The following is a 57360-nucleotide window of genomic DNA, read 5'->3' as shown; positions in this document are numbered from 1 at the left end:
ATCCTTGGCGTGTCGGTAAGCCAGATCTCCCTTATCATCAATACCATTTTCGCCTCATTCCTCGTGTCGGGCTCGGTGTCGTGGATGTATTATGCCGACCGCCTGATGGAGTTTCCCTCCGGCGTGCTGGGCGTGGCGCTCGGCACTATCCTGCTGCCATCGCTGTCAAAAAGCTTCGCCAGCGGTAACCATGACGAGTATTGCCGGCTGATGGACTGGGGACTGCGTCTCTGTTTTCTGCTGGCGCTGCCGAGCGCGGTGGCGCTGGGGATCCTCGCCAAACCGCTAACCGTGGCTCTGTTCCAGTACGGCAAATTCAGCGCCTTTGACGCGGCGATGACCCAGCGCGCGCTGGTGGCTTATTCCGTAGGGCTGATGGGCCTTATCGTGGTGAAAGTGCTGGCGCCGGGCTTCTATTCCCGTCAGGACATCAAGACCCCGGTCAAGATTGCTATTATCACCCTGATTATGACCCAGGTAATGAACCTGGCGTTTATCGGCCCGCTGAAGCATGCGGGTCTGTCGCTGTCCATCGGCCTGGCGGCCTGCCTGAACGCCGCGCTGCTCTACTGGCAACTGCGTAAACAGAAAATTTTCACCCCGCAGCCGGGCTGGTTGGCCTTCCTGCTGCGTCTGATTATTGCAGTGCTGGTTATGGCCGCGGCGCTGCTGGGCGTCATGCATCTCATGCCTGAGTGGTCGCTGGGGACGATGCCGTTCCGTCTGATGCGTTTGCTGGCGGTGGTTATCGCCGGGGTGGTAGCCTATTTCGCCACGCTGCTGGTGCTGGGCTTCCGCGTGAAAGAGTTTGTCCGTCGCACGGCGTAAGCGGTTGTGTGGGTAGAAAAACCCCGCTTCGCCGCAGGCGAAGCGGGGTTTTTTTATGATGCGCTGCGTTCGGCAGCGAGGATGCGGGCATTCTCCAGCAGGCGGATCGCCAGGGCTAGCGCGCCAGTGATCACTGCCAGCGTGACCACTCCGTTCCAGCCGGCCAGCACGTACAGCTTACTGCCCAGCACCGACCCCAGCGACATCCCGATAAACACCACGGTGAACAGCAGGGCGTTGAGGCGGCCGCGGGCCTGTGGCTCAAGGCCATATACCAGGTTCTGATGCGCCACCAGGCTTGACTGCAGGCCAAGGTCAAAGCCAATCGCCGACAGGGCAATCAGCGCCAACTGAGCGTGCACTGGCAGCAGCGGCAGCATAAACATCAGGGCAAAGGAGAGGGTGACCAGCGCCGCACCCATCTGTGTCACCTTACCGGCGCCAAATTTATCGGCCAGACCGCCGGCAAGCGGCGCGGCCAGCGCCCCGGCGGCCCCGGCGATACCGAAACCGCCCGCTACTGCGCTGCCCATGTGATAGTGTTCGGAGAGCATCACCGCAAGCGTCGACCAGAAGGCGCTAAAGGCGATGGAGAGCGCGCCCTGAGCTAGCGCGGCGCGGCGTAATGCCGGGTAACGCTGCCACAGATGCGCCATCGAGGCCATCAGCTGCGGATAGCTCAGCGTCGAGTGCACAGCGAAGCGCGGCAGGACGCGCCACATTACCAGGCCAATCAGCGCGACGCTGACCGCCGCCGCCTGATACATCACCCGCCAGCCGAATACGGCGCCCACCACGCCGCTGACCGTCCGGGAGAGCAGGATCCCCAGCAGCAGCCCGGTCATCACCGTGCCCACCATTTTTCCCTGCTTGCCCGCCGGGGCGAGGATCGCCGCCGCCGGGACGATATCCTGCGCCATGGTCGCCGCCATACCGATCAGCAGACTGACCACCAGCAGTGAGCTGAGCTGGCCGGTGAGGCTGCACAGGAGCAGCAGGAGCGCCAGCAGCGCGCTTTTCACCAGGATCAGCCGGCGGCGATCGTGGCGGTCGCCGAGCGGGAGCAGGAACAGAATGCCGAGCGCATAACCCGCCTGCGTCAGGGTAGGGACCAGACCCATACCTTCTACAGTCAGGTAGAGATTGGTGCCCATCAACGGCAGCAGCGGCTGCGCGTAGTAAATAGAGGCGACGCTAAAGCCGGCGCCGAGTGCGAGAATGAAGATAATCCAGCCTGCGTCGCGGGTGGAAAGGGAAGTCGGTGTCATGTTCAATGCCTCATAGATGCGATGGGGCTATTTTTCCCTGAACGCGGCTGGCGCGGTAGCCGGGCTGGTGGTAAAACGGTTATACGTAGCACGTATAGGCAAAAGGAAAATGAAAAGACAAGAGCGTATAGACCGCATTGAGCTGATGCGCACCTATATCCGCATCGTAGAGGCCGGATCGCTCTCCGCCGCCGCAGGGCAGATGGACACTACCCAGGCGACCGTCAGCCGCCGCCTGCAGTCCCTTGAAGGGCTGCTGGGGGTTAAGCTGATCCTGCGCACCACCCATGCGATGAAGCTCACTGACGATGGCGAACGCTGTTATCGTCACGCCCGTCAGGTGGTGGACGCCTGGCTGGCGCTGGAGGATGACCTGCGTATTGCCGACGATCGGCCGGTGGGCGTTCTGCGAGTGCGGGCGCCCCACGCGTTTGGCCAGCAGCAACTGCTGGCGCCGCTGGTAGCATTTCTACAGCGCCATCCGCAGCTGTCGGTGGAGTGGATGCTAAACGATAATACCGTCGACTTCCTCAGCGATAATATCGACTGCGCTATTCGCGTGGGGGCGGAGGTGGATCCAGCAACGGTATCCGTACTGCTGGCGGAAGTGCCGCGCTGCGTAGTGGCTTCTCCTGAGCTGCTGGCGAAGTATCCGCCGTTAACCTCGCTGGAGGCGTTATCGGGCCTGCCATGGATCGCCATTAATACCTTTTATCAGCATGAGGTACGGCTCAGGCATCAGGCAAGCGGGCAGATTGTCTCTACAGCGATTACTCCCTGTCTGAGCACTGACAGTCTTTACGTCGCGCGCAACACCGCGCTGGCGGGGCTGGGGGTGGCGATGGTGTCCAGCTGGACGGTCGTGGAGGATATTGCCGCCGGACGGCTGATTGAGCTGTTCCCGCAGTGGCGACCCGCCTCGCTGCCGGTTCATCTGGTTTATCCCTGGGCGCGCTATTACCCGACACGCCTGCGTAAGTTCCTCGACCTGATGCGGGAGATCATGCCGGATCTCGCCGGGATGCAGCGTCCGCAAAGCGCATAAAAAAACCGGCCAAAGGCCGGTTTTTTTATTAAGCACGCTTACTCGACGGGCTGTGGGCGAGTCGGTTCAGCGGTGGCTTTATGGGTCGCGCTATGACCACCGGCGGCGCCTTTACCTTCAAAGGCGAACGGCGGGCGCACCCAGGTGCTATGACGCGGTGCTTCCGGGACATAGTCCGGAGCTGGCGCACGGGTCATTGGCGCGGTGGCATGGCGATGACCCGCCACTACGACCGGCTTGCTCACCGGGGGCTCGGCTTTGACCGGTTCGGCAGGGGCCGCTTCGGTCACTGGCGCTTGCTCCACGGTTTCTGCGACCGGGGCGATAGTTTCCACTGGCGCTGCAACGACAGGCGTCGTTTCCACCGCTTCAGGTTCTACCACCACCGGCTCGGCGTCGAGCGTCACTGGCGCGATAGCCTGAGGCGCTTCGACAGCCGGTGCTTCGGTGACCGGCTCCTGAGGCGCTGGCTCGACGGCTGCTGGCGCGACAACTTCCGCAGCATCAACGACCAGCGGCTCGGCGGCCGCTACCGGCTCGACGACTACCGGCTCAGCGGTTACTGGTTCCATGGTAGCCGGCTCGACGGTGACCGGCGCAGCGGTAACGGTTTCAACGACGGCGACCGGGGCCGCTACGGCCTCGACAGTTTTCGCGACGCTGGCGTCCTGAACCTGAACCTCTTCCGGCTGCTGATCCTGCGGACGAACCACCGGGTAGCGGATCCAGACTTTACCGGAAGCCATCTCCGGCGATGCGCAGGCTACGGTCAGCGGCATAGGCGACTGGGTCGGATAGCGTTCGTCACGATAGCGACGACGACGCTGACCGCTGACGCGCAGGTGACGCGGGGAGCGACGTGAGCGACGCGGCATACCGTTCGCTTCACGGGATTCGCCATTTTCGTCCTGGTCCGCCACGCTCTCCACCCCTGCCGGCAGCTCGGCTTTCACCGGCTCGCTGTGCGGAGCGATAACTTCAGCCACTACGGCTTCTGGCACGATCTCGGCAACTGGCTCGACGACAGCGGACTCAACGCGCACTTTCTGTGCCAGCTGGCGCGGTTTACGACGCGGCAGAGTTTGTACACGCTCTTCCTGCTCCGTCTCCTGCACAACCGGCTCTTCGCGAGTCTGCGCTTTGGCTTCCTGCTGCGCCTGACGTTTGTCGTCACTGCGGCGGCGGGTGCGTTCGCGGCGCGGCTGCTGCTCGTCACGGGATTTCGCTTTCTCCGCGTCGTCGCCTGAGGTTTGGCGAACATCACGGGCTTCCACGTTCTGCGACGGCTTCTCGCGACGGTTGCGACGGTTCTCTTCACGCGATTCGCGCGGTTCACGGCCCTCGGCATTGTCCGCACGGGTGTCGCGATTGTCACGGTTATCGCGGTTGTCACGATTGTCGCGGTTATCACGGCGGTCGTTGCGGTCGCGGCGGTTGTTGGCGCGCGGTTTACGACGCTCCTGCTGACGCTCCGGTTTTTCTTCCGCTTTCTTCTCGACCTGAACTTCAGCCGGTTTGGCCTCTTCGGCGCCAGAGAAGATATTCTTCAGCGCGCTGAAGAAGCGTGAGAGCAGGCCAGGCTGCGCCGGTGCGGCGGCCGCGACCGGTGCCGCTGCGGCGACAGGCGCGGCGGCAGGCTCTTCGAGCATCGGGGCTGGCGGCGCATCTGGCATGACAAAAGCGGCCAGGGCCGGCTGTTCCGGACGTTTCCGCTCCGCCGGCTCATCGTCGCCTGGCAGCGCCATTTCTTCTTCATGCAGCTTCGGCAGCAGATAGCTCAGCGTTGAGGTTTCTTCACCTTTGCGCACGCGCAGGACGGAGTAGTGCGGCGTTTGCATTTCGTCGTTTGGCACGATAATAACGCGCACATCGCCCTGACGGGATTCGATAGCGCTCACTGCGGCACGTTTTTCGTTCAGCAGATAGGAGGCGATCGGTACCGGAACAATGGCGTGGACTTCTTTGGTATTCTCTTTCAGCGCTTCTTCTTCGATCAGACGCAGAATAGAGAGCGACAGCGATTCGTTATCACGCACGGTGCCGGTGCCGGAGCAGCGCGGGCAGACGTGGTGGCTGGACTCGCCCAGCGACGGGCTCAGGCGCTGACGGGACATCTCCAGCAGGCCGAAGCGCGAAATATGGCTGATCTGAATGCGCGCACGGTCCTGACGGACGGCTTCGCGCAGACGATTCTCCACGGCGCGCTGGTGGCGAACCGGGGTCATATCGATGAAGTCGATAACGATCAGGCCGCCGAGGTCGCGCAGACGCAGCTGGCGGGCAATTTCGTCAGCCGCTTCGAGGTTGGTATTGAAGGCTGTCTCTTCGATATCGCCGCCGCGGGTGGCGCGGGCGGAGTTGATATCGATCGCGGTCAGCGCTTCGGTGCTATCGATAACGATAGACCCGCCGGAAGGCAGGCGCACTTCGCGCTGGAAGGCGGACTCAATTTGCGATTCGATCTGATAATGGCTGAACAGCGGGATTTCACCGGTGTACAGTTTTATTTTGCTGCTGAAATCCGGACGACCCAGCGCGGCGATATGCTGGCGCGCCAGCTCAAGCACTTTCGGGTTATCGATCAGGATTTCGCCGATGTCCTGGCGCAGGTAGTCACGGAAGGCGCGGACAATGACGTTGCTTTCCTGGTGGATCAGGAACGGCGCCGGACGGCTTTCCGCGGCTTTCTGAATCGCTTCCCAGTGCTTCAGGCGGAAGCTCAGGTCCCACTGCAGGGCTTCGGCGGATTTGCCGACGCCAGCGGTGCGAACGATCAGGCCCATGCCGTCCGGAAGCTCCAGGCTCGCCAGCGCTTCTTTCAGTTCGGTACGGTCGTCGCCCTCGATACGGCGGGAAATTCCCCCGGCGCGCGGGTTGTTCGGCATCAGTACCAGATAGCTGCCCGCGAGGCTGATAAAGGTGGTGAGCGCAGCGCCTTTGTTGCCGCGTTCTTCTTTATCAATCTGCACGATAACTTCCTGACCTTCCCGCAGTACGTCTTTGATATTAGGACGACCATGCGCATTGTAGTTGGCGGGGAAGTATTCGCGGGCGATTTCTTTGAGGGGGAGGAAACCATGACGCTCGGCGCCGTAATCAACAAACGCGGCTTCAAGGCTGGGTTCAATGCGGGTGATTTTGCCTTTGTAGATGTTCGCTTTTTTCTGTTCGTGCCCGGGGCTTTCGATATCCAGGTCGTACAGGCGCTGCCCATCAACAAGGGCGACGCGCAACTCTTCCTGCTGAGTTGCGTTGATTAACATTCTTTTCATCGTAACTTACTCATTATTCTTACATTGACGACTAAGCTGCGGGCAGAGTAATGCCTTTCCGGGGGAAAACCGATGGCCTCGTGTCTGGTTCACGTCGCCAACCTCACGGTTGTCGCGCGCTTAAGAGGCGCAGAGTGTCGGTCGCCTGTGTTTCAAACGGAAACACAGCGCAATTATTCAGGGGAACAGCCTGGGATGTATCACCAGAGAATATTCCATTTATACTCGTCGTCTTTCGCGTTGCAGGCATGGTGGCTTAACCTGCTCACCTCGATCTGGCGATCCAGATGAGCTCCCGGGAGTCCCGGAGTTGACGCCTTCCTGCGACTTGAAATCCATAGAGCCTGTACCGGTAAGGACTGCAACCCGCAGCCCGCTAACTGTCTGAAAGATCACAACGTCTTACGCCATTGCTGCGTGGGCGATCGGTCAGACAAAATTGGTCATTCCGCTAATGTCTTGTTCTAACAAGATGCAATACGGAAAACGGTCTCATTATTCCATTGCTAACCTTGTTATAGCAAGTTGACTTTCACCTTTTATCACCCGGTTACTCACAGTTTTATCACCTGCCCATACAGATTGTTCTAATAACAAACAAAATGGCGGTCAGGTAAACCGTGAAAACAGGATAATGATAAATATAAGCATATAAAAATGAGTGGCGCTAATGCGTCCGGCTATTTAGAATCGCGCACCATGAAAACTGAGACCCCAACCGTAAAAATGGTTGCCATTGCTGCTGATGAAGCGGGGCAACGTATCGACAACTTTTTGCGTACGCAATTGAAAGGCGTACCGAAGAGCATGATTTATCGCATCCTGCGTAAAGGCGAGGTGCGGGTAAACAAAAAGCGCGTGAAGCCGGAGTATAAGCTGGAAGCGGGCGATGAAGTCCGTATCCCGCCGGTACGCGTGGCGGAGCGTGAAGAAGAGGCGGTATCGCCGCACCTGCAGAAAGTGGCCGCGCTCTCTGAGGTGATCCTCTATGAAGACGATCATATTCTGGTGCTCAATAAGCCTTCTGGTACTGCGGTACACGGCGGCAGCGGCCTGAGCTTCGGCGTGATTGAAGGGCTGCGCGCCCTGCGCCCGGAGGCGCGCTTCCTTGAGCTGGTGCATCGTCTCGACCGGGATACCTCCGGCGTGCTGCTGGTGGCGAAAAAGCGCTCAGCGCTGCGTTCGCTGCACGAGCAACTGCGCGATAAAGGCATGCAGAAAGATTATCTGGCGCTGGTGCGCGGCCAGTGGCAGTCGCATACCAAAGTGGTCCAGGCCCCGCTGTTGAAGAATATTCTGCAGAGCGGGGAGCGCATCGTTCGCGTGAGTCAGGAAGGCAAGCCGTCGGAGACGCGCTTTAAAGTGGAAGAGCGTTACGAATTCGCCACGCTGGTGCGCTGCAGCCCGGTCACCGGCCGCACGCATCAGATCCGCGTTCATACGCAGTATGCCGGCCATCCTATCGCATTTGACGACCGCTATGGCGACCGCGAGTTCGACAAGCAGCTGTCCGCTACCGGCTTAAACCGCCTGTTCCTGCACGCGGCGGCGCTGAAGTTTACCCACCCGGGGAGCGGGGAGGTGATGCGCGTTGAGGCGCCGCTGGACAACCAGCTGAAGCACTGTTTACAGGTGCTACGGAAGAGCAAATAAGCGCAACGGCGGAATCAGTTCCGCCGTTTTTTTTGCCTCAGCCTAACAGCGGGTTGTAGTTTTCACGGCGCAACATCTGACTGAGCGCGATTAAGGGTAAACCGACCAGGGTGTTCGGGTCGCGGCCTTCCAGCCGTTCGAACAGCGTAATGCCCAATCCTTCGCTCTTGAAACTCCCGGCGCACTGCAGCGGGTTCTCTTTGCGCACATAGCCTTCTATCTCTTTATCACTGAGATGGCGAAAGTGAACGTCAAAGGGTTCGCATTCGGTTTGCAGATGGCCGCTGGCAGAGTTGTACAGCGCCAGTCCGGTATAAAAGGTAATGATTGACCCGCTGGCCTTTCTTAACTGCCTGCGGGCATTTTCCTCGGTGTGCGGTTTGCCGGTGATTTCACCGTCCAGCACGCAAACCTGATCGGAGCCTATAATAAGGTGATTAGGGAAGCGCGTGGCCAGACTTTGCGCTTTGGCCTGCGCCAGCCGGGTGACAAGCTGACGTGCGGATTCATCAGGCCGGGGCGTTTCGTCGACGTCAGGCGCGGCACATTCAAACGGTAAACCCAGTTTTTCCAGCAGCATGCGCCGCCAGGGAGAGGTTGACGCGAGGATAAGATCAGACATATTTTTTCATCCACATATAGCGCTTCGCAGAGCATCATCTTAAACTATGCGCCGCAATGTGTGCGAATAAATGGCAAAAGGCAACCTGAGGCTGCCTTTTTCTTTGACTCTATGACATTACAAAGTTAATATGCGCGCCCTATGCAAAAGGTAAAATTACCCCTGACTCTTGATCCGGTACGCACGGCTCAAAAACGCCTTGATTACGAAGGCATCTATGCCCGCGATCAGGTTGAACGTGTAACCGATTCTGTAGTCAGCGTGGACAGCGATGTGGAATGCAGCATGTCGTTCGCTATCGATAACCAGCGTCTCGCCGTTATTACTGGCGATGCAAAGGTAACGGTAACTCTCGAATGCCAGCGTTGCGGGAAACCGTTCTCCCATCACGTCCACACCACGTATTGTTTTAGCCCCGTCAGAAATGACGAACAGGCCGAAGCACTACCGGAAGCGTATGAGCCGATTGAGGTTAACGAATTCGGTGAAATCGACCTGCAGGCAATGGTCGAGGATGAAATTATCCTCTCCCTGCCCGTAGTTCCGGTGCATGATTCTGAACACTGTGAAGTGTCCGACGCGGACATGGTCTTTGGCGAACTGCCTGAAGAGGCACAAAAACCAAACCCATTTGCCGTATTAGCCAGCTTAAAGCGTAAGTAATTGAGGAGTAAGGTCCATGGCCGTACAACAGAATAAACCAACCCGTTCCAAACGTGGCATGCGTCGTTCCCATGACGCGCTGACCGCAGTCACCAGCCTGTCTGTAGACAAAACTTCTGGTGAGAAACACCTGCGTCACCACATCACTGCCGACGGTTTCTACCGCGGTCGCAAGGTTATCGCTAAGTAATCACGCGATACTCGCAGGATTTCCCGTTGCAGGCCATGGCGGGCGTGTGCGTCCCTGGAAACTCGGTTAACCCGGTCGCTGGGGGCATTTATGCCCGGATTGTTGCGTCTGCAGCGTGAATATTCGCGGGTGCCAGCGTGATGAAGCTTAGTGAGGACTCCCCGGGCAACTGGGGAATCACCGAACCGGGCAGCGACGATACCTTGACACGTCTAACCCTGGCGTTAGATGTCATGGGGGGCGATTTCGGCCCATCCGTGACGGTGCCTGCAGCACTGCAGGCACTGAACTCTAATTCGCAACTCACACTTCTTTTAGTCGGCGATCCCGACGCCATCACGCCATTACTCGCCAAAGCTGACTTCGAACAACGTTCGCGTCTGCAGATTATTCCTGCGCAGTCAGTTATTGCCAGTGATGCGCGACCCGCGCAGGCTATCCGCAGCAGTCGCGGAAGCTCAATGCGCGTGGCGCTGGAGCTTGTGAAAGAAGGGCGGGCGCAAGCCTGCGTCAGCGCTGGCAACACCGGCGCGCTGATGGGGCTGGCGAAACTGCTGCTCAAACCGATCGAAGGTATTGAGCGGCCGGCGCTGGTGACGGTTTTACCGCACCAGCAGAAGGGCAAAACCGTGGTGCTGGATCTCGGCGCCAACGTCGATTGCGACAGCACGATGCTGGTGCAGTTCGCGGTAATGGGCGCGGTGCTGGCGGAAGAAGTGGTCGGCATTGCCAACCCCCGCGTCGCTTTGTTGAATATCGGCGAAGAAGAGATGAAAGGCCTCGGCAGCATCCGCGATGCTGCCGCAGTGCTCAAAACGCTGCCTTCCCTCAACTACATCGGCTATCTTGAAGCCAATGAACTGTTGACCGGAAAAACCGATGTGCTGGTTTGTGATGGATTCACGGGCAACGTCACATTAAAAACCATGGAAGGTGTTGTCAGAATGTTCCTTTCACTGCTGAAATCTCAGGGAGAGGGCAAAAAACGGTCGTGGTGGCTGCTGTTACTAAAACGTTGGTTACAAAAAAGCCTGGCGAGGCGATTCAGTCACCTCAACCCCGACCAGTATAATGGCGCCTGTCTGTTAGGATTGCGCGGTTCCGTGATCAAGAGTCATGGTGCTGCCAATCAACGCGCCTTTAGCGTCGCGATAGAGCAGGCAGTGCAGGCGGTGCAGCGGCAGATCCCTCAGCGGATCGCCGCGCGCCTGGAATCTTTATACCCAGCTGGTTTCGAGCTGCCGGAAAGCGACAGTGACGTGAACGCCCGACAGCAAAGCGGGACGAATGGCCACGATTGACGCCGCGGCGGTTGAACGAGGCGGGTATATCACCCAAGAGTGACTGAGCGTACATGTATACGAAGATTATTGGTACCGGCAGCTATCTGCCCGAGCAAGTGCGTACAAACGCCGACCTGGAAAAAATGGTAGAAACCTCTGACGAGTGGATTGTCACCCGCACAGGTATCCGTGAGCGTCGTATTGCCGCAGCGCATGAAACAGTTGCTACGATGGGCTTTGAAGCCGCAAAGCAGGCGCTGGCGATGGCGGGCGTGTCCGCGGAGCAAATTGGTCTGATTATCGTTGCGACCACCTCCGGCACGCACGCGTTTCCGAGTTCTGCATGCCAGATCCAGTCAATGCTGGGCGTTAAGGGTTGCCCGGCGTTTGATGTCGCCGCCGCCTGCGCCGGTTTCACCTATGCGCTAAGCGTCGCCGATCAGTATGTGAAGAACGGCGCGGTAGATTATGCGCTGGTTGTTGGCGCCGATGTGCTGGCGCGCACCTGCGATCCGGCGGATCGCGGAACGATTATTATTTTCGGCGACGGCGCCGGCGCGGTTGTGCTGGGCGCCTCCGAAGAGCCGGGCATTATCTCGACGCATCTGCATGCCGACGGCAGCTATGGCGAACTGCTGACCCTGCCGAACGCCGATCGCGTCGATCCGGAAAACCCGATCTATCTGACGATGGCCGGCAACGAAGTCTTCAAAGTGGCGGTCACCGAGCTGGCGCACATCGTTGATGAGACGCTGGCAGCGAATAATCTTGAACGTTCAGCGCTGGACTGGCTGGTGCCGCATCAGGCTAACCTGCGTATTATCAGCGCGACGGCGAAGAAACTGGGTATGTCGATGGATAACGTCGTTGTGACCCTCGACCGCCATGGCAACACCTCCGCGGCGTCAGTCCCTTGCGCGCTGGATGAGGCCGTCCGCGATGGCCGTATTCAGCGCGGTCAGCTGATTTTGCTGGAAGCCTTTGGTGGCGGTTTCACCTGGGGTTCCGCGCTGGTTCGTTTTTAGTATAAGGATTTAAACATGACGCAATTCGCATTTGTGTTCCCGGGGCAGGGCTCTCAGGCCGTAGGCATGCTGGCCGAAATGGCTGCCGCCTGGCCGGTCATTGAAGAGACCTTCGGTGAAGCTTCCGCAGCGTTGGGTTACGATCTGTGGGCGCTGACGCAACAGGGCCCGGCAGAAGAACTGAATAAGACCTGGCAGACTCAACCGGCGCTGCTCGCCGCCTCCGTGGCGCTGTACCGCGTCTGGCAACAGCAGGGCGGCAAAGCGCCAGCGCTGCTGGCGGGTCACAGCCTCGGCGAATACTCCGCGCTGGTATGCGCGGGCGTTATCGGTTTCGCTGATGCCGTTCGCCTGGTTGAGCTGCGTGGTAAATTCATGCAGGAAGCCGTACCGGAAGGTACCGGCGCCATGTCCGCTATTATCGGTCTGGACGACGCCGCTATCGCCAAAGCCTGTGAAGAGTCTGCCGAAGGGCAGGTGGTCTCTCCGGTGAACTACAATTCTCCGGGCCAGGTGGTTATCGCCGGGCACAAAGAGGCCGTTGAACGCGCTGGCGCCGCCTGTAAAGCCGCCGGCGCCAAACGCGCGCTGCCGCTGCCGGTGAGCGTGCCGTCCCACTGCGCGCTGATGAAGCCAGCCGCAGAAAAACTGGCGGTAGAGCTGCAGAAGATCACCTTCAACGCGCCGACGATTCCGGTGGTGAATAACGTCGACGTGAAGTGCGAAACCGCGCCGGACGCCATTCGCGACGCGCTGGTGCGCCAGCTGTACAGCCCGGTGCAGTGGACCAAAACCGTTGAGTTTATGGCTGCCGAGGGCGTATCGCATCTGTATGAGGTTGGCCCGGGTAAAGTCCTCACCGGCCTGACCAAACGTATTGTTGACACCCTGACCGCTTCCGCGCTTAACGAGCCGGCGGCGATGTCTGCGGCGCTTGAGCAATAAAAGAGGAAAACCATGAGTTTTGAAGGAAAAATCGCGCTGGTTACCGGTGCAAGCCGCGGTATTGGCCGTGCTATCGCTGAAACGCTCGTCGCCCGTGGCGCGAAAGTTATCGGTACTGCGACCAGCGAAAGCGGCGCGCAGGCGATCAGCGACTATTTAGGCGCCAATGGTAAAGGTCTGATGTTGAATGTGACCGACCCGGCATCTATTGAATCTGTTCTGGAAAATGTGCGCGCAGAGTTTGGCGAAGTGGATATCCTGGTGAATAATGCCGGGATCACTCGCGACAATCTGTTAATGCGCATGAAAGATGACGAGTGGAACGATATTATCGAAACCAACCTGTCATCGGTTTTCCGTCTGTCAAAAGCGGTAATGCGCGCTATGATGAAAAAGCGTCATGGACGTATTATCACTATCGGTTCTGTGGTTGGTACCATGGGAAATGCGGGTCAGGCCAACTACGCCGCGGCGAAAGCGGGTCTGATCGGCTTCAGTAAATCACTGGCGCGTGAAGTTGCGTCCCGCGGTATTACTGTAAACGTTGTTGCTCCGGGCTTTATTGAAACGGACATGACGCGTGCGCTGACCGATGAGCAGCGTGCGGGTACGCTGGCGGCAGTTCCTGCGGGGCGCCTTGGCACCCCAAATGAAATCGCCAGCGCGGTTGCATTTTTAGCCTCTGACGAAGCAAGTTACATCACTGGTGAAACGCTGCACGTCAACGGCGGAATGTACATGGTCTGACCGAGATTTGTGCAAAACGTTCAGGAACCGCGCACTTCGCACGGTTCTCTGTGCGGTTTTGTGCGAAAAGATTTGCGTTCTTAGGGCAAACGGCCTCAAAATAGCGCAAAATCGTGGTAAGACCTGCCGGGATTTAGTTGCAAATTTTTCAACATTTTATACACTACGAAAACCATCGCGAAAGCGAGTTTTGATAGGAAATTTAAGAGTATGAGCACTATCGAAGAACGCGTTAAGAAAATTATCGGCGAGCAGCTGGGCGTTAAGCAGGAAGAAGTTACCAACAATGCTTCCTTCGTTGAAGACCTGGGCGCTGATTCTCTTGACACCGTTGAGCTGGTAATGGCTCTGGAAGAAGAGTTTGATACTGAGATTCCGGACGAAGAAGCTGAGAAAATCACCACCGTTCAGGCTGCCATTGATTACATCAACGGCCACCAGGCGTAAGTGAACATCTCCAGGCGGTCATTCGACCGCCTGAGTTTTATCTTTTTATTGTCCCACAAGAATCTATTTTCCCTCCCTGGAGGACAAACGTGTCTAAGCGTCGTGTAGTTGTGACCGGACTGGGCATGTTGTCTCCTGTCGGCAATACCGTAGAGTCTACCTGGAAAGCTCTCCTTGCCGGTCAGAGTGGCATCAGCCTGATCGACCATTTCGATACTAGCGCCTATGCAACGAAATTTGCTGGCTTAGTAAAGGATTTTAACTGTGATGACATTATCTCGCGCAAAGAACAGCGCAAGATGGATGCCTTCATTCAATATGGAATTGTCGCTGGCGTTCAGGCCATGCAGGATTCTGGCCTTGAAGTGACGGAAGAGAATGCAACCCGTATTGGCGCCGCTATCGGCTCCGGTATCGGCGGTCTCGGCTTGATCGAAGAAAACCACAGTTCGCTGGTTAACGGCGGACCGCGCAAGATCAGCCCATTCTTCGTTCCTTCCACAATTGTTAACATGGTGGCCGGCCATCTGACCATCATGTTTGGTCTGCGTGGGCCAAGTATCTCTATCGCGACCGCGTGTACTTCAGGCGTGCACAACATCGGCCAGGCCGCGCGCATCATCGCCTATGGCGATGCCGATGCGATGGTGGCAGGCGGCGCGGAAAAAGCCAGCACCCCGCTTGGCGTGGGCGGCTTCGGCGCGGCGCGTGCGCTCTCCACGCGCAATGACAACCCGCAGGCGGCGAGCCGTCCGTGGGATAAAGATCGTGACGGCTTCGTGCTGGGCGACGGCGCGGGTATGGTGGTGCTGGAAGAGTACGAGCATGCCAAAAAACGCGGCGCCAAAATCTACGCCGAGATCGTTGGCTTCGGCATGAGCAGCGATGCTTACCACATGACGTCACCGCCGGAAGATGGCGCGGGCGCCGCGCTGGCAATGGTGAATGCTATTCGCGATGCGGGCATCGAACCAGGCCAGATCGGCTACGTCAACGCCCACGGCACCTCGACGCCGGCCGGCGATAAAGCGGAAGCGCAGGCGGTTAAGTCTGTCTTCGGTGATGCGGCGAGCCGCGTACTGGTGAGCTCTACCAAATCCATGACCGGCCATCTGCTGGGTGCGGCAGGGGCGGTAGAGTCGATTTACTCTATCCTGGCGTTGCGCGATCAGGCGGTTCCGCCGACGATCAACCTCGACAACCCGGATGAAGGCTGCGACCTCGACTTCGTTCCACACGAAGCGCGTCAGGTTTCCGGTATGGAGTACACCCTGTGCAACTCCTTCGGCTTTGGCGGCACTAACGGTTCGCTGATCTTCAAAAAAGTGTGACAGGGCTTGCCCCGGCACTGCTTTAACAAAAGGCCCGTTCGTCGGGCCTTTTTTATTCAGCTTTCTCCCCTTGTTCTCTGCTCTGGGTCCTGACACACTGACCGACCAGTGAAAAGGAGTCCTTTATGTTCTTGATAAACGGCGTTGTACAGGACACGTTGGCAGCGAACGATCGCGCCATCCAGTTTGGCGACGGCTGTTTTACCACCGCCCGCATCCAGCAAGGGCAGGTTGCGCTACTGGACGCCCATCTGCAGCGTTTACAGACAACCTGTGAAAAATTACATATCCCATTTAACGACTGGCTGACGCTGAGCGAAGAGATGCAGCGTCTGGCTCGGCCGCACGCGCAGGGCGTGCTCAAGGTGACTCTCACCCGCGGCGTTGGGGGAAGGGGATACAGTACGGCAGGCTGCGTGTCGCCCACTCGCATTCTCAGCTTCTCTCCATACCCGGCGCATTATGCGCGCTGGCGGGAGGAGGGCATTACTCTGACCCAGAGTCCGGTGCCCCTGGGGCGCAACTCCTGGCTTGCCGGCCTGAAGCACCTTAATCGCCTTGAGCAGGTACTGATCCGCTCTCATCTTGAGCAGACGGACGCCGATGAGGCGCTGGTCCTTGACAGTGACGGGTGGCTTACGGAATGCTGTGCCGCGAATTTATTCTGGCGTCAGGGACGTGATGTATTTACTCCGGGACTCGATTATGCCGGGGTCAACGGCATTATGCGGCAGCGCTGTATCGCGCAGCTGGCACCATCGACGTTTCGCGTTGTCGAAGTGACAGCGCGTCCCGAGACATTGCGGGAGGCCGATGAAGTGCTGATCTGCAATGCGCTGATGCCGCTGGTGCCGGTTCGCCGCTGGGAGGAGACCACCTGGTCCTCGCGTGAGCTTTACCATTTTTTAGCCCCTTTGTGTGAGCTGTCTGGTTAGTATGAAGAAAATGTTACGTTTTATCCTGTTGCTGGTCGTGCTGTTGGGCATCGCCGCGGCGGCAGGCATGTGGAAGGTACGCCAGCTGGCGGACAGCAAGCTGCTGATTAAGGAAGAGACCATCTTTACCCTCGAAGCCGGCACCGGCCGGCTGGCGCTGGGCCAGGATCTCTATCGCGAGAAGGTGATCAATCGCCCGCGCGTTTTCCAGTGGCTGCTGCGGGTGGAACCTGAGCTGTCTCACTTCAAGGCCGGGACCTATCGCTTCACGCCGCAAATGACGGTGCGCGAGATGTTGCAGCTGCTGGCCAGCGGCAAAGAGGCGCAGTTTCCGCTGCGCTTTGTCGAAGGCATGCGCGTCAGCGACTACCTGCGCCAGCTGCGCGATGCCCCGTACGTGAAGCACACGCTTGAAGACGATAGCTACGCGACGGTGGCTAAGGCATTAGGTCTTGAGCATGCCGACTGGGTAGAGGGCTGGTTCTGGCCGGATACCTGGATGTACACCGCCAACACCAGCGATATCGCCATCCTCAAGCGCGCGCATCAGAAAATGGTCGCCGAAGTGGCGAAGGTCTGGGAAGGACGGATGGAGAATCTGCCCTATGCCGATCAGAACCAGCTGTTGACCATGGCCTCGATTATTGAAAAAGAGACCGCGGTAGCGGAAGAGCGCGACCGCGTCGCGTCGGTATTTATCAACCGCCTGCGCATCGGTATGCGCTTGCAGACCGATCCGACCGTAATCTACGGGATGGGCGCAGGATATACTGGTAAGTTAACGCGTAAGGATCTCGAGACGCCGACCGCATACAATACTTATACCATCAGCGGTTTGCCGCCAGGCCCTATCGCGGTGCCGGGCGAGGCCTCGCTGAAGGCAGCCGCCCATCCGGCGAAAACGCCATATCTTTATTTCGTCGCCGACGGGAAAGGGGGCCATACGTTTACCACAAACCTGGTCAGTCATAACCGTGCGGTGCAGGATTATCTGAAAGTACTTAAGGAAAAAAATGCGCAGTAACTATATCGTCATCGAGGGGCTGGAGGGCGCCGGGAAGACCACCGCACGTCAACTGGTGGTGGAGACGCTGCAGTCGGCGGGTATTCACGATATGGTGTTTACCCGCGAGCCGGGGGGCACAATCCTTGCCGAAAAACTGCGTAGCCTGGTGCTGGATATCCAGTCCACGGGCGATGAAGTGATTAACGATAAAGCGGAAGTGCTGATGTTTTACGCGGCGCGCGTCCAGTTGGTGGAGACCGTGATTAAGCCCGCGCTGGCCCGCGGCCAGTGGGTGATCGGCGATCGTCACGATCTGTCGACGCAGGCCTATCAGGGCGGCGGCCGGGGAATTGACCGCACGATGCTGGCGACGCTGCGCGATGCGGTACTCGGTGATTTTCGCCCCAATCTGACGCTGTATCTCGACGTCACGCCGGAAGTGGGGCTGCAGCGCGCCCGGGCCCGCGGCGAGCTGGATCGCATTGAGCAGGAGTCCATGAACTTTTTCAACCGTACCCGCGCGCGCTATCTTGAGCTGGCCGCCGCCGATCCTTCTATCCGCACGGTTGACGCAACTCAGCCGCTGGATGCCGTGGCGCGCGACATTCGCGCCACGATCGCCCAGTGGATGGCGGAGCAAGCGGCATGAAATGGTATCCGTGGCTGCGCCCCTCGTTCGAGCAACTGGTCGGTAGCTATCAGGCCGGACGAGGCCACCACGCCTTACTGTTACAGTCCCTGAACGGGATGGGCGGTGAGGCGTTGATTTACGCGCTGTGCCGCTTCCTGATGTGCCGCCAGCCCGAAGGACATAAAAGCTGCGGCCACTGCCATAGCTGTCAGCTGATGCAGGCCGGCACGCACCCCGATTACTATGCGCTCAGCCCCGAGAAGGGCAAGAGCGCGCTGGGTATTGACGCGGTGCGCGATGTCAATGAAAAGCTCTATGAACATGCGCGCCTTGGTGGGGCAAAAGTGGTCTGGATTAGCGATGCTGCCTTGCTGACCGATGCCGCCGCCAACGCGTTGCTGAAAACGCTGGAGGAGCCCCCGGAGAATACCTGGTTCTTCCTCGCCTGCGAGGAGCCGGCGCGTCTGCTGACCACTCTGCGCAGCCGCTGTCGCCTGCATCATCTGGCGCCGCCGTCTGAGCCTTATGCTCTGGCCTGGCTGGAGCGTGAGGTGAGCCTGCCGCAGGAGTCATTGTTGACCGCGTTACGCCTGTGCGCCAGCGCGCCGGCTGCGGCGCTCGAACTGTTACAGGAACCGCTGTGGACGGCGCGGCAGCAGTTGTGTCAGGCGCTGGCGGCTACCCTGGCGAGCGGTGACTGGCTGGCGCTGCTGCCGATACTCAATCATGAACAGGCGGCGGTTCGCCTGCACTGGCTGGCGTCGCTGCTGGTCGATGCGCAAAAACGACAGCAGGGGATTACCCTGGTGAGTAACCCTGACGTCTGGCCGCTGCTGGAGCAGCTGGCGCACAGCCTGCCCGCCGCCCGGCTGCAGGCGATTGCCCATGACGTCTGTACCTGCCGCGAGCAATTGCTCAACGTTATCGGTGTCAACCGCGAACTGCTGCTTACCGAGCGCCTGCTGCGCTGGGAACATTACCTGCAACCCGGGACGGGTTTACCCGTCTCCCACCTCTGAGTGAGACATTATGTTTTTAGTCGACTCCCACTGCCATCTTGATGGTCTGGATTATCAAACTCTACACAAAAACGTCGACGACGTGCTGGCAAAAGCGGCCGCACGCGATGTGAAATATTGCCTCGCCGTCGCCACGACGCTGCCTGGCTACCGCAGTATGCGCGAACTGGTGGGGACGCGTGACAACGTCGTCTTCTCCTGTGGCGTACACCCATTAAACCAGGACGAGCCCTGGGAGGTAGAGACCCTGCGCGCGCTGGCAGCGGAAGAGGGCGTCGTGGCGATGGGGGAGACCGGTCTGGATTATTTTTATACCCCGGAAACTAAAGCCCAACAGCAAAGCTCGTTCCGCGACCACATTCGTATCGGCCGTGAGCTCAATAAGCCGGTGATCGTCCATACCCGTGACGCGCGTGCCGATACTCTGGCTATTTTGCGCGAAGAAAAGGTGACGGATTGCGGTGGCGTACTACACTGTTTCACTGAGGACAGGGAGACAGCGGGCAAGCTGCTCGATATGGGGTTCTATATCTCGTTTTCCGGTATCGTCACTTTTCGTAACGCCGAGCAGCTGCGTGATGCGGCGCGCTACGTGCCGCTGGATCGCCTGCTGGTTGAAACCGATTCGCCGTACCTGGCGCCGGTCCCCCACCGCGGCAAAGAGAACCAGCCGGCGCTGGTCCGTGACGTTGCCGAGTATATGGCGGTACTGAAGGGGGTGTCGCTTGAGCAGCTGGCTCAGCAGACCACCGACAATTTTGCCACCCTGTTCCACATCGACCCCGCCCGTTTGCAACCTGCTTGATCTGCTTATTATTTTAAGGCTCGTAATTAATAGCCAAAGCGAGTAAAGTTCACCGCCACAAAAGTGGCGGTGAAGGTTTTTTAGCAACATCTGGATACAATTTATGTAAGTTGATGTAAATTTTTACCGGAAGGCTGATTGAAACGTGATAGCCGTCAAACAATCATCCCGTTAATTATTTTACTCTGTGTAATAAATAAAGGGCGCTTAGATGTCCTGTCCACGGCACGGTTCTCCCCCCGGGCCAATGCGTGAAAGCGTAAAAAAGTACCAAATACTCAGGAGCACTCTCAATTATGTTTAAGAATGCATTTGCTAACCTGCAGAAGGTCGGTAAATCGCTGATGCTGCCGGTATCCGTACTGCCTATCGCAGGTATCCTGCTGGGCGTCGGTTCCGCTAACTTCAGCTGGCTGCCAGCCGTGGTCTCCCACGTTATGGCAGAAGCAGGCGGTTCAGTTTTCGCCAATATGCCGCTGATCTTCGCTATCGGTGTGGCCCTAGGCTTCACCAATAACGACGGTGTATCCGCACTGGCTGCAGTCGTGGCTTACGGCATCATGGTGAAAACCATGGCGGTTGTTGCGCCGCTGGTGCTGCATTTACCTGCTGACGAGATTGCGGCAAAACACCTTGCTGATACCGGCGTGCTTGGCGGTATTATCTCCGGTGCTATCGCCGCCTACATGTTCAACCGCTTCTATCGCATCAAGCTGCCAGAATATCTCGGCTTCTTTGCGGGCAAGCGTTTTGTGCCGATTATCTCTGGTCTGGCCGCTATCTTCACCGGCGTGATCCTCTCCTTCATTTGGCCGCCGATCGGCTCCGCGATCCAAACCTTCTCCCAGTGGGCTGCTTATCAGAACCCAGTGGTGGCGTTTGGTATCTACGGTTTCATCGAACGTTGCCTGGTGCCGTTTGGTCTGCATCACATCTGGAACGTTCCTTTCCAGATGCAGATCGGCGAATACACCAACGCGGCTGGTCAGGTGTTCCACGGCGATATCCCGCGCTACATGGCAGGCGACCCGACGGCGGGCAAACTGTCTGGCGGCTTCCTGTTCAAAATGTATGGTCTGCCGGCAGCGGCTATCGCTATTTGGCACTCTGCTAAACCGGAAAACCGCGCCAAAGTGGGCGGCATCATGATCTCCGCCGCGCTGACCTCGTTCCTGACCGGTATCACCGAGCCGATCGAGTTCTCGTTCATGTTCGTGGCGCCGATCCTGTACGTTATCCATGCCATTCTGGCGGGCCTGGCGTTCCCGATCTGTATCCTGCTGGGTATGCGTGACGGTACCTCGTTCTCTCACGGCCTGATCGACTTTATCGTGCTGTCCGGTAACAGCAGCAAACTGTGGCTGTTCCCGATTGTTGGTATCTGCTATGCGATCGTGTACTACGTCATTTTCCGTGTGCTGATTAAAGCCCTGGATCTGAAAACACCGGGTCGTGAAGACACCACCGAAGAGAGCAAAGCTGGCGCCACCAGCGAGATGGCTCCGGCTCTGGTCGCCGCTTTCGGCGGTAAAGAGAACATCACCAACCTCGACGCATGTATTACTCGTCTGCGTGTTAGCGTGGCGGATGTAGCGAAAGTTGACCAGGCTGGCCTGAAAAAACTGGGCGCCGCTGGCGTGGTAGTGGCAGGTTCTGGCGTACAGGCCATCTTCGGTACCAAGTCCGATAACCTGAAAACTGAAATGGATGAGTACATCCGTAACAGTTAAGACGTAGTATCGGGGAGACTAAGGCAGCCAACTGGCTGCCTTTTTTATGCGCTAAAGTCGGTGCCCCACAAGCGATAACCCTGAAAACAGTCCGCCATATGCTTATTCCCTCAGCAGCTAAGTCTATAGTTGAATAAGAAAAAGAGCTTTCAGGTTGAAAGAGAGGGAGAATGTCGCTCATACTCTTAGCGGAACCTGTGCGTCCGCGTTTATCTGCAGAAGCAGGCCAGCGCACGGGATAAAACTTATAAGGAATCAGTCATGGCAGAAGAAACGATTTTCAGCAAAATCATTCGCCGGGAGATCCCGTCGGATATTGTCTATCAGGATGAGCTTGTGACCGCTTTTCGCGACATCTCCCCGCAGGCGCCCACCCATATTCTGATTGTCCCGAATGTTCTGATTCCTACCGTAAATGACGTCACCGCTGAACATGAGCTGGCGCTGGGCCGGATGATGACCGTCGCGGCGAAGATCGCCCGCGATGAAGGTCTTGCCGACGATGGCTATCGGTTGATCGTCAACTGCAACCGCCACGGCGGCCAGGAAGTGTACCATATCCATATGCATCTGCTGGGCGGTCGTCCGCTTGGCCCGATGCTGGCGCACAAAGGCTAACGTCATGCTCAGGACCCTTTTGGGCGCGTGTCTGGCGGCGGGGCTACTCGCCGGGTGTAGTTCACACCCGGAGATCCCGGTTTCTGACCAGCAGGCGCTGGTGATGGAGTCGAGCGTGCTGGCGGCGGGGATCAGCGCCAGCGAGCCTGCCGTCGTGGCGACAGAGATTCAGGCTACCGCCTCCTCAACGCTATATAACGAGCGCCAGCAGCCGGTTACCGTGCACTATCGTTTTTTCTGGTATGACGCCCGAGGGCTGGAGATGCATCCGCTGGACGCGCCGCGCACCATCGTGGTACCGGCCCGCTCCTCGGTCACGTTATATGGCAGCGCCAATATCCTGGGGGCGCATAAGGCCCGCCTTTATCTTTATCTGTAAGGGGTAATTATAATGATGAAAATGTGTCGCTATGCGTTAATCACAGCACTGGCGATATTCCTCGCAGGCTGTGCGGGGTTGCGGGAGCAGCCCGCGCCGGTAGAAGAGGCCAAACCGCAGCCGCAGCAGCCTGCGCAGCCGCAGCCCACGGTGCCGACCGTACCGGCGGTGCCCTCTGTCCCGGCGCAGCCTGGGCCGATTGAGCATCAGGATCAGCAGTCGGGTCAGCCGGCGCCGCGCGTGCGTCATTATGACTGGAACGGCGCGGTTCAGCCGCTGGTGGGGCAGATGCTGCAGGCGAGTGGGGTCAATGCCGGCAGTATTCTGCTGGTTGACAGCGTGAACAACCGCACCAACGGTTCGCTGAATGCTGGAGAAGCCACCACTGCGCTACGTAGTGCGCTGGCCGGTAACGGCAAATTTACCCTGGTATCGGCGCAGCAGCTGGCGGTCGCCAAGCAGCAGCTGGGCCTGTCGCCGCAGGACAGCCTTGGCAGCCGCAGCAAAGCCATGGGCATCGCCCGCAACGTGGGCGCGCAGTATGTGCTTTACTCCAATGCCACCGGCAACGTCAACGCGCCTGAGCTGAAAATGCAGCTCATGCTGGTGCAAACCGGTGAGATAATCTGGTCAGGTAAAGGTGCTGTTCAGCAACAATAAGCTAACGCGCGACGAGCTCTTGTCGCGCTTCTTTCCCCATTATCATCCTGTCGCCTCGCTGAGCCAGAGTGGCCTCAGCGGCGGCAGTGTGATTATCAGCGACGGCGACCGGCGGCACGTGCTGCGTCAGCCGCACGATCCGTCTGCCGCCACTTACTATTTTCGCCGTCAGTATCACGCACTCCGCCGACTGCCTGCCAGGCTGGCGCCAACCCCGCTGTTTTACTCACCCTGCTGGATGGTGGTGGAGTATTGCGCAGGGGAGGTGAAAAGCGAGTTACCGGCCTCCCCGCAGCTGTCAGGCTTATTGTATGATTTGCATCAGCAACCGCGGTTTGGCTGGCGGGTTAGCCTTACACCACTGCTGGCCCAGTACTGGCAGAGGTGCGATCCGGCGCGGCGCAAGCCGCGTTGGCTGCGCTGGCATCAGCGGCTGCGCCGCCAGGGCGAGCCCCGTCCCCTGCGGCTGGCGCCGCTGCACATGGACGTCCATGCCGGCAATATTATTCATAATGAGTCCGGCCTGAGGCTGATCGACTGGGAATATGCCGGTGATGGCGATATCGCGCTGGAGCTGGCCGCGGTGTGGATCACGCCTGGCGAGCGCCGTCGGCTGGTAGAAGCGTATGCCCGGCGGGCGGCCATCGACGCGCAGCTGCTTTGGCGGCAGGTTGTACTCTGGCGCCCGTGGGTACTGCTGTTGATGGCGGGCTGGTATGAAATGCGCTGGCGGCAGAGCGGGGACCGGCAATTTATCACGCTGGCAGATGAAACATGGTGTCAGTTAGACAACGAACGTAAAGGATAAGAGAGGTCAGTGTGGGCCCAGTGATGTTGGATGTCGAAGGGTATGAGCTGGATGCGGAAGAGCGAGAAATTCTGGCGCATCCGCTGGTGGGAGGGTTGATCCTCTTTACCCGAAATTATCACGATCTGGCGCAGCTGCGCGAGCTGGTGCGCCAGATCCGCGACGCCTCCCGGAACCACCTGGTGGTGGCGGTCGATCAGGAAGGGGGGCGGGTTCAGCGTTTCCGCGAAGGGTTTACCCGTTTACCGGCGGCCCAGTCTTTCGCCGCGCTGCTGGGGATGGAAGAGGGGGGCAAACTGGCCGCCGAAGCCGGCTGGCTGATGGCCAGCGAAATGATCGCCATGGATATCGATATTAGTTTTGCGCCAGTGCTGGACGTCGGCCATATCAGCGCCGCAATCGGCGAACGTTCTTATCATGAAGATCCACAGAAAGCGCTGACGATGGCGCGTCACTTCATTGACGGGATGCACGCCGCGGGCATGAAAACCACCGGCAAACACTTCCCGGGTCACGGGGCGGTGACTGCCGATTCGCACAAAGAGACGCCGTTCGATCCGCGGGCGGCATCGGTTATCCGCGACCATGATATGGCGGTGTTCAAAAGCCTTATCGCCGAGCAGCGTCTGGATGCCATTATGCCGGCGCATGTGATTTACCCGGAGCTCGATCCGCGTCCGGCCAGCGGCTCGGCGTACTGGCTGAAAACGGTGCTGCGCGGCGAACTGGGCTTTGACGGGGTGATTTTCTCCGACGATCTGTCGATGGAAGGGGCGGCGATCATGGGCAGCTATGCCGAACGCGGTCAGGCATCGCTCGACGCCGGTTGCGATATGATCCTCGTCTGCAATAATCGTAAAGGCGCGGTCAGTGTGCTGGATAACCTGTCGCCGATCAAAGCAGAGCGTGTTACGAAATTGTATCATAAAGGTTCCTTTTCCCGTCAGGAGTTAAGGGATTCAGCCCGTTGGAAAACGGTGAGTGCCCAGCTGGAGCAGCTTCATGCGCGCTGGCAAGAGGCGAAGTCCGCGTAACGCTCTACGGGGCGTTGTTGTCTGGTGAGGATGCGATGATTATCTATTTACACGGTTTTGACTCGAACAGCCCCGGTAACCATGAGAAGGTTATGCAGCTGCAGTTTATCGACCCGGACGTGCGGTTGATTAGCTACAGCACGCGGCATCCCAAGCACGATATGCAGCATTTGCTGAAAGAGGTCGATAAAATGCTGCAGCTCACTGCCGATGACCGGCCGCTGATCTGCGGCGTCGGCCTTGGCGGCTACTGGGCGGAGCGGATTGGTTTTCTGTGCGATATCCGCCAGGCGGTGTTCAATCCAAACCTGTTTCCGCATGAGAACATGGAAGGCAAAATCGACCGACCGGAAGAGTATGCTGACATCGCCACCAAGTGCGTGACCAACTTCCGCGAGAAGAACCGCGATCGCTGCCTGGTGGTGCTTTCCCGCCAGGACGAGGCGTTGGACAGCCAGCGTTCCGCCGATCTCCTGCACCACTATTATGAAATTATCTGGGATGAAGAGCAGACCCATAAGTTTAAAAATATCTCGCCGCATCTGCAGCGGCTGAAAGCGTTTAAAACCCTCGGCTAACTGCTTTTCCCTTGTTCCCAAACCCGCGTCGGGTTCACCACGCGGGTTTTTTCATGTCTACACTTATTGGTTTCGCTGAAAAAATACGCGACAAAACTTGATGCACATCAATTTTGGTATGACCAATGCACCGTTCATGGTATTCTCGACAGTGCTGAATGGTTTCATTAACGTAACTTGTTGTTAAATAAAGGCTATTTCAATACCTTTTATTTAACAATTGGTTAATAATTTTAGGGGTACACATGACTACGCCATTGAAAAAAATCGTAATTGTGGGTGGCGGCGCTGGCGGACTGGAACTGGCAACTCAGCTGGGGAGAAAGTTAGGGCGCCATAAGAAAGCGAAAATCACTCTGGTGGACCGTAACCACAGCCATCTGTGGAAGCCGCTGCTGCACGAAGTGGCCACCGGTTCTCTGGATGAAGGCGTTGATGCGCTGAGCTATCTGGCCCATGCCCGCAACCACGGTTTCCAGTTCCAGCTGGGCTCGGTGGTTGATATCAACCGCGAAGGGAAAACCATCACCCTCGGCGAGCTGCGCAATGAAAAAGGCGAGCTGCTGGTGGCTGAGCGTAAACTGCCGTACGACACGCTGGTCATGGCGTTGGGCAGTACCTCGAATGACTTTAATACCCCTGGCGTAAAAGAGAACTGCATTTTCCTCGACAACCCGCACCAGGCGCGTCGCTTCCATCAGGAAATGCTCAACCTGTTCCTTAAATACTCTGCTAACCTCGGCGCTAACGGTAAAGTAAATATCGCCATCGTCGGCGGCGGCGCCACCGGCGTGGAGCTCTCCGCTGAGTTGCACAATGCGGTGAAACAGCTGCACAGCTACGGCTACAAAGGGCTGACCAACGAAGCGCTGAACGTCACGCTGGTCGAGGCAGGCGAGCGCATTCTGCCTGCGCTGCCGCCGCGCATTTCCGGGGCAGCGCATAATGAGCTGACTAAGCTGGGCGTACGGGTTCTGACGCAGACCATGGTCACCAGCGCGGATGCGGGCGGCCTGCACACTAAAGATGGCGAATATATTGAGGCGGATCTAATGGTCTGGGCGGCGGGGATCAAAGCGCCAGATTTCATGAAAGAGATCGGCGGCCTCGAAACCAACCGTATCAATCAGCTGGTGGTCGAGCCGACGCTGCAGACTACCCGCGATGCGGATATTTTCGCCATCGGCGACTGCGCCTCCTGCGCCCGTCCGGAAGGCGGCTTTGTGCCTCCGCGGGCCCAGGCGGCGCACCAGATGGCTACCTGCGCGCTGAACAACATCCTGGCGCAGATGAAAGGCAAACCGCTGAAGGCATACACCTATAAAGACCATGGCTCGCTGGTGTCGCTGTCAAATTACTCCACCGTCGGCAGCCTGATGGGTAACCTGATGCGCGGTTCGATGATGGTGGAAGGGCGCATTGCGCGCTTCGTGTACATCTCCCTGTACCGTATGCACCAGATTGCTCTGCATGGTTACTTCAAGACCGGCCTGATGATGCTGGTTGGGCGCATCAACCGCATCATTCGCCCGCGCCTGAAGCTGCACTAATCGCTGTCGCGACCCGGAGGCGCGCTCTGAGGGCGCCTCCGGGCTCTTCTGCTGGAACCGCAGAGATCCCGCTCGGAATCCTCTGAATCCCTTTGATTTGCAGCGAATTCTCGCACTTTTCATCCGCTATCTGATTTGCGCCCTCCCGGCTCCGGTTGCAAAATTGTATCAACAGCAACAAAGGAGGAACTCCCGTGAATAAATCTATGTTGGCGGGTATAGGGATAGGCGTGGCTGCCGCGCTGGGCGTTGCAGCTGTCGCTGGTCTCAACGTGTTGGATCGCGGCCCGCAGTATGCGCAAGTGGTCTCCAGTACACCGATTAAAGAAACCGTGAAAACGCCGCGTCAGGAATGCCGCAATGTCACGGTGACTCATCGTCGTCCGGTACAGGATGAAAACCGCATCGCCGGTTCGGTGCTGGGCGCGGTGGCGGGCGGGGTGATTGGCCACCAGTTTGGCGGCGGTCACGGACGCAGCGTGGCGACGGTCGTAGGTGCGCTGGGCGGCGGCTATGCAGGCAACCAGATCCAGGGCGCGATGCAGGACAACGATACCTACACCACCACCCAGCAGCGCTGCAAAACGGTGTATGACAAATCCGATAAAATGCTCGGCTACGATGTGACCTATAAGATAGGCGATCAGCAGGGGAAAATCCGCATGGATCACGATCCCGGCAGCCAGATCCCGCTGGACAACAACGGCCAGCTGGTCCTGAACAACAAAATCTAAAAACAGATTTGTGTAGTGATTAGCCCCTCAATCGCTCAGGCTGAGGGGCTTTTTTTATCAGAAGGTTAAGGCGTAGTTCAGACCAAAGGTGCGGCCACGACCTTTGTACTCATACAGCGATGAACTGCCGTAGGTTGGGCTGTAGAGCAGCGGCGCGCGCTGGCCCCAGATAGTGACATAGTCTTCGTTAAGCAGGTTTTCGATACTGAAGGTCACTTTCCCCACCGGCAGCGCGTAACTACCGATAAAATCGACGGTGTTATAGCCTTCCAGCTTGTTGCCGGCGGCATCGCTGAGGTCAAATACCTGCTGACTCTGCACGCGCAGGCTCCACGGATCCGGCGCCCAGCCCACCCAGGCGGTGGCTTTAGACGGCGAGGCGAGGGTGACGTCCCATTTTTGCCAGCGGCCGTCGGTCTGCACCTGGGATTTCAGCACGTTGAAGTTACCGCCGACGCTCCAGTCGCTATCCGGAATAAAGTAGTCGACCGCCCCCTCAACGCCGTAAATACGCCGTTTGTCGGACTGAACGTCGATGGTCATGTCGGTGCGGTTGACGACAATGGTCTTATCCGAGGTCGAGTAGTACGCCGCCAGCTGGGTGCGCAGGTTATCGCCGGTGTAGCGCCAGCCCAGCTCGTACGAGTTAACTTTGATCCCCTGCAGCGGCGAGTCATCGACGTTGACGCTGGAGATCAGCGGCAGATGACCATTCACCGCAGCGCCATATTTACCGATGCCATAGTATTTACCAGGGTCCGGTAGCTCGACGCCCTGCGAGAAGTTAAACCAGGTTTGTTGACGCTCGGTCAGGTGGGCCACGATCCCGGCGTTAAAGAGGAAGTTATCGTAATCGGTTTTGCCGCCTTTGATGGCGTCGGCGGAGCGCGCTTTGCCGTTGGCGATATCCTGCTGCTGGGCGTAGCCGACAAAGTCGTCGACCCGGTTTTCGGTCCACTGGTAGCGTACCCCGCCGCTGACGGTAAAGATATCGTTCAGATCGTAGCTGGACTGCAGGAATGGCGCGACATTGGAAATACTGTATCCCGGGTAGCGGCCGGTAGTGTAGATCGATTCGTTGTGCAACCCGCCGGAGGCCATCGATTGTGGCAGATCGAAGAACATTTGGTTGGCATTAAAGGTCTCATGATCGGCGTCGAGACCCCAGGTGAGATCCCACCCCGCCAGCGGTTGGCTGTTGAGGGTCAGCTTGGCCCCATACTGATCGGTATCCTGCTGCGACGAGGAGAAGCTACTGACCTGACCTTTCGTGAGCGTCGGGAACGGATAGAAGGTGAGGGACTCATCGCGATAGTACACCTGGCTCACCAGATTTTGGCCGAAAAAGTCGGCATCGGAGTACTGGAGGCTGATCAGATGGCGTTCGGTGCCGGGGATACGGTCGGAATTGAGCCCGTCGGTGGTATACGCTTTGCCGCCGCTGGTGACCGCGGACATGTTCTTCCCGAGCCACAGACCGTAGTCATCATCGCCCTGGCTTTTATAATACTGGGTGACCAGCTGCAGCTGGCGGTTATCATCGATCTCAATCGTCCCCGTCCCCATCACGTCGAGGCGGTCAGAGTGCTGGAGCCCCGTTTGGGTATTATCGAGGATCAGCGCATCGTTATTGCCGTCGTACCAGCCGCCGAAACGCTGATAGGCTACCGACAAGCGGCCGGATGCGTGGTCTGTTCCGCCGCTGACGGCCGCCGCGACGCGCTCATCATGATCGTTGCTGTTCGCAAAACCGCTCTTGCTGCCCACCTCAAGATCGACCTGACGATCCTGCTGCCCCTTTTTGGTAACGATGTTGATAAGCCCGCCGGTACTGCCCCCGCCGTACAGCGAGGTCGCTCCGGAGATCACTTCGATATGTTCGATGTTGAATGGATCGATGGCGTCGAGCTGGCGGCTGTCGGTGCGTGAGGAGTTGAGCCGGACGCCGTCAATCAGCACGACGATCGCGCGCCCGCGCATGTTCATCCCATAGTTGGTCCGCCCCTGGCTGCTGACGTCGATGCCGGGGATCAGCTGCGCCAGCACGTCTTTGAACTCTTTCCCGCCCTGGACCTGCTGCTCAATCTCCTGGCCCTCAATGACCCAGGTGGTTTGGGCCATTTCGGCCACGGTGCGATGGGTGCGGTTTGCGCTAACGATGATGCTGTCTTCATCAGACTGAGCCGCCAGCGCAGGCAGCGTGCTGGCCAGCAGCAGAGGGTGGAGCACCCAGAGGCGCTTTTTCATATCCATTCCTTTTATGAGCAAGTTGCTTTGTCGTTGTTATGGGCCGGCGTCGGCCGGTATTCGTTACAATGCGAAACATCTGGAAAAACTCAAAAAAGGATTTTGCACATAATGAATATCGCAATCAATATCATTTGCGTTTATCTTGCGCGAGAAAAGGTAATAAAAATCAATCTATTTTGTGGGGATAAAGCCAACAGGAGAGCGGATCCGGCGGCAGAATACCGCCGGAAGCAGGGCGCATCAGGACTCGAGGACCTGCGGCCAGAGACGGAGAGTGGTATCGGTGATTTGCATCAGCTTGTCGAAATCCGCGCCTTCCCGGGCGCTAATCGACATCCCCTGCAGAACGCAGTTAAGAAATTGCGCCAGCTGCGCGACATCGCGGCCCGCGGGCAGTTCGCCCTGCGCCTGCCGCTGCTGCAGAAACTGGGTTAGCGCCTGCTCCTGCATCGCATGGCGGGATTTGATGGTATTGGCGATATCCGTCGAGGAGGCGGCCAGCGCGGCGGAGGTATTGATGATAAAGCAGCCGGCCGGCGTCTCTTTGCTGGTAAAGCAGGTGGCGACCGCCGTGAAGTAGTCACGCAACGCGCGATCGACGGATTTTCCCTCGGCAAACAGCACGGCTTCGTGCTTCGCGGCAAAGCGCGAAATGTAACGATCCAACACTGCGCGGAATAGGCCTTCTTTATTCACAAATTCCGCATACAGGGTGGGGGCTTTTGCTCCTGTCGCCTCGACCAGATCGGCGAGCGAGGTCGCCTCATAGCCGTGCTGCCAGAAGAGTGTCATGGCTTTGTCCAGCGCCGCATCCCTGTCGAACACCTTCGGTCGGCCACGGCTTTTTTTGGCGCAACTTTGAACGTCAGTTGTCATGGTGCCGTTGTACCTATGTTGGTTTGGTGAAAGGCCATTATAAAAATAAACGATCGCCGGGGCCAGCGCTGTCGGTTTAAAAATAAATAATTCATATATGTATGAAATTTAAGCATTTTATAAATAGTTAAACGATCGTTATAAAAATGCATTGACGTGTGACATAGATCACATTATTATTTACCTATCGATCGTTAAGTTAATGCTTGCGACCCTACTATAAAATTCATCTGCACAGGTATAATAATCATGAAAACCGTTAATACTCTGGCTATTGCCGCCGTTTTAAGTTCCCTTTCTTTCGCCAGCTTTGCCGCTGTAGAGGTGCAGTCCACCCCTGCAGGACAGCATAAAGTAGGCACCATCTCTGCTTCTGCCGGGACTAACCTGGGCTCGCTGGAAGACCAGCTGGCGCAGAAAGCGGATGAGATGGGCGCCACTTCATACCGTATTACTTCGGTAACCGGTCCGAATACCCTTCACGGGACCGCCGTTATCTACAAGTAAGCCCGATGCGTCGCTGCCCGGCCCCCTTCACCGGACGGCGATGAGTAAGACCCTGTTGTACCCCTGTTTGACCCTTGCCAACAAAAAACCCGCCATCAGGCGGGTTTTTTGTTTTATGCAGCGTAAGACTACAGCGACTGCGGTCCAGGTTCAGCATGACGGGTGACGTCAATCGGCATGCCCGAGCGGTAATTCATCGCGCGCTCCATCACCGTCCCGTCGGTCTGCGGCGCCTGTTTGAACGCAGTCATGGCCGCATTAAGCGTAATGGGCAGGGTCTGCGGGTCGTCATCGATATGCTCAGACAGCGGCTGATGGACCTCAACCAGACGGCGGCCATCCGGCTCAACCGACGCCTTGATCGGCGTGTTGATAATGTTCACCTTCGTGCCCGGCGAGATAGTGTTGTACAGCGCCTTGATATCGTTATCGCGCAGACGAATGCAGCCGGAACTGACGCGCATACCGATGCCGAAATCGGCATTGGTGCCGTGCAGGAGATAGACTCCGCCATAGGCGGCGAGGCGGATGGCGTGATGGCCCATCGGATTGTCAGGACCAGCAGGCACCACCGCCGGCAGCTCAATCCCCATAGCCTTGTAGCGCGCGCGAATATTGGCGGTAGGTGTCCAGGTCGGATTGGCCCGTTTGTCGGACACGGTTGTGACCATCGTCGGTGTGATGGTGGTTCCGCCCAGCTGACCGATGCCGATTGGGTAGACGGTCACTTCATTCTTGCCCGGCGGGTAATAATAGAGGCGCAGTTCGGCGAGGTTAATCACCAGCCCTTCGCGCGGCGCATCGGGCAGTAGCGTCTGCAGGGGGATGGTCAGCACGCTGCCGGCGCGCGGAACATAGGGGTCAACCCCGGGATTGGCCTGCAGCAGGGCCAGGAAGCCGACATTGTACTTCTTGGCAATCGCTTCCAGCGAACCGCCGTCATCCTGTACCACATGAAACTGATTCTGACCCACCAGCCGGCTGCCCGGCGGGGGAAGGGGCCAGGTGTTAGCGCGCGCGGGGAGGGCCAGCGCGGCGACTAACGCGACTAGCGTCAGCCAAAGCGTCACGGGGAAACGGTTTCTCATTACCATAACTCCAAAATATGTAAGTGGTTATTTTTATACGAAAAGCAGATGAGATTATGGCGTGAGTCTGTGTGGGGAAATCCAGGCGGATTGCAAAATGTTTGTAAAGATTGCCAGATATGTGGGAAAGGAGATACGGCAGCGGGGCCGTATCTCCTGCCAGTCAGGCGACGGCGTTCTCTTCCAGTTGGCGCATAAACTGGCGAACCCAGTCCATCCGCGTTTTACGCTCTTCCAGGTCCTGCATGAATTTCAGGCGCGTCGGCCCGTCCAGGCGGAAGTGCTGGGGCTGCTTCTGCAGCAGGCCGATCAACCACACCGGATTGACGTTGTTTTTCTCGTTAAATTCGATCACGCCGCCTTTTTCGTTGCTTTCCAGCTTGCGGATCCCTAACTTTTGCGCCTGCTGACGCAGACGGGCGATATCCAGCAGGTTGCGGGCGGCATCGGGCAGGCGGCCAAAACGATCGATCAGCTCGACTTTGATCTCCTCCAGATCCTGTTCGTTTTTGGCGCTGGCAATGCGCTTATAGAATGACAGGCGCGTATTGACGTCAGGGATGAAATCATCAGGCAGCAGGGAAGGCATGCGCAGTTCAACCTCCGTCTGCTGACTGGTGAGATCTTCCAGCGAGGGTTCACGCCCGGCTTTCAGCGCATCGACTGCGTTCTCCAGCAGCTCCATATACAGGGAGAAACCGATGGTTTCCATCTGACCGCTCTGATCTTCCCCAAGCAGTTCCCCGGCCCCGCGAATCTCCAGATCGTGGGTTGCCAGCGCAAAGCCGGCGCCGAGATCTTCCAGCGACGCAATGGCCTCGAGGCGCTTTTGCGCATCGGTGGTCATCGCTTTCGGATGCGGCGTCAGTAGCCAGGCATAGGCCTGGTGATGCGAACGGCCAACGCGGCCGCGCAGCTGGTGCAGCTGGGCGAGGCCAAAATGGTCGGCGCGTTCGATGATGATGGTGTTGGCGGTGGGAATGTCGATCCCGGTTTCGATGATGGTGGTGCACACCAGCACATTGAAGCGTTGGTGATGGAAGTCATTCATCACCCGCTCCAGTTCGCGCTCCCTCATCTGACCGTGACCGATGGCGATCCGCGCCTCCGGCACCAGCTCCGCCAGCTTGTCGGCGGCTTTCTGGATGTTCTCAACGTCATTAAACAGATAGTAGACCTGGCCGCCGCGCAGCGTTTCGCGCAGGATCGCCTCGCGCACCACCAGGGCGTCATATTCGCGAACGAAGGTCTTCACCGCCAGGCGGCGCGCCGGCGGCGTGGCGATGATCGACAGATCGCGCATCCCGCTCATCGCCATGTTCAGCGTCCGCGGGATCGGCGTGGCGGTGAGGGTCAGGATATCGACATCGGCGCGCATCGCTTTGATGCGCTCTTTATGCCGCACGCCAAACCGGTGCTCTTCGTCGACGATCAGCAGCCCGAGATCGCGCAGCTTCACCTCGCTCTGCAGCAGCTTGTGGGTGCCGATCAAGATATCGATTTTGCCTTCCGCGGCCTGCTCGAGGATCTGCGCCTGCTCTTTAGCGCTGCGGAAGCGGGAGAGCATTTCGATGCGTACCGGCCAGTTGGCGAAACGATCGCGGAAATTGTCATAGTGCTGCTGAGCCAGCAGGGTGGTCGGCACCAGCACCGCCACCTGCTTGTGGTTCTCCACGGCGAGGAAGGCGGCGCGCATGGCCACTTCGGTCTTGCCGAAGCCCACATCGCCGCACACCAGGCGGTCCATGGCCAGCGGCTGGCACATATCGCTGAGGACGGCGTTGATCGCCTGCGCCTGATCCGGCGTGGTTTCAAATGGGAAACCGTCGCAGAACAGCTGATACTGTTCGCGGTCGTGTTTAAAGGCAAAACCCGCCTTCGCCGCGCGCTGGGCATAGATATCCAGCAGCTCGGCCGCCACGTCGCGTACTTTCTCAGCCGCTTTTTGTCGCGCCCGGGTCCAGGCATCGCCGCCCAGCTTGTGCAGGGGGGCGTTTTCTTCCGCCCCGCCGGCGTAGCGGCTGATAAGATGCAGGGACGATACCGGAACGTATAGCTTGGCATCGTTGGCGTAGGTCAGCATCAGATATTCGCCGGTGATGCCGCCGGCTTCCAGGGTAGTCATGCCCGCGTAGCGGCCCACGCCGTGTTCCAGGTGAACGACCGGCTGGCCGATATGCAGTTCGGCGAGGTTGCGAATCAGAGTGTCAGGGTTAATGGTGCGTCGCGAATCCTGACGACGGCGCGCCACCCGCTCGCCGAGCAGGTCGCTCTCGCAAATCAGCGCCAGGCCGCGCTGGCTGTCGATAAACCCGTGCTCAGCAGCGCCAATCATCAGATAGCGGCCGTTGCCGGTGGCTTCCTCCAGACGCAGCACATGTTTTGGCGCAACTTTAATCCGCGCCAGCATTTCGCTCAGCGCTTCACGGCGGCCTTCGCTTTCCACCGAGAAGATCACCGGACCGGTAAAGGACTCGAGGAAGCGGCGCAGATTATCCAGCGGCGCTTTGTTCTGTGCCTGGACGGCGAGGTCCGGCAGCGTCTGGTAGCCCAGATTAGTATTTGCCGCTTTGTCCGCCAGACGTTCGGTTTTCAGCTGCACGCGCGGCCATTTTTTCAGTTCGCTGAATAGCTCATCGCTGCGCAGCCACAGCAGCTCAGGCGGCAGGAGCGGGCGCATCGGGTCGACGCCGCGGTTTTCAAAGCGGGCGCGGGCTTCATTCTGGAATCGTTCCGCGCTGGCCTCGAGATCGCCGGTGTTGACGATCAGCGTGCTGGCCGGGAAATAGCTGAATAACGGCGGCAGCGGCTCGCTGAAGAACAGCGGTTGCCAGTATTCGATACCGGCAGGTAGCGTCCCTTTACTGACCTGCTGATAGATGTGTTCGGCATCGCGCTTCACCTCAAAGCGGTCGCGCCACTGGCTGCGGAACAGCTCAATAGCGGTCTGGTCGGTGGGGAACTCGTGCGCCGGCAGCAGGTTAATGGCCGCCACTTCCTCCAGCGTGCGCTGGCTGTCAACGTCGAACAGGCGCAGGCTGTCGATTTCATCGTCAAAGAAATCAAGGCGGTAGGGCTGATCGCTACCCATCGGGAACAGGTCGAGCAGCGCGCCGCGGGTAGCATATTCGCCGTGCTCCATCACCTGATCGACATGGCGGTAGCCGGCCCCCTCCAGCTGATCGCGCAGCGCATCGCGCGACAGGCGCTGGCCCTTTTTCATCACCAGCGCGTGGCCGTGAAGGAAGCTGTGCGGACAGACGCGCTGCATCAGGGTGCTGACCGGGACGATCAGTACGCCGCGCTGCATGGTGGGTAACTGGTAAAGGGTGGCAAGACGGGAGGAGATGATGTCCTGATGCGGCGAGAAGCTGTCGTAAGGGAGCGTTTCCCAGTCCGCCAGCCCCATCACCATGCTGTCGGTAAACTGCCTGATCTCGTCGTTCAGACGCAGCGCGTTTTGCATGTCAGGCGCCACCAGCACCACCGGGCCGTTGTGGCGTTCGGCCATCTCCGCCACCAGGGTGGCGCAGGCTGCGCCGGTCAACTCGCCAAGCTGGCTCTGATCGCCGGCTTTGACCGGCAATGAGTATCGATATTGTTCAGGCATAGACGGTTTCATGATCTCTTAGGGATTCGCTCTGCCGATATGGAGGGCAACTCGCTGATATTCAATAGTGAGATTATCCGCGATTGGTCTGGATTCGCCAACCCGAATTGCCATCGCGTATTGGGTGAAGAAAGGTCAGCGCTGTCGATAAGCGTAAAGATAAATAAGTAAGTACTTATCTATCCGTTTGTATTTACTTGGTTTTTAGGTTTGTTGCTAATAAAGTCGTCATGTATCAGTCGTTTACGCTGCCCCTAATCGCTTATATACTCGGGCATCGGCTATCAGCAACCAGATGGATGACATGTACCAACCTGCCGCACTCTTTATCGGCCTACGCTATATGCGCGGGCGCGCAGCCGACCGCTTCGGTCGTTTCGTCTCCTGGCTCTCAACTATCGGTATTACGCTTGGCGTAATGGCGCTGGTGACAGTCCTGTCGGTGATGAACGGCTTTGAACGCGAGCTGCAAAACAACATCCTGGGGCTGATGCCACAGGCCATTCTTAGCGCCAAACAGGGGTCGGTGAACCCTCAGCAACTGCCGGAGCGCGAAGCGAAACTTAATGGGGTAACCCGCGTAGCGCCGATCACCACCGGCGACGTGGTGCTGCAGAGCGCGCGCAGCGTGGCGGTCGGGGTTATGCTGGGCATTGATCCGGCGCAGAACGATCCCCTGACTCCATACCTGGTGAACGTCAAACAGAGCGATCTGCAGGCGGGCAAATATAACGTTATTCTCGGCGAGCAGCTGGCGGGCCAGCTGGGGGTTAATCGCGGCGATAAAATTCGCGTGATGGTTCCTTCCGCGAGTCAGTTTACGCCGATGGGCCGCGTGCCGAGCCAGCGTCTGTTCACGGTCATCGGCACCTTCGCCGCCAACAGCGAAGTCGATGGCTATCAGATGCTGACCAACATCGACGACGCCTCCCGTCTGATGCGCTATCCGCTGGGGAATATCACCGGCTGGCGCCTGTGGCTGGATAAACCGCTGCAGGTCGACACCCTGAGTCAACAGACGCTGCCGCCGGGAACTCAGTGGCAGGACTGGCGCGAGCGCAAGGGCGAACTGTTCCAGGCGGTGCGCATGGAGAAAAATATGATGGGCCTGCTGCTGAGCCTGATCGTCGCCGTCGCGGCCTTCAACATTATTACCTCGCTGGGGATGATGGTGATGGAGAAGCAGGGCGAAGTGGCGATCCTCCAGACCCAGGGGCTGACGCCGCGGCAGATTATGGCCGTCTTTATGGTGCAGGGGGCCAGCGCCGGGATCGTCGGCGCGCTGCTGGGAGCGGTGCTTGGCGCCCTGTTGGCCAGCCAGCTGAATAATTTAATGCCGATCATCGGCGCCTTCCTTGACGGCGCGGCGCTGCCGGTGGCGATTGAGCCGCTGCAGGTCATTGTTATCGCCCTGGTGGCGATGGTGCTGGCCCTGTTGTCTACGTTGTACCCTTCCTGGCGCGCTGCCGCCACCCAACCCGCTGAGGCTTTACGTTATGAATAAGATCCTGCTGCAATGCGACAACCTGTGCAAACGCTATCAGGAAGGCAATGTGCAAACCGATGTCCTGCACAATGTCAGCTTCAGCATTGGTGAAGGCGAGATGATGGCTATCGTCGGCACCTCCGGCTCTGGCAAAAGTACGCTGCTGCATCTGCTCGGCGGCCTGGATACGCCCACCTCTGGCGACGTGATTTTCTCCGGTCAGCCGATGAGCAAGCTATCCACCGCCGCGCGCGCCGACCTGCGTAACCGCGAGCTGGGCTTTATCTATCAGTTCCACCATCTGCTGCCGGACTTTAGCGCACTGGAAAACGTGGCGATGCCGCTGCTGATTGGCAAAAAGAAGCCGGCGGATATTGAACGCCAGGCGAAAGCGATGCTGCAGGCGGTCGGGCTTGAACACCGCAGCCATCACCGTCCGTCGGAGCTCTCCGGCGGCGAGCGCCAGCGGGTGGCGATTGCCCGCGCGCTGGTGAATAAACCGCGGCTGGTGCTGGCGGACGAGCCAACCGGTAACCTCGACGCTCGCAACGCCGACAGCATCTTCCAGCTGCTGGGCGAACTGAACGTCGCGCAGCGCACCGCGTTTCTGGTGGTGACCCACGACCTGCAGCTGGCGAAGCGCATGAGCCGCCAGCTGGAGATGCGCGATGGCCGTCTGACCGCCGACCTGACCCTGATGGGGGCCGAGTAATGGCGTCTCCGTTATCGTTACTGATTGCATTGCGTTTCAGCCGCGGCCGGCGGCGCGGCGGCATGGTGTCGCTGATCTCGGTGATCTCCACCATCGGCATTGCGCTGGGGGTGGCGGTGCTGATCGTCGGCCTCAGCGCGATGAACGGCTTTGAGCGCGAGCTGAATAACCGCGTGCTGGCGGTGGTACCGCACGGCGAAATCGAACCCGTGAATCAGCCGTGGAATAACTGGCAGGAAGCGCTGGCGAAGGTGCAGAAGGTGAAGGGGATTGTCGCGGCAGCGCCCTATATTAACTTCACCGGCCTGGTGGAGAGCGGCAGCAATATGCGCGCCATCCAGGTGAAAGGCGTCGACCCGCAGCAGGAGAGCCAGCTCAGCGCGCTGCCTACCTTTGTGCAGAATAACGCGTGGGCCGGATTCAAGGCTGGCGAACAGCAGGTGATTCTGGGTAAAGGGGTCGCCGATGCCCTGCACGTGAAGCAGGGGGACTGGGTGTCGATCATGATCCCTAATGCCGACGCCGACCATCAGCTGCTGCAGCCAAAACGCGTCAGGCTGCATGTGACCGGAATTTTACAGCTGAGCGGCCAGCTCGATCATAGTTTTGCCATGATCCCGATGCAGGATGCGCAGCAGTATCTGGATATGGGCAGCAGCGTGACCGGCATCGCCATCAAGGTCACCGACGTTTTCCATGCTAACAAGCTGGTACGCGACGCCGGCGAGGTGACCAACAGCTACGTCTACATCAAGAGCTGGATCGGCACCTATGGCTATATGTATCGCGACATCCAGATGATCCGCGCCATTATGTACCTGGCGATGGTGCTGGTGATCGGCGTGGCCTGCTTTAACATCGTCTCGACGCTGGTGATGGCGGTCAAAGACAAAAGCGGCGATATTGCGGTGCTGCGCACGCTTGGCGCAAAAGACGGCTTAATTCGCGCGATTTTCGTGTGGTATGGTTTATTAGCCGGATCGGTAGGCAGCCTGTTTGGGGTGGTGATCGGCGTGATCTGCGCGTTGAACCTGACGCCGATCATCAACGGCATCGAATACCTGATTGGGCATAAATTCCTCTCCGGCGACATCTATTTTATTGACTTCCTGCCGTCAGAATTGCACTGGCTGGACGTCTTTTATGTGCTGGTGACAGCACTGTTGCTGAGTTTGCTGGCCAGCTGGTATCCCGCCCGCCGCGCCAGCCGCATCGACCCGGCGAGGGTGCTGAGTGGCCAGTAATTTATCGTCATCGTCGGCCTGGCTGACGACACAAGAGGAATTGCTGAAATGTATTATGGATTTGACATTGGCGGCAGCAAGATAGCGCTGGGCGTATTTAATCAGGAGCGGCGACTGCAGTGGGAAAAACGCGTCGCCACGCCGAAAAGTAGTTATGAGGATTTTCTCCAGGCGGTAGAGGCGCTGGTCCGCGAGGCCGATGATCGCTTCGACCAGCAGGGTTCGGTCGGGATCGGTATTCCGGGAATGCCGGAAACGGCGGACGGCACGCTGTATGCCGCTAACGTGCCAGCCGCCAGCGGCCGGCCGCTGCGCGCTGATCTCAGCGCGCGGTTGGGGCGCGATGTGCGTCTCGATAATGACGCCAACTGTTTCGCGCTGTCGGAAGCGTGGGACGATGAGTTTACGCAATACCCGCTGGTGATGGGATTGATCCTCGGCACCGGCGTGGGCGGCGGCCTGGTGTTGAACGGTAAATCGATTACCGGCCATAGCTATATCACCGGCGAGTTCGGTCATATTCGCCTGCCGGTGGATGCCCTGGAGGTGGTTGGGCGCGATTTTCCGCTGCTGCGCTGCGGCTGCGGCCAGCTGGGCTGTATTGAAAATTATCTCTCCGGTCGCGGTTTCGCCTGGCTGTACGAACATTTTTATCAGCAACCGCTCTCCTCGCCGGAGATTGTGGCGCAGTGGCAGCAGCACGATCCGCGCGCGCAGGCGCACGTTGAGCGCTATCTCGATCTGCTGGCGGTGTGTCTGGGGAATATACTGACCATTGTCGACCCGGATTTGCTGGTGCTCGGCGGTGGATTATCTAACTTTACGGCCATTAGCGAAGGGCTGGCGCAACGATTGCCGCGCCATCTTCTGCCGGTCGCCAGGGTTCCGCGCATTGAGCGCGCGCGCCACGGCGATGCCGGGGGAATGCGCGGTGCGGCCTTCCTTCACCTGACCCATTAATCACAGAGGTAGCTATGCAGTCGCGCCGTTTACATCGATTGAGCCGTTTTCGTCGCAATAAACGTCGGTTGCGTGACCGTCTGCGTCAGCGGATTTTCTTTAGGGAGGACAGGATGAAGCCTGAAGCGATGGCAAAACCGAGAGTGGTGGTGTTAACCGGCGCGGGCATCTCGGCAGAGTCGGGGATCAAAACCTTCCGCGCGGCCGATGGCCTGTGGGAAGAGCATCGGGTGGAAGATGTAGCGACGCCGGAAGGCTTCGCCCGCGATCCGGCGCTGGTGCAGGCGTTCTACAACGCCCGTCGCCGTCAGTTGCAGAGTCCGGAAATCAAGCCGAACGCGGCGCATCTGGCGCTGGCGCGTCTGGAGGATCTGCTGGGCGACCATTTTCTGCTGGTCACCCAGAATATTGATAATCTGCACGAGCGCGCCGGCAACCGCCGGGTGATCCATATGCACGGCGAGCTGCTAAAGGTGCGCTGTTCGTGGAGCGGCCAGGTGCTGGAGTGGACCGGCGACGTCACCGCCGAGGACAAGTGCCACTGCTGCCAGTTCCCGGCGGCGCTACGTCCGCACGTGGTCTGGTTTGGCGAAATGCCGCTGGGGATGGATGAGATCTACAGCGCGCTGGCCGACGCAGATATTTTTATCGCCATCGGCACCTCCGGCCATGTCTATCCGGCGGCTGGCTTTGTGCACGAGGCGCGACTGCACGGCGCCCATACCGTTGAACTGAACCTGGAGCCCAGCCAGGTGGGCAGCGAGTTTGCCGAGAAGCACTACGGGCTGGCAAGCGAAGTGGTACCCGCCTTTATCGATAAGCTGCTGCAGGAAAACGCGCTGTAAACTGAAGCAGCCTGCCGGTAGCCAGGGCGCAGCCCACGGCCGCCGGCAGCGCTGCTGACAAGGATGTCACGTCATGACAGGAGTCAGACCATGCATAATCCGCTGGTTATCGAAGCGATCATGTTGATCGCGGCCATTATCGTTGGCGTCTGGAGCCAGCGCGCTTTACCGCTACACGCCGATAGCCGACCGATCCTCTTCCTGCTATGTCTGTTCCTCGGCACTGGCAGCGCGTTGTGCCTGCTGCTGGATATCTTAGCTCTGCTGTTGACCGCTGAGTTCGCGACGGGCGGTGTGCGAATATACGGTCCGTTGCTGCTGCTGGTGGTGCTGTGGAAACCTCTCAACTGGGTTGTCGGCATCATTGAAGATTTTGTGCAGCGGCGAGACGAAAAAGGGAAGGGTAAAGGCCAGCACGACGGCGGTCAACGCTGATCCGCCGCCTGCGCCGTGGCTTATTTATAGCGCCTTTTGCATATTAATGACCGAACGGGCGTTCGAGGCGCTGGTAGCCAGCACATCGATAACCCCGGTGCGTAATGCCCCCAGGATCGCCGTCGCTTTCGTACTTTCGGAGGCGATAGCGATGACGCAGGGAATGGCCCGCAGCTGTTCGAGACTTAAGCCAATGACCCGGTCATTCATCACCGTATCGACGGGTTTGCCCTGAATATTGAAAAAGCTGTACCCCGCCAGATCGCCCACCACCCCCTGTTCCTGACGCGCGGTGGCAATTTCCTGCGGCGTAAACCAGCCGAGCTGCACCATAAAGCTGTTTTCATTCATATCGCCGAGGCCGATGATCGCCACGTCAGCTTTGCTGGCCTGTTCGAGCGTGGCCTTAATCAGGCGGTTTTGCATAAAGGCCGCGCGCAGCTCCGGGGTTTCCACATAGGCCGGGGCGTAAAGCGTTTCGCTGAAGCCGTTAAATTTGCGCGCCAGATTCCGGCTGATGTGGTCGGCGTCAATCAGCTGATTGTCACGCTTGGTTCCGCCGATGCCGCAGATAAAGCGGCAGTGGCGCTCAGGAAACACGCCAACGTGATTCGCCACCGCGGCCACATTGCGCCCCTGACCAACGGTGACGGTCATATCGTTTTTTAACACCCCGGCAAGGTAGTTACTGACCAGGGCCGCCACCTGCTGGCGCTGTTCATCTTCATCATGGTGATCCAGGGCAATTAGCGCGCGCTTAATGCCAAAGTGCGAAATAAACTGCTGCTCAATCTGGGAGCTGAAGACCGGATGGTATTTGACGCTGATCTCAACAATCCCTTCCTGGCGCGCTTTTTTCAGCAGGCGCCCGACTTTGATACGCGAAATGCCGAATCGTTTGGCGATCTCTTCCTGCGTTTGTTCCTGATCGTAATAAGCCACCGCAATTTCAGTGAGCAGGGCGTAATCTGAGTCTTGTTCAATCATGGCCTGGAATTTCCATCTCTGGTGTCCCTTTTATATTACTGCGCCTGCAAAATAAATTCCTGTGTAACGCGTTGAACAATGTCGCAATAGCCTTGCGCGTCCCAGGCCGCGCGGCCGATAAACAACCCATTGATCTCCTGCTGGCGCAGCAATTCCACCGCGTTTTGCAGCGTTACGCTGCCGCCATAGAGCAGCGGGATACGGGTTCCCGTCTCGTGACCAAACCGCTCGCAAAGCGCCTGACGTAGCGCCTGATGAATGACACCCGCCTCCTGCGGTGAGGCGGGCGTACCATGTTCGCCAATGGCCCACACCGGTTCATACGCAATCAGGGTCCGCAGCGCCTGCTGGTGGCTCAGGCCATACAGGGCGATCTTCATCTGCCGCACCACGCTTTCACGCGACACCTGCCAGCGTTTCTCCTCGGCGCTATCGCCAATACAGATCAGCGGGCGCAGGCCATGACCTAAGGCGCTATGCACTTTTCGATTAATCGCGGCATCGCTTTCATTAAAGGCGGCGCGTCGTTCTGAATGTCCCAGCTCAACAAGTGTGGCGCCGGTTTCTGCCAACATGGCCGCCGAGATTTCCCCGGTCCAGGCGCCCTGATCCGCTTCATGCATATTCTGCGCGCCGGTCAGAAGCGGTAACTGATGCGTTTGCAGAAAATGGCTGACGGGTTGGATCGCGGTGAAGGGGGGAATGACGAAGGGCTGAATAGCAGGGTGACAGCCCTCCGGCATCCGCGCTGCCAGCGTTTCGCACCAGGCCATGGCCTGGGACAGCGGCTTGTTCATTTTCCAGCTGGTTCCTAACCATATCGGGGTCATCATTGCTTCTCCTCTTAATAAAATTAAATACTTGCCAGAAACGGGGCCATACCCTGTATTGAGGTTGAACTTTTTATCACTGTATGAACATATGTTAGATCACATTTTTCGATGAAAAAAATCTATGAATTTTTTTATGTGATCTTCATCACTCATGGCGGCTCATTCATCAGGTAATGTTTTGAGCATATGATTTGGTATTGAACATATGAACAATCAACTGAAAAAATGAGAGGCGCATGATGTCAGCAGAGAAAAAACCCGTTGTGGCGATTACCATTGGCGATCCGGCAGGGATCGGCCCGGAGATCACCGTGGCCACCATGATGGACAAAAGCGTGTATGACGAGTGCAAACCGTTCCTGATCGGCTCGGTACCGATTATCAGCCGGGCGATGAAAATCATGGGCTGCGATTTTGCTATCCATAAAATTGCCCATCCGCAGGAGGCCCGTTTCAGCTGGGGGACGTTGGATGTTCTGGAAACTGGCGACTACGATTGCGACAGTATCGAATGGGGCAAGGTGCAGAAACTGGCGGGGCAAATGTCGCTGGACTATGTGATGAAGTCGATCGAGCTGGGTAAAGCGGGGCTGATCGACGTGGTCTCTACTGCACCAATTCATAAGGAAGCCATCAAGCTGGCAGGATGTAAGCTCCCGGGCCATACCGAAATCTATCAGGTGGAAACCCAATCTGATTACGGTCTGACCATGTTCCACGTCCACAACCTGCGCGTCTTCTTCGTGAGCCGTCATATGGCGCTAAAAGCAGCCTGTGACTATGCCAACAAAGCGCGAGTGCTGGCCTGCGTTCAGCAGATCCACCATGAATTTACCGCCCTGAACATCAAAAATCCGCGCATTGCCGTGGCCGCTCTGAACCCGCATGGTTCCGACAATGGTCTGTTTGGTCACGAAGAGGCTGACAATCTGATCCCGGCGGTGAAAGCGGCCCAGGAGATGGGGATCAACGCTATCGGGCCGGTTCCGGCCGATTCCGTGTTCCATCTCGGCAAACAGGGGCGCTACGACGCCATTCTCTCGCTGTATCACGATCAGGGGCATATTGCCTGCAAAACCCTCGACTTTGAACGTTCGATCACCATTACCTTCGGCCTGCCGTTTATGCGCAGCTCCGTCGACCATGGGACGGCGTTTGATATCGCCGGTACCGGTAAGGCGGGTACCGTCAGTATGCTGGAGTCGACGCTGGTGGCGGCCCGTTACTGGAAAATGAAGCATCAATAATCGCTGAGGTTCATGCGAATCACGAGGACAGAGAAATGGAAAAACATCTGTTGATTAGCAAGGGCTGTAAGGGCTGGGGCGGGCCGCTGACTATCACGCCAGGTCAGGGGAAAAAGATTGCGTACATCACCGGGGGGATCCGTCCCCCGGTCGTCGACCGCCTGAGCGAACTGACCGGCTGGCCTTCCATTGATGTATTCAAGAATGGCGAACCGCCGGCGGAAGAGATTGGTTTAATGGTCATCGACTGCGGCGGCACGTTGCGCTGCGGACTCTATCCGAAGCGGGGAATTCCCACCATTAACCTGCATCCCACCGGTAAAAGCGGCCCGCTGGCGGAATTTATACACGAAGGGATCTACGTCTCCGGCGTGACGCCAGCCTGCATTGAGATGGTCTGGCCGCAAGGGGAAGGCGGAAAGCTTGGGATCGTGGCTGACGATCTGACCGGGGCAACTACCGTCGGGGTGCTGCTGGCGCGCAGTGGTTTAAAAACCGCCGCGTTTTTCGATACCGAATCCTTCGCCCGCAATGAGGTAGAGTATCCGGCGATGGTGGTCAGCAGCGACAGCCGCCCATTGCCGAAAGCGGAGGCCCAGCACAAAGTGAGCGCTGCGGTGAAACAGCTGCAGGCTCGCGGCGCGCATTACTTCACCAAGCGGATTGATACCACGCTGCGCGGCGGCATCGGATTTGAAATCGACGCCATGCTGGAACAACTGCCGCAGGAGACGGTGGCGGTTGTGGTGCCGGCGATGCCGCAGTCACGGCGTATTCTCGTCGGCGGTTACTCGGTGATTGATTCGGTAGCCCTGTCGCGGACCGATGTGGCTCGCGATGTACGTACCCCGGTCACCGAGTCGTGGGTGCCGGGACTGTTGGCGGCGCAGACCCATCATCAGGTCGGGCATATCGCGCTGACATCGGTGATGAAAGGCGAAGGGCAAATCCAGCAGGATTTACAGGAACAACAACAGCGCGGCGTGCGGGTGATAGTGGTCGATGCGATAACCGTCGACGATGTCGATGCCATCGCCGGGGCGGTAGTGGCCCTGAACTGGAACGTGCTGGCCGTCGATCCGGGGCCCTTTACCGAACGGCTGGCGGTTCGTCGCGGCCTGATGCGCGAAGCGCGGAGCAGCGCGCCCGCGAGCCTGACAGCGGACGGCCAGCGCGGCTCGATTTTGATCGTTGCCGGCAGCGCAACGCCAGTAACCAAAAAACAGCTCCAGTATTTGATCGCTAATGATGCCCGGGTCTGCCATATCCCGGTGGATGCCGAGCTGTTGGTTGACCGGAAAAACGCCGCTGAGATTGAAGTCAATCGCGTGGTGCAGCATGCCCGACAGTGCGTTCCGGCGCAGCACAACGCGCTCTTTGTTTTTGAGTCCGCCTTGACCGGGCGGTTGCTAAACCTTCAGGAAGAGGAGCAGCGATTTGGTCTGGCCCACGGTGAGGCTGCGCAAAATATTAACCACGGATTGGGCAGTATTGTGCGCGAGGTGCTTAACTGTGCGTCGGGTGAAATTAAAGGATTGTATATGACCGGTGGTGACACCATGGTCAATGTACTAAAAGAGCTGGGCGCCACCGGAATAGAAATGATTGACTATGTCATCCCGCAAACCGATATGGTGCGGATCATTGGCGGCGATTATGCCGGCTTAATTTGCGTCGGGAAAGGAGGGCTAACCGGACCGGAAGATATTATTAGCATCATTGTTGACCGAATTTATCAGGAAGCACAGCAATAACCCAGTAATCTAATAACTAATAAACGACGTAATGGTCGTCAGGGTAGTATTGCGTCGTTATCTCTGTTAAATCTTAATTTAAGAGTTACCCTATGAATATTAATATACTTGAAAAAATGAATAAGGTGCCCGGTGGGTTAATTATTATTCCACTGCTGGTGGCTATATTAATTAATACTTTCGCGCCCCAGGTGCTCAGCATTGGCGGCCCGACCACCGCCTTATTTAAAGTCGGTTCCAGCGCCATGATGGGCATATTTTTGCTCATTTGCGGAACCTCGATCAATATCCGTCAGGCCGGGTTGCCGCTCTATAAAGGCGCCGTGCTGCTGTTTCTCAAATGTCTGGCCGGGGCACTGGCGGTATGGGTTGCGGGAACGTTGTTTGGCCCGAGCGGTTTTCTCGGAATATCGACCCTGGCGCTGATTGCCTGCCTGACCAGCTCGAACAGCTCCCTCTATATCGCATTGTGCAGCAACTATGGCGATGCCAGTGATGCCGGGGCGATCTCCGTATTCTGCATCAAGGATGGTCCGTTTGTTACCATGATGGTGCTGGGCGTCAGCGGCCTGGCCAATATTCCCTTCGCCGCGCTGCTGTCGATGCTGATCCCACTGCTGATTGGCATGCTGTGGGGCAATCTGGACGAACGCTTTAAACAGTTATGCGCTGCGGCGCAGCCGCTGGTGATCATTATTATGTCGTTCGCCATCGGCGCCAACTCCAGTATCAATACGGTGTTCACCGCCGGGCTGTCCGGGATCCTGTTGGGGATTATCTCCGCGCTAACCGGGATTGTGTTCTACTTTATCTACAACCTGTTTTTGAAGAAGAAAAGTGCGCTGGGCGCCGCGCTGGGAACCACCGCCGCCAGCTCGGCGCTGACGCCGGCGATGGTTGCCCAGGCGGATCATTCGCTGGCGATGTACGTGGATGCCGCCACCGCGCAGCTGGCGACGGCGAGCATTATCACCATGATCACCGCGCCGATACTGGTCGCCTGGTTTGATAAACGGCTGAAAAAGCGTGCGCCAGCCGCTGAACCGCTGAAAGAGGTGAAAAGTGAAGAGAGCGTGACATTATCTTCCCCTGCCGCCAAAGGACACAAATAGTATGAGCGTGCCGTTGTATTCATTACGGATTACCGCCGTCGGGGAATATGTTGAGTACTCTCTGCGGGAGCTGCGGCTTATTTTATTCTCCGATGCCGTTCCCGACAATATTGCGAGTTATTGCGCTGTACACCAGGCCAGCGAACTGACCGCCGAGTTATCGCCTGGTCAGCAAATGAAATTAAATGATAAAAATTATCGGGTGACCGCGGTAGGCCGTGTGGCAACGGCAAATTTACGACAGCTTGGCCATATCACGCTAAATTTTGATGGCGCAGATATCGCTGAATTACCCGGGACGGTACACCTTTACGGCGAACCACCACAAATTATTCAGCCTGGCGACCAAATTTCGTTTTACCCGAATTGTCATTAAGACGTACTGTTAAATTAAGGAAATAACCATGAAAACAATCGCTATTGGTGCGGATGATGCCGCCTATGCTTTTCGCGATGCCATCGTCGCTTATTTGAATGGGTTGGGAATTAACGTCGCGGATTACAGCAGCGATAAACGCCAGGGGAGTACCGTTTATCCGGATGTTGCCCATGCGGTGGCGATGTCGATTAAACAGGGCGAACACGAGCGTGGGATCCTGATCTGCGGTACCGGCATTGGGATGAGTATTGTGGCCAATAAAGTCCCCGGGGTCCGCGCCGCACAGTGTCACGATACCTTCTCCGCCGAGCGAGCGCGTAAAAGTAACAACGCGCAGATTATTACCCTTGGCGCGCGGGTGATTGGCGCTGAGCTGGGCAAAAAAATTATTCAGGCGTGGCTTGAGTCCGAATATGAGGGCGGCGGATCCGCGCCCAAAGTGGAACGTATTGATTATTACGAACACCAGCATGCCAGAGATTAATCTCCGCAGTCGTAAGATAAGGAACAGATGATGAGCCAGTTAGACGAACTGAAAAAATACACCACGGTTGTTGCTGATACCGGCGATATTGAATCGATTAAAAAGTTTGCACCCCAGGATGCGACCACCAACCCCTCGCTGGTGCTGAAGGCCGCGCAGCTGCCGCAGTATCAGCCGCTGATTGCCGATGCGATTGGCAAGGCACGCCGCCAGGGAGGCAGCGCAGAAACGCAATTGATTAACGCCTGCGATCAGGTGGCAGTGGATATCGGCAGCGAGGTGCTGCGCCATGTGCCCGGGCGTATCTCCACCGAAGTGGATGCCCGCTTTGCCTGGGATCGCGGGATGTGCGTCGCGAAGGCGCGCAAGCTCATCCAGTTATATGAGAAAAATGGCATTGGTCCCGAGCGGATTCTAATTAAGCTCGCCGCCACCTGGGAGGGCATTCGCGCTGCCGAAGAGTTGGAGCAGAGCGGTATAAACTGCAACCTGACGCTGCTGTTCTCTTTCGCTCAGGCCCGGGCGTGCGCCGAAGCGGGCGTCTTTCTCATCTCGCCCTTTGTGGGCCGCATCTACGACTGGTATCAGAAGCACCAGCCGCAGTCAGCCTATCAGGTGGACAGCGATCCGGGCGTGGTCTCTGTGCGCCTGATTTATCAGTATTACAAATCTCATGGCTATGACACGGTGGTAATGGGTGCCAGCTTCCGTCGTATTGAGCAGATCCAGGCGCTGGCGGGCTGCGATCGCCTGACTATCTCTCCGGCACTGCTGGACGAGCTGGCGGCCAGCGAAGGAGTGTTGACCCGCCAGTTGACCCCCGGCTGCGTGACGGAAACCCGTCCCAGCCCGATGACGCAGGCGGAGTTCCTCTGGCAGCATCATCAGGATCCCATGGCAGTGGAAAAACTAGCGGAAGGGATCCGACTGTTTGCTGTCGATCAGGTGAAACTGGAACAACAGATTCAGCAGATGCTGTAAGCCGCAGGGATAAAGACTGATGAAAACGACAAATACCACTCGCCGCCAATGCGCCAACGCGCTGCGCGCCCTGAGCATGGACGCTGTACAGAAAGCCAAATCCGGCCACCCGGGGCCCGATGGGTATGGCTGACATTGCCGAAGTGCTGTGGCGTGATTTCCTGAACCATAACCCGAACAATCCGGCCTGGGCTGACCGTGACCGTTTTGTGTTGTCAAATGGCCATGGTTCGATGCTGATTTACAGCCTGCTGCACCTCACTGGCTACGATCTGCCGATATCCGAGCTGAAAAACTTCCGCCAGCTGCACTCCAAAACCCCGGGTCACCCGGAAGTCGGCTACACCGCAGGCGTGGAAACCACCACCGGTCCGCTGGGCCAGGGTATCGCTAACGCGGTCGGGATGGCTATCGCCGAGAAAACCCTGGCGGCGCAGTTCAACCGTCCGGGACACGATATCGTCGACCACTACACCTACGCCTTCATGGGCGACGGCTGCATGATGGAAGGCATTTCTCACGAAGTGTGCTCCCTGGCCGGTACCCTGAAACTGGGTAAACTGGTGGCGTTCTATGATGACAACGGCATCTCCATCGACGGCCACGTTGAAGGCTGGTTCACCGACGACACCGCCAAACGCTTTGAAGCCTACGGCTGGCACGTGGTGCGCGGCGTGGACGGTCACGACGCTGACGCCATCAAACGCGCGGTAGAAGAAGCGCGGGCGGTCACCGACAAACCGTCCCTGCTGATGTGCAAAACCATCATCGGTTTCGGTTCGCCGAACAAAGCCGGCACCCACGACTCCCACGGCGCGCCGCTCGGCGACGCCGAAATCGCCCTGACCCGCGAAGCGCTGGGCTGGAAACACGCGCCGTTTGACATCCCGTCTGACATCTATGCCCAGTGGGATGCCAAAGAAGCCGGCCAGGCGAAAGAAGCGGCGTGGAATGAGAAGTTCGCTGCCTACGCCAAAGCCTTCCCGCAGGAAGCAGCCGAATTCACCCGCCGTATGAAAGGCGAGATGCCGTCTGACTTCGATGCGAAAGCTAACGAGTTCATCGCGAAGCTGCAGGCCAACCCGGCGAAAATCGCCAGCCGTAAAGCCTCGCAGAACGCCATCGAAGCCTTCGGCCCGCTGCTGCCGGAATTCCTCGGCGGCTCCGCAGATCTCGCGCCGTCCAACCTGACCCTGTGGTCCGGTTCTAAGCCGATCAACGAAGACGCTGCCGGGAACTACATCCACTACGGCGTGCGCGAGTTCGGTATGACCGCTATCGCCAACGGTATCGCGCTGCACGGCGGCTTCCTGCCGTACACCTCCACCTTCCTGATGTTCGTGGAATACGCGCGTAACGCGGTACGTATGGCCGCGCTGATGAAACAGCGTCAGGTGATGGTCTACACCCACGACTCGATCGGTCTGGGCGAAGACGGCCCGACTCACCAGCCGGTAGAGCAGGTGGCTTCCCTGCGCGTGACCCCGAACATGTCCACCTGGCGTCCGTGTGACCAGGTGGAATCCGCGATTGCGTGGAAATATGGCGTGGAGCGTCAGGACGGCCCGACCGCGCTGATCCTCTCCCGTCAGAACCTGGCGCAGCAGGAGCGTACCGCAGAGCAGCTGGCGAACGTGGCCCGCGGCGGTTATGTGCTGAAAGAGTGCACCGGCTCGCAGCCGGAGCTGATCTTCATCGCCACCGGTTCAGAAGTGGAGCTGGCGGTTGCCGCGTGGGACAAACTGACTGCCGAAGGCGTGAAGGCGCGCGTGGTTTCCATGCCGTCCACCGACGCGTTCGACAAGCAGGATGCGGCTTATCGCGAATCCGTACTGCCGAAAGCCGTGACCGCGCGCGTTGCCGTGGAAGCGGGTATCGCTGACTACTGGTTCAAATACGTTGGCCTGAACGGCGCTATCGTTGGCATGACCACCTTCGGTGAGTCTGCGCCGGCTGAGCAGCTGTTCGAGGAGTACGGCTTCACCGTCGATAACGTGGTTGCTAAAGCGAAAGCACTGCTGTAAATCCCCACCGCTATCGCCCGGCCCGAAGTCGGGCGATACGCTCTCTGAGTAATGATCTTCCGGTCATGAGTTTGTCTTTTCCTTTCTGAACCATTTCCCACTCTATTTTGTGCGTGACCGCTGATTTCTGTACGTTTTTTTGTGCAGACCGGCAAATGTAGACCAGATTCAATAGGCGCCCGCACGATCGCGCCGCGCCCCTCGATTCCGCCGGACGTCTGTAAAGGAGACCCCGCCATGCCGTCACCGATGATTTATCAGGATCTCACCACTGCCGCGCTGCTCGGCCATGCGGCGCAGTATCACAGCGAGACCGAGATTGTCTCGGTGAGTACTGGCGGTGAGAAGGAGCGCAGCTGCTGGGGGGAGGTGGCCAGCCGTGCTCAGCGGCTGGCATCGGCGCTGGCGTCGCTGGGGCTGCCGCCGGGCGCCCGCTGCGCCACGCTGGCATGGAACAACCGCCGCCATCTGGAGATCTATTTTGCCGTCGCCTCCGGCGGCTGGGTGACGCACACCGTCAATCCGCGGCTGTCGGTTGACCATCTGCGGTATATCCTCAACGACGCTGCCGATGAAGTGCTGTTTTTTGACCAGACCTTTTTGCCGCTGGTAGCGCAGCTGCTGCCGCAGCTGCCGACGGTGAAACACGTCGTGCTGATGGAGTCCCGCAGCGAAGCGGCGCTCAGCCAGCTGCCCTCATTGCTGTTTTATGACGATCTGTTGCAGCAGGGGATGGCAGACTATCGCTGGCCGCAGCTCAATGAACTGACTCCGGCTTCGCTCTGTTACACCTCGGGAACGACCGGCCGGCCGAAAGGGGTATTGAACACCCATCGTTCGCTGGTCCTGCACGCCCTGAGCGGCAACCAGCCGGACGCCGCCGGCATATCGGCGAAGGACAGCCTGTTGCCGGTGGTGCCGATGTTCCATGTCAACGCGTGGGGGACGCCGTTTATCGCCGCCATGGTCGGCGCGCGGCTGGTGCTGCCGGGGCCGCACCTCGATGGCGACAGCCTGCTGCAGCTGCTGGCCGCCGAGAAGGTGACGGTGGGGTTTGGCGTGCCGGTGATCTGGGCCGGCTTGCTGGCGGCGATGCGCCGGACAGAGGTCCGGCTGCCTGAATTTAAACGTGCGCTGGTCGGCGGCTCCGCGCTGCCGCCGTCGATGGCCGAGGCCTTTCAGCGTGATTACGGCATTGCGCTGACCCACGCCTGGGGAATGACCGAAACATCGCCCATCGGCACCATCAACACACCGTTGAGCAAACATGACGCGCTCCCGGCACAGGAGCAGCAAAAGCAGCGCGCCGGTCAGGGGCGGCCCATTTTCGGCATCGAACTGCAGGTGGTGGACGTGGATGGCGAACCGTTGCCCCGGGATGGTCAAAGCCAGGGTTATCTGCAGGTCAGAGGGCACTGGGTGGTAGAGCAATACTATGGTCAGGACGCGAGCGCCCTGACCGCGGCAGGCTGGTTTGATACCGGTGATATCGGTACGCTCGACGCCAATGGTTATCTGGTGATCAGCGATCGGGCAAAGGATATTATCAAGTCCGGTGGCGAGTGGATCTCCACCGTTGAGCTGGAGAATATCGCCATCGCGCATCCGGGGGTGCGCAGCGCGGCGGCCATCGCCGCCCGCCATCCGCGCTGGGACGAGCGGCCGGTGCTGCTGTGCGTCCGTGCGGAAGGGGGCGAAGTGGAGGAGACCGATCTGCTGAGCTGGTTTGAGAAGCGGGTGCCTAAATGGCAGATCCCGGACCGGGTGATATTTGTCGATGCGCTGCCGGTCAGCGCCACGGGTAAGGTGCTCAAAAATCAGCTGCGCCAGGCCTACGGAGAGATTTTAATGAGTGAGGGAAAATGAGCCATGCGCGACCCGGTCTGACGACCTGTTCTCAGTATGATGCGGCCCTGCACGCCTTGTCGGCGGCGCGCCAGCGCTGGGCGGAAACCTCAGTGAACCGTCGTCTGGCGCTCCTGCGCCAGATCAAGGATGCCCTGGCCGGCATTGCCCCGGCGTGGGTGGCCGCGGCAGCGGCGGCCAAAGGGCTGCCGGCGGGCGATCCGCTGGCGGGGGAAGAGTGGCTGGCGGGCCCCTGCGCGCTAATGGTCGGCTGCAACGGGCTTATCGCCACCCTGGAGCAACTGGAGGAGAAGACCTTTCTGCGGCGGATCCCGCTGCGGACGCTGGCGGACGGCCGCCTGGCGCTGCGGGTGGTGCCCGGCACGCTCTGGGATCGGCTGCTTCTGTCTGGTGTTCGCGCTGAGATATGGATGCAGCCAGGCGTCAACCGGGCCCATCTCGACCGCTATGCGGCGCGGGCATACGACATCCCGCCTGCCGCGCGGCAGGGCAAGCTGGCGCTGGTGCTTGGCGCCGGCAATGTGGCCTCGATTGCGCCACTGGATGTGCTACACAAGCTGTTTATTGAGAATCAGGTCTGCCTGCTGAAGCTCAATCCGGTGAATGATTATCTGCACGATCTGCTGGCCCAGGCCCTGGCGCCGCTGATTGCCATGGATGCGCTCCGCATCGTCACCGGCGACGCCCGGGCGGGAGCGTGGCTGACTACCCATCCCGCTGTCGATGAGATCCATATCACTGGCTCCCGCGAGACCCATGACGTCATCGTCTGGGGCGAGGGTGAGACGGCTCGCCAGCGTCGGGCCGCCGGGACGCCGCTGAACCCGCGTCGGGTGACCTCGGAGCTGGGCGGCGTCAGCCCCACCATTATCGTACCCGGGCCGTGGAGCGAGGCGGACATAGCTTTTCAGGCGCAGCAGCTGGCGACGCAGAAGATGAACAACGGCGGGTTTAACTGCGTGGCCAGCCAGGTGCTGATCCTGCAGCAAGGCTGGGAGCCTGCGACGGCCTTGCTGAATCAGCTGTACCGACTGATCGCCGCGAATACCCGCCCGGACTACTACCCCGGCGCTGAAAACCGGCTGACCGACTTTCGCCTGCGCGCCCGTCAGCCGCTGGAGATAGCCCGCGGTGACGCGCTGCCGTTGATTGTGGCGAATACCGACGATGATCCCGGGTTCTGCCAGCAGGAGGTCTTTGGCCCGGGGCTGTCGGTCACCCGTCTTGAGGCCGATAGTGCGGAAAGCTTTCTGCGCCAGGCGATCGGCTATGCGAATCAGCGGCTGCAGGGCACGCTGGGGGCCAATATTGTGATCCACCCGCGCACCCGCAAAGCGATTGGACGTAAGCGTTTTAATGCGCTGATCGCCGAGCTGCGCTACGGCACGGTGGCGATCAACTGCTGGAGTGGGGTGGCCTTCCTGTTAGCCCCTTGCCCGTGGGGGCGTTTCCCGGCCACACGCTCGACGATATTCAGAGCGGGCGGGCAAGGTGCATAACAGCTTTATGCTGGAGAAAACCGAGCGCACGGTGATTGAGGCGCCGTTTCGGCCGTTTCCGCGTAGTCTTTGGCATGGCGAACTGACGCTGATGCCCCTGCCACCCTGGTTCATCACCCACCGGGGGCAGGAAGCGGTGGCGCAGCGGCTGGTGGATTTTTACCATCGGCCGCGCTGGCGCAAATTGCCGGCGCTCCTCTGGCGCGCGCTGCGGGGCTAAGGTGAGAGCAAAAAAAAGGGCGGAACCGCGGTTCCGCCCTGCGGGATTAACGGCCCGCTTTCAGCTTCTGGTAATACTCTTCATAAATGGCGCTGGCGCTGCCGACGTCATTCTGCCATTCGCCTTTCTCAATGGTTGCGGCGTCCGGATAGAGCGATTTATCGTTGGCCACTGCCGGGCTGAGCATCTTGCGCGCCGCAAGGTTCGGCGTCGGATAACCGATGGTTTCAGCGACCTGTTTGGCGACATCCGGGCGCAGCAGGAAGTTAATCAGCTTCAGCGCGCCGTCGACGTTTTTGGCGTTCGCCGGGATCGACAGGCTGTCCATCCAGAAGATGCCGCCCTCTTTCGGCCAGATCACTTCCAGCGGAGTACCTGCCTGGCGGGCGACGTAAGCCGAGCCGTTCCATACCATCCCGAGGTTCACTTCGCCTTCCATATACGGGTTCGCCGGGTTATCAGAGTTAAACGCTGCGACGTTGGGCATCAGCTTTTTCAGCTCGTTATAGGCGGCTTCAATCTCTTTCGGGTCGGTGGTGTTGCCGGAATAGCCCAGCTTACGCAGCGCCATCTGGAACACTTCGCGCGCGTCGTCGGTCAGCAGCAGGCTGCTTTTGTATTCCGGCTTCCACAGGTCGGCCCAGCTGGTGATAGTTTTCGGGTCAATCGCCTCGCTGTTGACGCCGATGGCCGTCGCCCCCCAGATATAGGGGATGGAGTAGTCGTTATTCGGATCGAACGGTTTATTCAGCATCTGCGGATCGAGGTTGCTGAAGTTAGTCAGCTTGCTCTTATCGATCTTCTGCAGCATACCTTCTTTGCGCATCTTGTCGACAAAGTAGGTCGACGGGACGACCAGGTCGTACGCGCCGTCTTTATAGGTTTTGAGCTTGGCGTACATGGTTTCGTTCGACTCGTAGGTCGAATAGATAACCTTGATGCCGGTCTCTTTGGTGAACTGCTCCAGCAGGCCCGGCGGCACATACTCGGTCCAGTTATAGAAATAGAGCGTTTTGCTATCGTCCGCGTGCGCAGCGCCCATGCCGATTGCCAGAGCGCTCGCCGCGAGCAGGTGGCGTGACCATTTTTTCATTTTAACGTCCCCTGAGTTTTATCACGTGCAATTAACTGACTGGCGATGACCATCACCAGCGACAGAACCAACAAAATCGTGGCCAGGGCGTTCACCTCTGGCGAAACGCCAACCTTGACCATCGAATAGATCTTCAGTGGCAGGATTTCATACCCCGGACCGGTCACGAACGAGGAGACTACCACGTCATCCATCGACAGGGTAAAGCTCAGCAACCACCCAGCGGCTACCGCCGGCAGGGCCAGCGGCAGGATAATTTTGCGCAGGATGGTCATCTCGCTGGCGCCCAGATCTTTCGCCGCCTCCAGCATCCGCACGTCAAAGCCTTTCAGGCGGGAGTAAACGGTGACCACCACAAACGGCAGGCAGAAGGTGATATGCGAAAACAGCAGCGACCAGAAACCAAGCTGGACGCCGATCAGCATAAACAGCACCAGCAGAGAGATGGCCATCACAATATCTGGCGACATCATCACCACAAACAGCATGCCGCTGACAAACGGTTTGCCGCGAAAGCGGTAACGGTACAGCGCCACGGCGGTCAGCGAGCCGATAAGGGTGGCGAAGGTCGCCGACAGCACCGCCATGGTCAGCGAGTGCTGGGCGGCCTGCAGCAGGCTATCGTTGTTCATCAGCAGGCTATACCAGTCGGTGGTGAACCCCTGCCAGTTGATGCCGAAGCGCGACCGGTTAAACGAGTTAACGATCAGAATAATAATAGGGATGTAGAGATACGCGTAGATGGCGGTCATAAAGCCGCCGCGCAGCAGTCGACCGATCATTCCAGCTCCACCTTTTTATTCAGCAGGCGCGCCGCGCGCCAGTAAATCAACAGCATCAGGCCCATCACCAGGGTTAAGGTAATGCTGGTTGCCGCGCCGAACGGCCAGTCACGGATATTGAGGAACTGGCTTTTGATCACGTTGCCGATCAGCAGGTTCTTGGCGCCGCCCATCAGGTCGGAAACGTAGAACAACCCCATCGCCGGCAGCATCACCAGCAGACAGCCGGCGATGATCCCCGGCATGGTCAGCGGGATGATAATGCGGATAAAGGTCTGCA

Annotated in this window: 54 protein-coding genes and 2 pseudogenes (2 of these 56 running past the window's edge); 43 read left to right on the top strand and 13 right to left on the bottom strand. The window is 58.5% G+C overall.

Going from position 1 to position 57360, the window contains the following annotated elements; translation table 11 throughout:
- Positions 1-828, top strand: the 3' portion of a protein-coding gene (gene murJ / locus LPQ25_RS16330; protein WP_002899104.1) for a murein biosynthesis integral membrane protein MurJ. The gene continues 708 nt to the left of window position 1, outside the view; 828 of the gene's 1536 nt are visible here — the last part of the coding sequence; its start codon lies off the left edge, out of view; it ends in the stop codon at positions 826-828.
- Between the two features lie 53 nt (positions 829-881).
- Here the strand turns inward: murJ and LPQ25_RS16325 are convergent, their stop codons facing one another.
- Complete coding sequence (locus tag LPQ25_RS16325; protein ID WP_014907854.1) at positions 882-2096, bottom strand: MFS transporter; 1215 nt, start codon at positions 2094-2096, stop codon at positions 882-884.
- Between the two features lie 16 nt (positions 2097-2112).
- Here LPQ25_RS16325 and LPQ25_RS16320 point away from each other — a divergent pair, with 16 nt between their 5' ends.
- Positions 2113-3141 (top strand): LysR family transcriptional regulator, encoded by a 1029-nt coding sequence (locus LPQ25_RS16320; protein WP_014907853.1) that lies wholly within the window; start codon positions 2113-2115, stop codon positions 3139-3141.
- Positions 3142-3179: 38 nt separating this feature from the next.
- On the opposite strand, the gene rne is transcribed toward LPQ25_RS16320, so the two are convergent.
- Positions 3180-6413, bottom strand: a complete 3234-nt coding sequence (gene rne, locus LPQ25_RS16315) for a ribonuclease E (RefSeq protein ID WP_014907852.1) — start codon at positions 6411-6413, stop codon at positions 3180-3182.
- A gap of 699 nt (positions 6414-7112) precedes the next feature.
- Here rne and rluC point away from each other — a divergent pair.
- Positions 7113-8066, top strand: a complete 954-nt coding sequence (gene rluC / locus LPQ25_RS16310) for a 23S rRNA pseudouridine(955/2504/2580) synthase RluC (protein WP_002899271.1) — start codon at positions 7113-7115, stop codon at positions 8064-8066.
- 37 nt (positions 8067-8103) lie between these two features.
- Here rluC and LPQ25_RS16305 read toward each other — a convergent pair whose 3' ends face one another.
- Positions 8104-8688 (bottom strand): Maf family protein, encoded by a 585-nt coding sequence (locus LPQ25_RS16305; RefSeq protein WP_014907850.1) that lies wholly within the window; start codon positions 8686-8688, stop codon positions 8104-8106.
- 141 nt (positions 8689-8829) lie between these two features.
- Here LPQ25_RS16305 and yceD point away from each other — a divergent pair, with 141 nt between their 5' ends.
- The 22 genes from yceD (at position 8830) to LPQ25_RS16195 (ending at position 27806) form a co-directional block, all read left to right on the top strand.
- Positions 8830-9351, top strand: coding sequence for a 23S rRNA accumulation protein YceD (yceD, locus tag LPQ25_RS16300; protein WP_002899276.1), 522 nt, complete (start codon positions 8830-8832; stop codon positions 9349-9351).
- A gap of 16 nt (positions 9352-9367) precedes the next feature.
- The gene (rpmF, locus tag LPQ25_RS16295) at positions 9368-9541 is read left to right on the top strand and encodes a 50S ribosomal protein L32 (protein WP_000290724.1); all 174 of its coding nucleotides are present in this window, start codon (positions 9368-9370) and stop codon (positions 9539-9541) included.
- Between the two features lie 203 nt (positions 9542-9744).
- Positions 9745-10842 (top strand): phosphate acyltransferase PlsX, encoded by a 1098-nt coding sequence (gene plsX, locus LPQ25_RS16290; RefSeq protein WP_004224085.1) that lies wholly within the window; start codon positions 9745-9747, stop codon positions 10840-10842.
- Between the two features lie 53 nt (positions 10843-10895).
- Entirely contained in the window at positions 10896-11849 is a 954-nt protein-coding gene (locus LPQ25_RS16285) for a beta-ketoacyl-ACP synthase III (protein WP_002899288.1), read from the top strand.
- Positions 11850-11864: 15 nt separating this feature from the next.
- The gene (gene fabD, locus LPQ25_RS16280) at positions 11865-12794 is read left to right on the top strand and encodes an ACP S-malonyltransferase (protein ID WP_002899289.1); all 930 of its coding nucleotides are present in this window, start codon (positions 11865-11867) and stop codon (positions 12792-12794) included.
- 12 nt (positions 12795-12806) lie between these two features.
- The gene (gene fabG, locus LPQ25_RS16275) at positions 12807-13541 is read left to right on the top strand and encodes a 3-oxoacyl-ACP reductase FabG (protein WP_002899294.1); all 735 of its coding nucleotides are present in this window, start codon (positions 12807-12809) and stop codon (positions 13539-13541) included.
- A 210-nt stretch (positions 13542-13751) separates the two neighbouring features.
- Positions 13752-13988 (top strand): acyl carrier protein, encoded by a 237-nt coding sequence (gene acpP / locus LPQ25_RS16270; RefSeq protein ID WP_000103754.1) that lies wholly within the window; start codon positions 13752-13754, stop codon positions 13986-13988.
- 89 nt (positions 13989-14077) lie between these two features.
- Positions 14078-15319 (top strand): beta-ketoacyl-ACP synthase II, encoded by a 1242-nt coding sequence (gene fabF, locus LPQ25_RS16265; protein WP_002900666.1) that lies wholly within the window; start codon positions 14078-14080, stop codon positions 15317-15319.
- Positions 15320-15444: 125 nt separating this feature from the next.
- Positions 15445-16254, top strand: coding sequence for an aminodeoxychorismate lyase (pabC, locus tag LPQ25_RS16260; protein ID WP_014907849.1), 810 nt, complete (start codon positions 15445-15447; stop codon positions 16252-16254).
- 1 nt (position 16255) lies between these two features.
- Positions 16256-17278 carry a cell division protein YceG gene (gene yceG, locus LPQ25_RS16255; protein ID WP_002900671.1) on the top strand — a complete coding sequence of 341 codons (1023 nt, stop codon included), beginning with the start codon at positions 16256-16258 and terminating at the stop codon, positions 17276-17278.
- On the top strand, positions 17268-17909 hold the full coding sequence (gene tmk / locus LPQ25_RS16250; RefSeq protein WP_002900674.1) for a dTMP kinase: 642 nt from the start codon (positions 17268-17270) through the stop codon (positions 17907-17909). Before yceG ends, tmk begins: the two co-directional genes overlap by 11 nt.
- Positions 17906-18910 (top strand): DNA polymerase III subunit delta', encoded by a 1005-nt coding sequence (gene holB, locus LPQ25_RS16245; protein ID WP_014907848.1) that lies wholly within the window; start codon positions 17906-17908, stop codon positions 18908-18910. Before tmk ends, holB begins: the two co-directional genes overlap by 4 nt.
- A gap of 10 nt (positions 18911-18920) precedes the next feature.
- Positions 18921-19715, top strand: coding sequence for a metal-dependent hydrolase (locus LPQ25_RS16240; protein ID WP_004190975.1), 795 nt, complete (start codon positions 18921-18923; stop codon positions 19713-19715).
- A 296-nt stretch (positions 19716-20011) separates the two neighbouring features.
- Complete coding sequence (gene ptsG, locus LPQ25_RS16235; RefSeq protein WP_002900680.1) at positions 20012-21445, top strand: PTS glucose transporter subunit IIBC; 1434 nt, start codon at positions 20012-20014, stop codon at positions 21443-21445.
- A 261-nt stretch (positions 21446-21706) separates the two neighbouring features.
- Complete coding sequence (gene hinT, locus LPQ25_RS16230; protein WP_002900681.1) at positions 21707-22063, top strand: purine nucleoside phosphoramidase; 357 nt, start codon at positions 21707-21709, stop codon at positions 22061-22063.
- A gap of 4 nt (positions 22064-22067) precedes the next feature.
- Complete coding sequence (locus tag LPQ25_RS16225) at positions 22068-22442, top strand: YcfL family putative periplasmic lipoprotein (protein WP_002900683.1); 375 nt, start codon at positions 22068-22070, stop codon at positions 22440-22442.
- 21 nt (positions 22443-22463) lie between these two features.
- Positions 22464-23102 (top strand): penicillin-binding protein activator LpoB, encoded by a 639-nt coding sequence (gene lpoB, locus LPQ25_RS16220; protein ID WP_014342994.1) that lies wholly within the window; start codon positions 22464-22466, stop codon positions 23100-23102.
- Positions 23083-23910, top strand: coding sequence for a thiamine kinase (gene thiK / locus LPQ25_RS16215; RefSeq protein ID WP_014907847.1), 828 nt, complete (start codon positions 23083-23085; stop codon positions 23908-23910). The genes lpoB and thiK overlap by 20 nt, the downstream gene beginning before the upstream one ends.
- A gap of 23 nt (positions 23911-23933) precedes the next feature.
- On the top strand, positions 23934-24944 hold the full coding sequence (gene nagZ / locus LPQ25_RS16210; protein ID WP_014907846.1) for a beta-N-acetylhexosaminidase: 1011 nt from the start codon (positions 23934-23936) through the stop codon (positions 24942-24944).
- A gap of 35 nt (positions 24945-24979) precedes the next feature.
- Positions 24980-25522, top strand: a complete 543-nt coding sequence (gene ycfP, locus LPQ25_RS16205) for an alpha/beta hydrolase YcfP (RefSeq protein ID WP_002900775.1) — start codon at positions 24980-24982, stop codon at positions 25520-25522.
- Between the two features lie 245 nt (positions 25523-25767).
- Positions 25768-27072: an NAD(P)/FAD-dependent oxidoreductase gene (locus LPQ25_RS16200; protein WP_002900778.1), complete on the top strand. Its 1305-nt coding sequence runs from the start codon at positions 25768-25770 to the stop codon at positions 27070-27072.
- Positions 27073-27266: 194 nt separating this feature from the next.
- Positions 27267-27806, top strand: a complete 540-nt coding sequence (locus tag LPQ25_RS16195) for a glycine zipper 2TM domain-containing protein (RefSeq protein ID WP_002900781.1) — start codon at positions 27267-27269, stop codon at positions 27804-27806.
- 57 nt (positions 27807-27863) lie between these two features.
- Here LPQ25_RS16195 and LPQ25_RS16190 read toward each other — a convergent pair whose 3' ends face one another.
- Positions 27864-30053 carry a TonB-dependent siderophore receptor gene (locus LPQ25_RS16190; RefSeq protein ID WP_014907843.1) on the bottom strand — a complete coding sequence of 730 codons (2190 nt, stop codon included), beginning with the start codon at positions 30051-30053 and terminating at the stop codon, positions 27864-27866.
- Between the two features lie 68 nt (positions 30054-30121).
- Between LPQ25_RS16190 and LPQ25_RS16185 the strand changes: the two genes are divergently transcribed.
- On the top strand, positions 30122-30244 hold the full coding sequence (locus tag LPQ25_RS16185) for a hypothetical protein (RefSeq protein ID WP_004140642.1): 123 nt from the start codon (positions 30122-30124) through the stop codon (positions 30242-30244).
- 52 nt (positions 30245-30296) lie between these two features.
- Here the strand turns inward: LPQ25_RS16185 and LPQ25_RS16180 are convergent, their stop codons facing one another.
- Together LPQ25_RS16180 and LPQ25_RS16175 are read right to left on the bottom strand one after the other, a co-directional pair.
- Positions 30297-30932, bottom strand: a complete 636-nt coding sequence (locus tag LPQ25_RS16180) for a TetR/AcrR family transcriptional regulator (protein WP_004140640.1) — start codon at positions 30930-30932, stop codon at positions 30297-30299.
- The gene (locus tag LPQ25_RS16175; protein WP_004147941.1) at positions 30929-31084 is read right to left on the bottom strand and encodes a hypothetical protein; all 156 of its coding nucleotides are present in this window, start codon (positions 31082-31084) and stop codon (positions 30929-30931) included. The genes LPQ25_RS16180 and LPQ25_RS16175 overlap by 4 nt, the downstream gene beginning before the upstream one ends.
- A gap of 97 nt (positions 31085-31181) precedes the next feature.
- Here LPQ25_RS16175 and bhsA point away from each other — a divergent pair, with 97 nt between their 5' ends.
- Complete coding sequence (gene bhsA / locus LPQ25_RS16170) at positions 31182-31439, top strand: multiple stress resistance protein BhsA (protein WP_002900788.1); 258 nt, start codon at positions 31182-31184, stop codon at positions 31437-31439.
- 128 nt (positions 31440-31567) lie between these two features.
- Here bhsA and ldtC read toward each other — a convergent pair whose 3' ends face one another.
- Together ldtC and mfd are read right to left on the bottom strand one after the other, a co-directional pair.
- Entirely contained in the window at positions 31568-32527 is a 960-nt protein-coding gene (gene ldtC / locus LPQ25_RS16165; RefSeq protein ID WP_002900790.1) for a L,D-transpeptidase LdtC, read from the bottom strand.
- Between the two features lie 163 nt (positions 32528-32690).
- Positions 32691-36137, bottom strand: a complete 3447-nt coding sequence (mfd, locus tag LPQ25_RS16160; RefSeq protein ID WP_234599476.1) for a transcription-repair coupling factor — start codon at positions 36135-36137, stop codon at positions 32691-32693.
- A 39-nt stretch (positions 36138-36176) separates the two neighbouring features.
- Here mfd and LPQ25_RS16155 point away from each other — a divergent pair, with 39 nt between their 5' ends.
- From LPQ25_RS16155 to LPQ25_RS16125, 7 genes are all read left to right on the top strand, one after another.
- On the top strand, positions 36177-36308 hold the full coding sequence (locus LPQ25_RS16155) for a hypothetical protein (RefSeq protein WP_004140630.1): 132 nt from the start codon (positions 36177-36179) through the stop codon (positions 36306-36308).
- A 133-nt stretch (positions 36309-36441) separates the two neighbouring features.
- The gene (gene lolC, locus LPQ25_RS16150; protein ID WP_004176566.1) at positions 36442-37641 is read left to right on the top strand and encodes a lipoprotein-releasing ABC transporter permease subunit LolC; all 1200 of its coding nucleotides are present in this window, start codon (positions 36442-36444) and stop codon (positions 37639-37641) included.
- Positions 37634-38335: a lipoprotein-releasing ABC transporter ATP-binding protein LolD gene (gene lolD, locus LPQ25_RS16145; protein WP_002900798.1), complete on the top strand. Its 702-nt coding sequence runs from the start codon at positions 37634-37636 to the stop codon at positions 38333-38335. Before lolC ends, lolD begins: the two co-directional genes overlap by 8 nt.
- Positions 38335-39579, top strand: a complete 1245-nt coding sequence (gene lolE, locus LPQ25_RS16140) for a lipoprotein-releasing ABC transporter permease subunit LolE (protein ID WP_014907839.1) — start codon at positions 38335-38337, stop codon at positions 39577-39579. The genes lolD and lolE overlap by 1 nt, the downstream gene beginning before the upstream one ends.
- A gap of 48 nt (positions 39580-39627) precedes the next feature.
- Positions 39628-40539: an N-acetylglucosamine kinase gene (nagK, locus tag LPQ25_RS16135; RefSeq protein WP_015874639.1), complete on the top strand. Its 912-nt coding sequence runs from the start codon at positions 39628-39630 to the stop codon at positions 40537-40539.
- A gap of 14 nt (positions 40540-40553) precedes the next feature.
- Complete coding sequence (gene cobB, locus LPQ25_RS16130; RefSeq protein ID WP_004179333.1) at positions 40554-41384, top strand: Sir2 family NAD+-dependent deacetylase; 831 nt, start codon at positions 40554-40556, stop codon at positions 41382-41384.
- Positions 41385-41474: 90 nt separating this feature from the next.
- Positions 41475-41819 carry a hypothetical protein gene (locus tag LPQ25_RS16125; protein WP_014907837.1) on the top strand — a complete coding sequence of 115 codons (345 nt, stop codon included), beginning with the start codon at positions 41475-41477 and terminating at the stop codon, positions 41817-41819.
- A 24-nt stretch (positions 41820-41843) separates the two neighbouring features.
- On the opposite strand, the gene LPQ25_RS16120 is transcribed toward LPQ25_RS16125, so the two are convergent.
- The gene (locus LPQ25_RS16120; protein WP_004140612.1) at positions 41844-42806 is read right to left on the bottom strand and encodes a sugar-binding transcriptional regulator; all 963 of its coding nucleotides are present in this window, start codon (positions 42804-42806) and stop codon (positions 41844-41846) included.
- 35 nt (positions 42807-42841) lie between these two features.
- Positions 42842-43636 carry a triose-phosphate isomerase gene (locus LPQ25_RS16115; RefSeq protein WP_004211823.1) on the bottom strand — a complete coding sequence of 265 codons (795 nt, stop codon included), beginning with the start codon at positions 43634-43636 and terminating at the stop codon, positions 42842-42844.
- Positions 43637-43878: 242 nt separating this feature from the next.
- On the opposite strand from LPQ25_RS16115, the gene pdxA reads away from it, so the two are divergent.
- The 9 genes and pseudogenes from pdxA (at position 43879) to LPQ25_RS16070 (ending at position 55205) form a co-directional block, all read left to right on the top strand.
- Positions 43879-44886, top strand: a complete 1008-nt coding sequence (gene pdxA / locus LPQ25_RS16110) for a 4-hydroxythreonine-4-phosphate dehydrogenase PdxA (protein ID WP_004179336.1) — start codon at positions 43879-43881, stop codon at positions 44884-44886.
- Between the two features lie 35 nt (positions 44887-44921).
- A complete protein-coding gene (locus LPQ25_RS16105; RefSeq protein ID WP_004183649.1) occupies positions 44922-46640 on the top strand; it encodes a four-carbon acid sugar kinase family protein in 1719 nt (572 codons plus the stop codon).
- Between the two features lie 92 nt (positions 46641-46732).
- Positions 46733-47752: a 2-keto-3-deoxygluconate permease gene (locus LPQ25_RS16100; protein WP_004190951.1), complete on the top strand. Its 1020-nt coding sequence runs from the start codon at positions 46733-46735 to the stop codon at positions 47750-47752.
- 1 nt (position 47753) lies between these two features.
- Positions 47754-48128 carry a PTS glucitol/sorbitol transporter subunit IIA gene (locus tag LPQ25_RS16095; protein ID WP_009484249.1) on the top strand — a complete coding sequence of 125 codons (375 nt, stop codon included), beginning with the start codon at positions 47754-47756 and terminating at the stop codon, positions 48126-48128.
- A 28-nt stretch (positions 48129-48156) separates the two neighbouring features.
- Entirely contained in the window at positions 48157-48615 is a 459-nt protein-coding gene (rpiB, locus tag LPQ25_RS16090; protein ID WP_004140598.1) for a ribose 5-phosphate isomerase B, read from the top strand.
- Between the two features lie 30 nt (positions 48616-48645).
- The gene (gene tal / locus LPQ25_RS16085) at positions 48646-49596 is read left to right on the top strand and encodes a transaldolase (RefSeq protein ID WP_014907836.1); all 951 of its coding nucleotides are present in this window, start codon (positions 48646-48648) and stop codon (positions 49594-49596) included.
- Positions 49597-49615: 19 nt separating this feature from the next.
- Positions 49616-51620 (top strand): annotated as a pseudogene (gene tkt, locus LPQ25_RS16080) (transketolase).
- A 237-nt stretch (positions 51621-51857) separates the two neighbouring features.
- On the top strand, positions 51858-53486 hold the full coding sequence (locus LPQ25_RS16075) for a long-chain fatty acid--CoA ligase (protein WP_004183652.1): 1629 nt from the start codon (positions 51858-51860) through the stop codon (positions 53484-53486).
- Positions 53483-55205: pseudogene (locus LPQ25_RS16070) on the top strand (aldehyde dehydrogenase family protein). Before LPQ25_RS16075 ends, LPQ25_RS16070 begins: the two are co-directional and overlap by 4 nt.
- Before the next feature lie 46 nt (positions 55206-55251).
- Here LPQ25_RS16070 and potD read toward each other — a convergent pair.
- The 3 genes in view from potD to potB are tightly spaced (each overlapping or abutting the next) and all read right to left on the bottom strand, a layout consistent with a single transcriptional unit that may run on beyond the window.
- Positions 55252-56298 carry a spermidine/putrescine ABC transporter substrate-binding protein PotD gene (gene potD / locus LPQ25_RS16065; RefSeq protein WP_004140590.1) on the bottom strand — a complete coding sequence of 349 codons (1047 nt, stop codon included), beginning with the start codon at positions 56296-56298 and terminating at the stop codon, positions 55252-55254.
- The gene (potC, locus tag LPQ25_RS16060) at positions 56295-57080 is read right to left on the bottom strand and encodes a spermidine/putrescine ABC transporter permease PotC (protein WP_004150813.1); all 786 of its coding nucleotides are present in this window, start codon (positions 57078-57080) and stop codon (positions 56295-56297) included. Before potC ends, potD begins: the two co-directional genes overlap by 4 nt.
- Positions 57077-57360: the end of a spermidine/putrescine ABC transporter permease PotB gene (potB, locus tag LPQ25_RS16055; protein ID WP_004150812.1), read on the bottom strand. The gene runs 574 nt beyond the window's last position; 284 of the gene's 858 nt are visible here — the last part of the coding sequence; the start codon falls outside the window, past its right edge; it ends in the stop codon at positions 57077-57079. Before potB ends, potC begins: the two co-directional genes overlap by 4 nt.

Source organism: Klebsiella sp. KPN54798 (genome assembly GCF_021184225.1).
Lineage (GTDB): Bacteria > Pseudomonadota > Gammaproteobacteria > Enterobacterales > Enterobacteriaceae > Klebsiella > Klebsiella pneumoniae.
Note: the sequence above shows the minus strand (reverse complement) of the source record. Positions and strands in the feature narration are given on the sequence as shown.

Excerpts from the sequence above, each read along its gene's own strand:
- rluC (WP_002899271.1), top strand. The coding sequence starts at position 7,113 with ATGAAAACTGAGACCCCAACCGTAAAAATGGTTGCCATTGCTGCTGAT.
- ycfP (WP_002900775.1), top strand. The coding sequence starts at position 24,980 with ATGATTATCTATTTACACGGTTTTGACTCGAACAGCCCCGGTAACCAT.
- lolC (WP_004176566.1), top strand. The coding sequence starts at position 36,442 with ATGTACCAACCTGCCGCACTCTTTATCGGCCTACGCTATATGCGCGGG.
- yceG (WP_002900671.1), top strand. The coding sequence starts at position 16,256 with ATGAAGAAAATGTTACGTTTTATCCTGTTGCTGGTCGTGCTGTTGGGC.
- LPQ25_RS16190 (WP_014907843.1), bottom strand. The coding sequence starts at position 30,053 with ATGAAAAAGCGCCTCTGGGTGCTCCACCCTCTGCTGCTGGCCAGCACG.
- LPQ25_RS16175 (WP_004147941.1), bottom strand. The coding sequence starts at position 31,084 with ATGCATTTTTATAACGATCGTTTAACTATTTATAAAATGCTTAAATTT.
- hinT (WP_002900681.1), top strand. The coding sequence starts at position 21,707 with ATGGCAGAAGAAACGATTTTCAGCAAAATCATTCGCCGGGAGATCCCG.
- LPQ25_RS16100 (WP_004190951.1), top strand. The coding sequence starts at position 46,733 with ATGAATATTAATATACTTGAAAAAATGAATAAGGTGCCCGGTGGGTTA.
- lolD (WP_002900798.1), top strand. The coding sequence starts at position 37,634 with ATGAATAAGATCCTGCTGCAATGCGACAACCTGTGCAAACGCTATCAG.
- LPQ25_RS16115 (WP_004211823.1), bottom strand. The coding sequence starts at position 43,636 with ATGACCCCGATATGGTTAGGAACCAGCTGGAAAATGAACAAGCCGCTG.
- LPQ25_RS16120 (WP_004140612.1), bottom strand. The coding sequence starts at position 42,806 with ATGATTGAACAAGACTCAGATTACGCCCTGCTCACTGAAATTGCGGTG.
- LPQ25_RS16105 (WP_004183649.1), top strand. The coding sequence starts at position 44,922 with ATGGAAAAACATCTGTTGATTAGCAAGGGCTGTAAGGGCTGGGGCGGG.
- lpoB (WP_014342994.1), top strand. The coding sequence starts at position 22,464 with ATGTGTCGCTATGCGTTAATCACAGCACTGGCGATATTCCTCGCAGGC.
- LPQ25_RS16200 (WP_002900778.1), top strand. The coding sequence starts at position 25,768 with ATGACTACGCCATTGAAAAAAATCGTAATTGTGGGTGGCGGCGCTGGC.
- potD (WP_004140590.1), bottom strand. The coding sequence starts at position 56,298 with ATGAAAAAATGGTCACGCCACCTGCTCGCGGCGAGCGCTCTGGCAATC.
- LPQ25_RS16185 (WP_004140642.1), top strand. The coding sequence starts at position 30,122 with ATGCGAAACATCTGGAAAAACTCAAAAAAGGATTTTGCACATAATGAA.
- LPQ25_RS16225 (WP_002900683.1), top strand. The coding sequence starts at position 22,068 with ATGCTCAGGACCCTTTTGGGCGCGTGTCTGGCGGCGGGGCTACTCGCC.
- tal (WP_014907836.1), top strand. The coding sequence starts at position 48,646 with ATGAGCCAGTTAGACGAACTGAAAAAATACACCACGGTTGTTGCTGAT.
- LPQ25_RS16125 (WP_014907837.1), top strand. The coding sequence starts at position 41,475 with ATGCATAATCCGCTGGTTATCGAAGCGATCATGTTGATCGCGGCCATT.
- fabG (WP_002899294.1), top strand. The coding sequence starts at position 12,807 with ATGAGTTTTGAAGGAAAAATCGCGCTGGTTACCGGTGCAAGCCGCGGT.
- pdxA (WP_004179336.1), top strand. The coding sequence starts at position 43,879 with ATGTCAGCAGAGAAAAAACCCGTTGTGGCGATTACCATTGGCGATCCG.
- nagK (WP_015874639.1), top strand. The coding sequence starts at position 39,628 with ATGTATTATGGATTTGACATTGGCGGCAGCAAGATAGCGCTGGGCGTA.
- holB (WP_014907848.1), top strand. The coding sequence starts at position 17,906 with ATGAAATGGTATCCGTGGCTGCGCCCCTCGTTCGAGCAACTGGTCGGT.
- LPQ25_RS16095 (WP_009484249.1), top strand. The coding sequence starts at position 47,754 with ATGAGCGTGCCGTTGTATTCATTACGGATTACCGCCGTCGGGGAATAT.
- bhsA (WP_002900788.1), top strand. The coding sequence starts at position 31,182 with ATGAAAACCGTTAATACTCTGGCTATTGCCGCCGTTTTAAGTTCCCTT.
- fabD (WP_002899289.1), top strand. The coding sequence starts at position 11,865 with ATGACGCAATTCGCATTTGTGTTCCCGGGGCAGGGCTCTCAGGCCGTA.
- LPQ25_RS16180 (WP_004140640.1), bottom strand. The coding sequence starts at position 30,932 with ATGACAACTGACGTTCAAAGTTGCGCCAAAAAAAGCCGTGGCCGACCG.
- LPQ25_RS16155 (WP_004140630.1), top strand. The coding sequence starts at position 36,177 with ATGGAGGGCAACTCGCTGATATTCAATAGTGAGATTATCCGCGATTGG.
- ldtC (WP_002900790.1), bottom strand. The coding sequence starts at position 32,527 with ATGAGAAACCGTTTCCCCGTGACGCTTTGGCTGACGCTAGTCGCGTTA.
- potC (WP_004150813.1), bottom strand. The coding sequence starts at position 57,080 with ATGATCGGTCGACTGCTGCGCGGCGGCTTTATGACCGCCATCTACGCG.
- tmk (WP_002900674.1), top strand. The coding sequence starts at position 17,268 with ATGCGCAGTAACTATATCGTCATCGAGGGGCTGGAGGGCGCCGGGAAG.
- rpmF (WP_000290724.1), top strand. The coding sequence starts at position 9,368 with ATGGCCGTACAACAGAATAAACCAACCCGTTCCAAACGTGGCATGCGT.
- nagZ (WP_014907846.1), top strand. The coding sequence starts at position 23,934 with ATGTTGGATGTCGAAGGGTATGAGCTGGATGCGGAAGAGCGAGAAATT.
- cobB (WP_004179333.1), top strand. The coding sequence starts at position 40,554 with ATGCAGTCGCGCCGTTTACATCGATTGAGCCGTTTTCGTCGCAATAAA.
- LPQ25_RS16285 (WP_002899288.1), top strand. The coding sequence starts at position 10,896 with ATGTATACGAAGATTATTGGTACCGGCAGCTATCTGCCCGAGCAAGTG.
- acpP (WP_000103754.1), top strand. The coding sequence starts at position 13,752 with ATGAGCACTATCGAAGAACGCGTTAAGAAAATTATCGGCGAGCAGCTG.
- rne (WP_014907852.1), bottom strand. The coding sequence starts at position 6,413 with ATGAAAAGAATGTTAATCAACGCAACTCAGCAGGAAGAGTTGCGCGTC.
- mfd (WP_234599476.1), bottom strand. The coding sequence starts at position 36,137 with ATGCCTGAACAATATCGATACTCATTGCCGGTCAAAGCCGGCGATCAG.
- lolE (WP_014907839.1), top strand. The coding sequence starts at position 38,335 with ATGGCGTCTCCGTTATCGTTACTGATTGCATTGCGTTTCAGCCGCGGC.
- yceD (WP_002899276.1), top strand. The coding sequence starts at position 8,830 with ATGCAAAAGGTAAAATTACCCCTGACTCTTGATCCGGTACGCACGGCT.
- pabC (WP_014907849.1), top strand. The coding sequence starts at position 15,445 with ATGTTCTTGATAAACGGCGTTGTACAGGACACGTTGGCAGCGAACGAT.
- LPQ25_RS16240 (WP_004190975.1), top strand. The coding sequence starts at position 18,921 with ATGTTTTTAGTCGACTCCCACTGCCATCTTGATGGTCTGGATTATCAA.
- LPQ25_RS16075 (WP_004183652.1), top strand. The coding sequence starts at position 51,858 with ATGCCGTCACCGATGATTTATCAGGATCTCACCACTGCCGCGCTGCTC.
- LPQ25_RS16305 (WP_014907850.1), bottom strand. The coding sequence starts at position 8,688 with ATGTCTGATCTTATCCTCGCGTCAACCTCTCCCTGGCGGCGCATGCTG.
- ptsG (WP_002900680.1), top strand. The coding sequence starts at position 20,012 with ATGTTTAAGAATGCATTTGCTAACCTGCAGAAGGTCGGTAAATCGCTG.
- rpiB (WP_004140598.1), top strand. The coding sequence starts at position 48,157 with ATGAAAACAATCGCTATTGGTGCGGATGATGCCGCCTATGCTTTTCGC.
- LPQ25_RS16320 (WP_014907853.1), top strand. The coding sequence starts at position 2,113 with ATGCGATGGGGCTATTTTTCCCTGAACGCGGCTGGCGCGGTAGCCGGG.
- LPQ25_RS16325 (WP_014907854.1), bottom strand. The coding sequence starts at position 2,096 with ATGACACCGACTTCCCTTTCCACCCGCGACGCAGGCTGGATTATCTTC.